This window comes from Streptomyces sp. NPDC059002, from assembly GCF_042740435.1.
GTDB lineage: Bacteria > Actinomycetota > Actinomycetes > Streptomycetales > Streptomycetaceae > Streptomyces.
In genome coordinates, this window is record NZ_JBHYJI010000003.1 from 334,794 (window position 1) to 383,604 (window position 48,811).

Genomic DNA, 48,811 nt, shown 5'->3' on the forward strand with positions numbered 1-48,811 from the left:
GAACTGGCCGGAGTGGCCGTCCGGGAGGTGGCCGATGCGGCGGTCGGTGACGTGGCGGACGCGGATGTGCCCGGGGCAGTGGTCGAGGAAGTAGCCGTGGTGGTTGCCCGGGAACTGGCCGATGCGGCGGTCCGCGACGTGGCGGACGTGGACGTGCCCGGGGCAGTGGTCGAGGAACTCGCCGGGGCGGCAGCCGGAGAACTGGCCGGGGTAGCCGCCCGGGAGGTGGCCGATGCGGCGGTCGGCGGCGCGGCCGACGCGGATGTGCCCGGAGCCGTAGCCGAGGAAGTAGCCGTGGTGGCTGCCCGGGAACTGGCCGGAGTGGCCGTCCGGGAGGTGGCCGATGCGGCGGTCGGTGACGTGGCAGATGTGGACGTGCCCGGGGCAGTGGCGGAGGAACTCGCCGGGGCGGCAGCCGGAGAACCGGCCGGGGTAGCAGCCCGGGAAGTGGCCGATGCGGCGGTCGGTGACGTGGCGGACGCGGACGTGCCCGGGGCAGTGGTCGAGGAACTCGCCGGGACAGCGGCCGGGGAACTGGCCGGAGTACCCGCCCGAGAGGCGGCCGACGCGGCGGACGCGGACGCGCCCGGGGCAGTGGCCGAGGAACTCGCCGGGGCGGCAGCCGGAGAACTGGCCGGGATAGCAGCCCGAGAAGTGGCCGACGCGGCGGTCGGCGGCGCGGCCGACGCGGACGTGCCCGGGGCAGCAGCCGAAGAACTGGCCGGGGCAGCCGCCCGAGAAGCGGCCGAAGCAGCGCCCGGTGACGCGGTTGGCGTGCCGGACGGCGACGCGGCCGACGCGGTGGACGGAGACGCGGCCGACGGCGACGCGGACGTGGCCGACGCAGCGGACGGCGACGCAGCGGGCGGCGACGCGGCCGACGCAGTCGACGGCGATGCGGACGGCGCAAGAGAAGGTGACGTGGGCGTGCCCGTTCCCGGCCCCGGCCCCGCCGCAGCCGCCCCCTTCGCCCGCGCCTGCGCGTTCGCCTGAGCCGCCGCCCTCTGCACGGGAGTGACAGGCGCACCGATCGGACTCCGGCGAGGAGTACCCCCGTCACCGCCAGGCGCGGGCGTCGGCGCGGCGGAGGGCACCTCGCTGATGGGCGAACCAAGTCCCGTACGGGGACGCCCGGCCGCGGCGGCACCGGTGCCGCCGTCGGGCTTGCGCTGCACGCGGCGTACGTGAGGCCGCCGCTGCGCGGGCGAGACGGGGTGGCTCGCCCGCGCAGCGACGGGTGCCCCCGGACCGGTCGGGGGAACCGGCCCGGGGAGTTCGGTGGGCCCGGCGGGCGCCGGGTCCGGAGTGGTCGTGGGGGCCGGGCCCGAGACCGGCACGGTCGGCACGGAGCCGACCGGGTACAGCTGCCGCTTCGGCTCGGCAGGCGGCGCCGCCGTCACCAGCGGCGACCGCTTCACGGGTACCCGCTGTACGACGGGAACGGCGGAGCCCGCCGATCCCGGCGTCTGAACCTCCGCCTCCGACAGGGGAGTCAGCCGCGGCCCGACGCCCGCGGTGGCACCGGCCCGCCGTGCGGGAGACGCGGGCCCCTCGGTCGTACGGCTGCTGCCGCTCGCGGCCTGGCCGTTGTCCGAGCCGGGTGGGGCGATGCCCCGCTCACTGCTGAGGGGCGCGGTGGGCGCGGGCCCGCCGGACTCGCCCGCACCGCGGCTCTTCGCGGCACGCTGCACGGCAGAGCCGGAAGCGGGCGCCGCCGGAGCAACAGCCCCACGCGCGCCCCGAGTCGACGACCGAGCCGAAGCCGAAGACGAAGCCGAAGCCGAAGCCCCAGCCCCGGACGGGCCAGACGCACCAGCCGACGCCACCCCCATCGGAGCCGACGCCACCCCCACCGGAGCCGACGCCTCCTCCGCCACCCCGTCCCCCCGCACCGGCAGCCGCAGCGACGGCAGGTCGAGGGAGCCGGGGCGGCCCGCGACCGGGGTGAGGGCGTCGAGGAGCAGGCCGCCGGGGGCCGATGAGCGGACGGCGTGGCCCAACTGGCCGCCGAAGGACGGGTTCTGGTGGGTGGCGAGGAGTGAGGCGAACCCGGGCTCGGCGACCGGGCGCGGCGCGGCGAGGACCCGCTGGACCGGCGGCATGGCGGACCAGCCGCCGTCACCACCCCCCAGCACGCCGGAGGCACCGCCGGACGCACTGCCGGAATCAGGCACCTCAGCCGCACCCGCCCCGGCCTCAGCCCCGGTCTCCGCCCCGGACACCACCGTCCCCGCGTCGTCCCGACGCCCCCGGGACCCGCGCCCCCACCTGAACAAGCCCATCGCTACCTCAACTCACCGACCACGAACCACCGATCACCGCTCACCGCTCACCGACACCGGCCGAAGCCCCCGCCCCGCCCGCACACCCGCTCACTGCCGTGCCGCCGCCGCGGCCTGTTCCACCAGTGAGGCCGTGCGCGACACGTACGCGCGCCGGTCGGCGTGCTCGAGGTCGAGGATGTCGTCCAGGCCCCAGTGGAAGTGATAGGCGAGGTACGCGACTTCCTCCTCGATGCGGTCGGCCGCGTACGTCACGATTCCCCCAGGCGGCTCCCGGCCAGCTCCACCTCGAAGGACTCCGAGCAGTGCGGGCAGGCCACGGCCGCCCGGGTGTGGCCCTCCGCGTTGATCTGCCGGTAGAAGTCCTGGAGGAAGGCCAGGTCGGAGGCGAACATGTTCTCCACCGTGCCGTCGTGGACGGAGCCGAGCGTGCCGAGCCGGGTGATGACCCGGCCGAGCAGCACGACGGACAGATAGGCGGGGTTCTCACGCACGCGCACGTCCCGCAGCGGGACCAGTTCGTCGCGCGCCGTCGCAAGACGCATCGCGCCGTTGCGGTGGACGGTGCCGGACTCGTCGACGTACCCACGGGGGAGCTCGAACTCGAACTCCGTACGCAGGGGTTCACGAGCACCGGCCACCGCCGCCGCCCCGGGCGCGGGCAGCCCCGCCGGGCCTTCGCGCCGCATTACTCGATGACCAGCTCTTCGAAGACGATGGTGACCTGCTCGGTCAGCGCGGCGGCGTCGCCCGCCTTGACCCCGCTGGTCTCCACCTTGCTGCACCAGGCGGCGCGCAGGTTGTACCGCTTCACCGGGTTGTTCTGGTAGTCCATCATCATGATCGTGGCGTTCTTGCGCGCCGAACCCATGTCGCCCGCGATGGACTTGTTGATCCACTCGCTGAAGACGGGGCTCTGCGTCATGCCGCGGGTGACGGTGCACTCGCCGGCCTTCTTCACGCCGGGCATCTTCTTGACGACGGGCTTGCCGTCCGCCGAGACCTGCTGGTACTCGATGACGTCCTGCTCCATGGACAGGCCGCTGACCTCCTGCAGGTACTCGACCATGACACCGTCGATCTGCAGGCCGAAGTTGTGTGTGGTGAGGGCGTCACCGGGCTGAAGGGACAAGGGAGTTCACTCCTGTTGCGTTCTTGCGGATACGTGAAGGCCGTACGGGCGCGGCGCGGCGCGCGGTCCTGCTACTCCTCCAGCTCGCCGCCCCCGCCGGAGAACTGGGCGAGGCGGAAGACCACGAACTCGGCGGGCTTGACCGGCGCGATGCCGATCTCGCAGACGACGCGGCCGAGGTCGACCGACTCGGGCGGGTTCGTCTCCTCGTCGCACTTCACGTAGAAGGCGTCCTCGGGGCGCTGGCCGAACAGGGCGCCCGAGCGCCACTCGTTGACCAGGAACGCCGAGACGTTGCGCCGGATGCGGGCCCACAGGGCGTGGTCGTTCGGCTCGAAGACCACCCACTGGGTGCCGATGAGGATCGACTCTTCGAGGTAGTTGAAGTAGCGGCGCACGTTCAGGTAGCGCCAGGCCGGGTCGGAGGCCATCGTGCGGGCGCCCCACACGCGGATGCCGCGGCCGGGGAAGGCACGGATGCAGTTCACGCCGATCGGGTTGAGCAGGTCCTGCTCGCCGCGGGTGATCTGCAGCTCCAGGTCCACGGCGCCGCGCACGATCTCGTTCGCGGGCGCCTTGTGCACACCGCGCTCGGCGTCGTTGCGCGCCCACACACCGGCCATGTGACCGGACGGCGGCACGGTCACGGACTGGCCGGTCGCCGGGTCGAAGGACTTGATCCACGGGTAGTAGAGCGCGGCGTAGCGCGAGTCGTAGCCCGCGAGTTCCTGGCGCCACTGGCGGACCTGGCGGGCGTTGAGGCCCGGCGGCGGGTCGATGATCGCCATGCGGTCGCCCATCAGCTCGCAGTGCGAGATCAGCCCGAGCTGGACGGCCTTGACCTGCTCCTCGCTGATGAGGCCCTGCTGGTAGGCGGCCATCAGGTCCGGCACCGCCACCATGTTGATCTCGTCGAGGGCCTCCAGGCCGCCGAAGCCGGTGCGGTCGGCGGAGTCGCCGATGAACTGGCGGGTCTCGACGGGGGCCGCGGCGCCGTTCGTCGCGGGGACGGCGGGCGCGGGCGCCGGGGCGGGCGGCGTGAGCGTGACGGACTGCGCGTCCGGCTTGGCCACCTGGCCGCCGCTCGCGGCCTCTTCGAGGACGATCGTCTTGGAGCGCTGCTTGACCTGGGTGACGACGTAGTTGCGCGCGGTCTTCTTCGCGCTGACGTCGAAGCTCTCGACGACCTTCTCGCCGTCCTTGACGACCAGCTTGAAGCGGTCGGCGGCGCCTTCGCCCTCGCTGTCCTGCACCTCGACGGTCAGCGCGCCGCCGTTGGCGGAGCCCGCGGCGATCGCGGCGACCGTGAAGCCGCCGAGCGCGGCGGGGGTGCCCGCGGTCAGTTCCTTGGGCGCCTGCGCGGCGGGGGCCGCGGCCTGCTGCGGCTCGTCGGCGGCGGTGCCGCCGACCCGCACGATGTAGGCCGCGGTGCCGCCGTTGTTGAAGAACCCGTAGACGGAGTGCGCCAGGTAGTACCCGTCCGTGAACTCGCCGAACGCGGCCACGTACTGGGACCAGTTGGTCACCAGCGTCGGCTCGTCGAGCGGTCCCTGCGGCGCGAGACCGACGAAGGCCGCCACCGAGGTGCCGACTCCCTCGATGGGCCGGGAACCGCTGGCGACTTCCTCGATGTAGACGCCGGGGGACAGGTAGTTGGGCATGTTCCGTTTTCTCCTCGCGATGACGGGATCGTGCGCCGGCACGTCGGCCCCGGTGTGCCGGTTCCCCGCGGCCGCGGCTGCTCCCGCTGGTCGTACGGTCGCTTACGACGATGTCCCAGGAGCCCGCGGCGGAGTAGAGACGGACGGACGTCACCGAGGGCAGAGGCCACTGCCCGTTCGGCCACCGTCGAACGGTGGGCGGCGCGTTGCGTCGCGGTCCCGTCGCGGCCCGGACGTCCGCTCCGATCGTGCGGCGCACGTGCTCGGCGTCACAGAGGCGGAGGGGCGCCGTCGGGGGCAGGCCGGACTGCCCGAACGGCCATGCCCCCGGCAAGGGCCACGGGCCCGGCCGGATGTGGCTCACCGATGGCGCATATGCCACGCCTGACGGCCGATTCCGCGTCAATTGCTGGTCAACATGGTGAACAAGCTTCCCGCGGGGGGAGGGCGACCGTGGGTACTGCCGTAACGTTTGGTGCGTATGGCCAGCCGTGGCCAGTACGAACGGGCACAATCGCGGTGCGTCACGGGGCAAGGGGTGCGGGCTGAGTATGCGGGGCGACGCGGAGGGCGATCCGGTCCTGAACCGGGAGACCGAAGCCGACCGGAGCTGCCCGAGCGGGTCGTTGACCTTCCAGGTCCTCGGACCGGTCCGCGCCTGGCGCGACGGACGGCAGCTGGCGCTCGGCTCACCGCAGCAGCGCGCCATCCTGGCGGTGCTGCTGCTGCACCACGGGCGGCCGGTGTCCGTCGCGGAGTTGGTGGACGCGCTGTGGGGCGAGGAACCGCCGCCGCGCGCGGTCGGCACGCTCCGTACGTACGTCTCCCGGCTGCGCGCCCTCCTCGAACCGGACCGGCGGGCCAGGGGACGCGCCAGCCTCCTGGTCTCCGCGGGCGGCGGCTACGCCCTGCGCGTGCCGCGCGACGCGCTCGACGCGAGCGCCCTCGAAGACCGGCTCACCGCCGCGCGCCGACTGCGCGGCGCCGACCAATACGCGGGCGCGTACGGGGAGTTGACCGCGGCCCTCGCCCTCACCAACGGCACACCGCTCGCCGGACTCCCCGGGCCGTACGCCGAGCGCCAGCGCGACAGGCTCACCGAACTGTCCGTCACCGCCCAGGAGGAACTCTTCGCCTGCGCCCTCGAGCTGGGCCGCCACGCGGAGGCCACCCCGCCGCTGCGCGCCTTCGCCGCCGAACACCCGCTGCGCGAACGCGCCCAGGCCCTGCTGATGCTGGCCCTGCGCCGCGGCGGCCGCCAGGCGGACGCGCTCGCGGTCTACGAGACCACGCGCCGCACCCTGGCCACCGAACTCGGCGTCGACCCGGGCAATGAACTCGCGGCCCTGCACGAGGGCCTCCTGAACGGCGACGCGGAGACCGGCACGGCACGCCAGGTCCCCGCGCAGCGCGCCACCCCCCTGCGGCGGGTTCCCGAGGCGGGCGGCCGGGACCAGGGCCAGGCCGCCGCCCGTGACCGCGGCCGGGACGACGGCCGGGACATCCGCGGCAGGACGCTCGCCCCGGGCGGGGAGTACGGCCAGGCCCGGCACGGCGGCCAGGCGGCCATCCACGACCTGGACCAGAACGGCATCGGAACGGACGCGCGTGCGGTCCGGCAGGCCCAGGCCCCCGCGACCGGCATAGCCGTCAGGCGCCCCATGTGCGCCGAGGCCCCCGAAGACCCCGAGGCCACGCTGACCTTGAGGAGCGCCGCCCCGCCCCCCGATGGCACCGCCCCGCACCCCCGCCCCGGACGGACCACCGCGGCCCGGCCCCATACGTTGCTCACGGCCCCGCCCGCCGGTACCGCAGTCCCCACTCGCCACAGCCCCGTCCCCGCCCAACTCCCCCCGGACGTACCGGACTTCGCGGGCCGTCAGGTCGAGGCCGCCGTCCTCACCGAGACCCTGCACACGGCCGTCGACGGCAGCACGATGGCCCTGGCCGCGCTCACCGGACTCGGCGGCGTCGGCAAGACCGCCCTCGCGGTGCACGTCGCGCACGCCTTGCGGGGCGAGTTCCCCGACGGACAGCTCTATGTCGACCTGGGCGCCCCCGACCCCACGCGCGACGGCAGCAGCGCCAGCGCGCTCGTCGGATTCCTGCGGGCCCTCGGCGTACCCGAGAGCGCCGTACCGGACGGTCTCGACCAGCAGACCGCCCTGTACCGCTCCCTGCTCGCGGGCCGCCGCGTCCTCGTACTCCTCGACAACGCCCGCGACACCGCGCAGGTGCGCCCGCTGCTGCCCGGCGCCCCGGGCTGCGCCGTCCTCGTCACCAGCCGCTCGCGCACCATCGCCCTGCCGGGCGTCCGCCTCGTCGACGTCGACGTCATGGACGAGGCGCAGGCGCTCGGGCTGCTCGCCGCGATCGTCGGCAGGGACCGCGTGACCGCGGAACCCGCCGCGGCCGGTGAACTGGTCGCCGCCTGCGGGGGACTGCCGCTCGCCGTCCGGATCGCCGCCGCCCGCCTGGCCGCCCGGCCGGGACGTTCCGTCGCCGACCTCGCGGCCCGGCTGCGCGACGAGCGCCGCAGGCTCGACGAACTGCGGGTCGCCGACCTCGGCGTCGAGGCCACCTTCCGGCTCGGCTACGAAGCGCTCGCCCCCGAACTGGCCCGCGCCTTCCGCGTCCTCTCCCTCTGTTACATGCCGTCGTTCTGCCGCGGCGCCGCGGGCGCGCTCCTCGACGTACGCGACGAGGAGGCCGAGTCGATCGTGGAACGCCTGGTCGACGCGGGGCTCATGGAGCTGCACGACGACGACCGCTACCGCTTCCACGACCTGGTCAGGCTGTTCGCGGCCCGCCAGTGCGAGCGCCACGAGAGCCCGGCGGAACGCGCCGCCGCCCGGCTCCGCTTCCTCGACTACGTCCTGGCCACCGTCATCACCGCGATCCGCCGTACGAAACCGCACAGCGTGCTGCCCGAACTGCTGCACAGGCCCGCCTCCGACGGCAAGCCGCTGCCGGACGCGGCCGCCGCGCACGACTGGCTCGTCGTCGCGCACAGCAGGCTGTACGCCGCCGCGGAGAACGCCCTGCGCCACCTGCCCGCCGCGGGCGACGGCACGGCCACCGACGGCGCCCCGCCCGGCCTGCGCCCCACCGTCGACCTGCTCACCGCCTGGTCCCACCTCCTGGTCGGCACCGCCCGCCACCGCGACCTGGAACCCCTCGCCGAACTCGCCCTGGAGACCGCCCGCAGACACGGCGACGACCTCTCGGCGGGCCGCGCCCTGCGCCTGATCGGCACACCGCACTACGGCACCGAGACCTACGCCCGCGCCGAACGGGTGCTGCGCGAGAGCCTGCGCCTCGCCGCATCCGCGGGCGACCCGCTGGTCGGCGCCGAGAGCAGCCACGAACTGGGCATCGTGCTCATGGGCATGGGCAGGGCCGAGGAAGCACTCGAACAACTCCAGCAGGCGTACGTCAGGTTCGGCGCGCTCGACGGGCGCAGCGACCGGATCCGCGTCCTGTCCCACCTGGTCCGCGCCTACTCCGCCCTCGGCAGGTCGGCGGAGGCGGACGCCGCGCGGTCCGAGGCGCTCAGCCGCGCCCGCGAGTCGGGCAGCACCGCGACCCTCGCGCACGCCCTCTACCAAGTGGGCTGCGCGCTGCTCGGGGACGGCCGCACCGCCGAGGCCGCGGACCGGCTGCGCGAGGCCCAGCGCCTGCACCGCTGGTCCAGGTCCCCGAGGTGGGAGGCACTGTGCTGGGCCCGCCTCGCCTACTGCGAACTCGCGGAGGAGCGGCCCACCGAGGCGCTGGCCTGCGCGGACGAGGCACTGACCATCGAGGGCGAACTGGGCGACGTGTTCTGCAGGGCCCTGGCGACCGCCGCCCGCGGCAGGGCGCTCCTCGCCCGCGGCGACCTGGACGGCGCCCGCAGCGCCCTGCGCTCCGCGCAGCGCGTCATGGAACGGCGCGGCGCCGTCGAGGCCACCGAAATCGCCGCGCTGCTCGCCGAGTTGGAGTCCACCGGGGGGCAGGTCCTCAAGGGCAGCGCGCACTGCCCTTGAGGCGGCCCTTTCGTACAGGAGATCACCGCGCGTCGCCCTCTACCGTGCACCCATGACGTGGTGGAACTCCCTGGACCCGGCCGCGGTGACCGTTGATCCTGGTGGTCGCGCCGCCGTGCGGCTACGCGTGCGCAACACGGGGGACACGGTCGAGGAGTACCGGTTGTCGGTGGTCGGCGCACCCGCCGGCTGGTCCCGCGTCGAGCCGGAGGTGCTGCGGCTCTACCCGGGCAGCGAGGGCACCGCCGAGATCTCCTTCGCACCGCCCCGCTCGCCCGACGCACCGGCGGGACCCACGCCGTACGGCATCCGCGTCGAACCCAGGGAACACCCGGACGCCCGCGACGTCGTCGAGGGCCAGGTCACCGTCGCGCCCTTCTCCGAAGTGCGCGCCGAACTGCTGCCGCCCACCATCGTCGGACGCTTCCGCGGCCGGGCCTCCATCGCCGTGGACAACCTCGGCAACACGCCGCTCACCGCGGCACTCACCGTCCGCGACGACACCGACCGGCTCGCCTTCGACCTGGACCCGGTCAGCATCCAGGCCGCCCCCGGCCGCGCCGCGTTCGCCCGCTTCACCGTCCGCCCGCAGCAGGTCCGCTGGACGGGATCCGCCCAGGCGCACCCGCTGACCGTCTCCGTACGCCGCTCCGGCGACGAGAACGCCTACGAGGTGCCCGGCAGCTTCGACCAGCGCCCGGTCCTGCCGCGCTGGCTGTTCGCCCTCGGCAGCGTCCTCGCGGCGCTCGCCGTCGCGTTCGTCGTGCTCTGGTTCTCCTTCTCGCCCAAGGTGACCGGCGGCGCCAGGGAGAACCAGGCCGCCGCCACCCCCAACCCCGCACCGCAGGGCGGCGAGAAGGACAAGCTCGCCGACGCGCCGCCGCCCCCGAAGGACGAGGACAGCGGCGACGACGACGACGGCGGCGGAGCCGAGGCGCCCGGCGGTGGCGGCGGATCAGGATCCTCCTCCGGTGGCGGAGGAGGAGGCGGTGGCGGAGGTGGCGGTGGCGGCGACGCCGAGCAGCCCGACCGGAGCGGCGGCGGTGGCGCCGCCAAGGCCGGACCGCCGTGGCGGCGCGGATACGAGAAGGACATCGTGGTCGAGTACGCCCAGCGCCGCCTCGCCGCCATGGACTCCTCGAACAAGTGCAGGCTCACCGGCAGCTACACGCCCGGCGTCATCGACGCCAACACCGAGGCCAAGCTGATCTGTTACCAGCGTGCCGTGATCCGGCACGGCGAGACCACCGGCCGCAACACCGCGCAGATCTTCGCCACCGACGACGAGGGCGAGCTCGGCCGCGCCACCCTCACCTCGCTGTGGGCGCAGGGCGTCCGCCCCGACGACGTCAGCTCCGGCACCAACAGCTGGGAGGTCATGCAGGTGCAGGCGGCCTTCTGGTGGGCCTCGCAGGCGGGCATCAGCGACGACGACCTGGCCCGCGACCGGGCCTACGCCGACTACGGCGTCACCTACTTCAAGAACGGGCGCCAGGCACCGAAGACGGACACGTACAACAGCAGGACGGCCGCACACATCAAGGACTACCAGAAGGCCGTCGGCCTTCCCGCGACCGGCGTCGTGGACAGCAAGACCCTGCAGGCGATGGTCGGTGGCAGTGTGAAGAACCCCGGAGTGAAGGGCCGTTGAGCAGCATGTGGAGCGCACTGGAACCATCGGCGACCACCGTGGAGCCCGGCTCCGTGGCGAAGGTACGCCTGCGGGTCCGCAACACAGGGGACACCGTCGAGGAGTACCGGCTGCAGGTCGTCGGCGACGCGGCGGGCTGGTCCCGCGTACAGCCCGACGTGCTGCGCCTGTACCCCGGCGCGGAGAGCACGGCCGACGTCGAGTTCGCGCCGCCGAGGACCGCGGACGCGCAGGCGGGCCCGACCCCGTTCGGCGTCCGGGTGCAGCCGCGCGAGGACCCGGGCTCGGGTGACGTCGTCGAGGGCCAGGTCACGGTGGGCCCGTTCACCGAACTCCGTACGGAACTGGTGCCCCTGGTCGTCCGCGGCCGGCTGCGCGCCAAGGCCGCGGTCGCCGTCGACAACCTCGGCAACCAGCCGCTCACCGCCTCCTTCTCCGGCCGTGAGAACGGCGAGGAACTGGAGGTCGTGGCCGAGCCGGGCTCCGTCCAGGTCGCCCCGGGCCGCGCGGGCTTCGCGGACCTCGCGCTCAAGCCCGGCGCGGTCAGCTGGGTCGGCGGCACCACCAAGCGCCCCTTCACCGTCTCCGTCCTGCGGGCCGGTGTGCCCGAGCCGGTCGAGCTGCGCGGCACCTACGTCCAGCCGTCGGTGATCCCGCGCTGGGCGATGGCCGTGCTCTCGGTCCTCGTGGCGCTGGGCATCGCGGCCGCGGTGATGTGGTTCCAGCACAAGCCGAGCCTCGCCACCCAGGCCAGGGAGAAGATCGAGCGGCAGCAGCCGCTGCCGCAGAACGACGACATGAAACCGGCCCCCAAGCCCAAGCCCTCCGAGAAGGAGAAGGAAGCGCCCCCGCCCCAGGACGACGGCAAGAAGGACGAGGCGCCGGACTCCAAGCCGGGCGGTGGCGGCGGAGGCGGCGGCGGGGGCGACGACAAGCCCAAGGGCCCCAAGACGCACGTCATCCAGAGCAACGAGGGCGGCGGCTGGTACCTGGAGGTCAAGAAGGGCGAGCAGACCGACGGCACCTACGTCGGCCAGAACCCCAACCTCACGGACGAGTTCGGCAAGAACCAGGACTGGATCCTGCACCACTACCCCGAGTCCGACACCTACGCCCTGGAGTCCGCGGCCGCCCCCGGCACGGTCATGGACCAGAAGGCGAACACCAACATCGTCCAGATCATGCACGCCCCGGCGGACAACATAAAGACGGGCCGGCTGCCGGACAACCAGAAGTGGAAGCTGGAGAAGCGCGACGACGGCCTCACGCGGATCGTCGCCGTCGGCTCCGGCGAGTGCCTCGTCGACATGCAGAACGACAAGAGCGCGGTCACGTGGCAGTGCGACGGCCGCAACAGCATGGGCTGGCGGATCACCGACTGGCCCGAGTAGGCGAGAACGGCCCGAAGGGCGGGTGGCACGCAGTCGGCGTGCCACCCGCCCTTCTTCCTGCTCCTGCTGTCCGCTTCCGGGCCACTGCCAGGGCAGGGAGCCCTCACGGCTCACTGCCAGGGCAGGGAGACCCCCGGCTCCAGGCGCCCCATCTTGCGGTACTCCCGCCGCGCCCCGGCCCGCACGTCCGCACCCGACACCGGACCGCCGTGCCCGGCCGCCAGATACCCGGCGGTCACGGCGGCCGACCGGATCGCGCCGCCCGCCAGCTCGAACTCCTTCGCACACCGAGTGAGTTCCTCCTCGATGTCCGCCGCCCGCGGCGTCCCCGCCAGACATGTGTGCCACAGGGCGATCCGCTGCTCGACGTCCGGGAACGGGAAGTCGACCACCAGGTCGAGACGCCGTGTGAACGCGTCGTCGATGTTGGCCCGCAGATTGGTGGTGAGCACCGCGATCCCGTCGAACGCCTCGAGCCGCTGCAGCAGATACGCGCTCTCCAGGTTGGCGTACCGGTCGTGCGAACTCTTCACCTCCGAACGCTTGCCGAAGACCGCGTCCGCCTCGTCGAAGAGCAGCACCGCGTCCGTGCGGTCCGCCTCGGCGAAGATCCGCTCCAGGTTCTTCTCCGTCTCGCCGATGTACTTGTCGACCACGGCCGACAGGTCCACCACATAGAGATCCAGGCCGAGTTCACCGGCCACCACCTCGGCGGAGAGCGTCTTGCCGGTCCCGGAGTCACCGGCGAACAACGCGATCACGCCGCGCCCCCGCCCGCCCCCGGTCCGCAGCCGCCACTCGCCGAGCACCTGGTCGCGATGCCGGGACCGCAGCACCAACTCCCGCAGCAGACCGAGCGGTTCCTCCGGCAGCACCAGATCGCCGAAGCCGACCGCGGGCCGGATCCGCCGGGCATGCCGGTCGAGCAGCGGCGCCGACTGCTGCCGCGCACTGAGCTGGATGTGCGCCGCGGTGAGCCCCGTGCCCTCGAAGTCGGCGAGCCCGACGGCGGCCCGGGCGGCCCGCCGGATCTGGGCACCGGCGAGACGGTAGGGCGCGATGGCTTCCCCCAGATCGAACCCGAGCCCGTCGCCGGGGGACTGGTCGCCGGGGGACTGGTCGTCGGGGGAGGGGAGCCCGAGCCCGGCGCGCCAGGCCCCGGGCCCGTCGGTCCGTTCCCGGGGTGCCTCCAGCGCGAGGATCCCCGCGTCGGGGGCCCACCCAGGGTCGTACGCCCCACTCCCGAAGAACACCGCGGGCACGTCCCCGGTGGCGAGCCGCCGCACCAGGGCGCCGGGTTCATCGGGCAACGGTCCTACGAGGAGTGCGGCGCCCCGGAGCCGGGCCTCGCGCAGCAGCGCGACGGAGGTGCGGGCGGCGGCCTGCTCGGCCTCCGCGTCCCGCACGGGCGCGCCGCCGGGCACGGGAGCCGGCGCGGGCCGATACCGCAGTACGGCCGTCCCGGCCGCCCGCAACGCCTCGGCCACCGGCTCCGCGGCCGTGCCCTCCCTGCGCTCGCGCAGATGGACGAGCACGGGCCGCGCGGCCGCAACAGCGGCAAGCCGCGCCGCGATCCCGTCGTCGGCAACCTCCGACGCCGCCTCGGCGGGCAGCAACTCCACCCCACTGCCCACGAGTTCGGGATCGACGGCATCATCCCCGAGCAGCCACGCGACCACCCGCTCGGGCACCCGCAGCGCCCGCCCCGGCAACGGCCTTTCTTCGTCGTCGAGTTGGATGAGCCCTCCGGCACGCAGGGGCGCCAGTGGATGGAATCGCCCACGGGCCGCGGGATCGTACGCCCCGGTGCCGACGAGATCGAGGACGAGCCCGACACTGGCCTGCCGCCGTCCCACGTCGTCGTTGAGATACCCGTACAACGCCTCGAAACGCCGGTCGACGTCGGGCGCGAGGGCGGCGAGAAGGATGTGCTGATCGAGCGGAGTGAGAGCGAAGCGCTCGGCCAACTCCCCAAAACCACCGAGGAGTTCCCCTTCCACGAGGGAACCTGCCCCGGAGGGAGCCCCTCCCATGGGCCCGGCCGTCGCGATCCGCCGGGCGCTCTCGGCGGTGACGTACAACCCCCGCAGGGGATCCCCCGCCGTGGGATCGTCGGCGCTGCGCAGCTCGACGAGCTCGGCCACGCGCCCGCGCAACGCGTCGAGCCGGGCGAGCAGGGCCTCGGGCCCGCTCACGGATTCTCCGTACGGTCGGCGGACGAGGTGCGCAGCATCCGGGGCCGTACGTCGCCGTTCTTGCCGTCGAGCCCGCGCACGATGGCGACGGCGCCCTCGGTGACCGGCGGCGCCACGTCGTAGGTGGGCGACACGGGGAACGGCACGGTGATCACCACGTCCAGGGACGGCTTGAGCTCACCGCCGAGCGCGGACCAGATGTCGGCGATGGACCGGGACTCGGGAGGCGGCACGGCGACCGTGAGCGGCAGCGAGGCACGCAGCGCGGCGAGCGCGTCGGGCAGGGAGTCGGGCGGCAGCAACTCGTGGGCGAGCAGGGTGCCGAGGCAGGCGGAGAGGAGCCGGTGCTCGTCCTCGGGCCGGTTGGTCCAGGCGGTGAGCAGATACGAGAGCCGGAACCAGCGGGGCGGCTGCCGCCTGCGAAGGACCACTCCGTCGGGCCCGCGCTCGGCGTACGCGCCGCGCTCGCGACGGGCGACGTCCTCGCGGATGTCGTAGAGATAGGCGTTGAGCGTGGGCGCGTTGCGCCGGGCCGCCCAGTCCCGGGTGGGCGCCTCGAAGACGACGTCACCGGCCCCATCGGGAAGGGCCCCGCGCAGCAACCCGCGCAGGGCCTCGTCGACTTCATGAATCACTAGATGTACCCCTCCCGCAGCGCGTACGCGACGGCATGCGCGCGGTTCTGCAACTGCAGGCGCGTCATCAGCGCGTGCAGCACGTTCTTGACGGTCCGTTCGGAGTAGGCGAGCTTCTCCGATATCTGCTTGGTGTCGAGCCCCTCGGCGATCAGGCGTACCACGTCGACCTCGCGGGGTGCCATGCCCAGCGTCGGCACGAGCGCCCCCGCGCCGCCGGGCGAGGTGTCGAGGGCGGACCGCCGCAACTGCCCGAGCTGGGTCATGAGCCGGTTGATGAGATCCGGCGGCAACTCCCCTTCACCCCGCGCGGCACTGTGCACCGCGTGCAGCAGCTTCTGCGGGGTGGCCTGATGCCGCCAGAGAATGGCCTGCACGCCGTACTCGACGACAGCCATCAACTCGGGCTCGCGCAACTCGCTGGCGATCAGCACGACGCGCTGCTCCCCACACCTGACGAGCCGCCGCAGCTCGGCCCCCGCGACATCGTCGAGCCGATCGACGAGCATCACGGCAACCTGCTCGTCGCTGACCTCTTCCCCTCCCCGATCCACCAGCTCAACACTGGGCTGCTGCCGAAGGTGACTGATGACCCCGGCCCGCCCCAACGGATCAGTGGCATGCACAGCCACAGAGATACGTGTATCCGGCACTGGCCTTCCCTGTCTTCCCCCGCAGTATCAATGGCCACAGAGTGCGCAAGCCGGATCAACATTCGATTGCCGATGGATCAACGGGGCTTGCGCGGGGGCGTAAGCGGGGCTGCCGGGCCTCGGCCCGCCTCGGCTACGGTGCGCATCATGCCACCTGCACTGGACACGCCTCAGGGCGCGGCCGAACTGGCCGAGCCCCTGTTGCCGCCGCGTGGCTGCACGACATCGGTCACGCCCCAGTCCCTGGGCGCTCCCTCTCGCCTGGTCCAGCTGGTCGCCCACCACTCCGGCGCTGCCTACGAAGCCGAACAACGGGGCCTGTCGCCACAGTTGGCCGCCTACGACCGGGAGGACTCCCCGCTCCTCGACGCACTGAGCTACGCCGACATGAAGGAGGGAAACGAGGCCCACACCACAATCACCAAGGCACGCCCCTACCTGGACGCTGCGGTCGCCCGGACCGAGCGCGGCATGAAGGTGTTCCACTCGGTCCCGCCGAGCCGGCGGACCGTCATCGACCGGAGCGGCTGGTGGCCGCCCGAGAGCTTCGCCGTCGAGCACCAGGACGTGGAACTGCTCGCGTGCTTCCTGGACGCCGGAGCCGACCCGAACAGCGTCAGCCTGACAAACGGCCTCCCGCTCCTGATGCACGCCATCGACATGGAGGGCGACGGCGCCCTGCAAACGTCCGGTCCCCTCACGGTCGCCACGACTGCGGTGCTCCTCGCATACGGAGCAGATCCCGAGCACGGCACGCCGGACGGAGACGCCCCCCTCTCGCTCGCCGAGTACTACAACCACGGGCCGGCAATCCGTCTCCTAAGGCGCCACATTCAGCGCGGCTCCCCGTCGACTTAGGGATCCGCACAGCTTCGGCATGGAGGTGGGCGTGAGCGATCTCAAGGTCGTCACGTGGAAGAGGTACGGACAAGACCGGCTCTACGTAAACCTGCCGGACAGCACGTCCGTCGCACGGGCCGACCGGCGCACAGGCAAAATCACCATCCTCGTGGAGCAATACCGACACGACGCGCGCGACTTGCCCCCTCTGACACCACAAGACGACCTCGCGGAAAACCGTCCCTGGCGCCGCCCTGAGAGAACTCCTCGCCACGGAGAGACTCACACGCCACGGCTGGCGCGTGCTGCATTCCATAGAGCTGCCCCGAAAGGTGGACATCGACCACTTACTGATCGGCCCCGGTGGCGTCTTCTGCCGTGGCAAGCCGCAGCCGTACGGACGCAAGAGCAAGGCGGAGGCCCGGCGGGTACAGCACGTGCTGGAACGCCACGTCGGCGTTCCGGTCCAGGTGGAGCCGGTGCCTCGATCCCGAGCAGATCGACGCCGTCTACGCCGTGGCCCGGCATCGATGCGCGTGGCTGACGGCCTGAAAAGCGTGCCGTCCCCGCGACGGGAAAGGGAGCGAGGAATCCATGAGCGGGAACGCCGAAGAGCCGGACTCAATGAGACTGAGTCCGGCTCTCCATATTCGGCACTTCAGCTGGTCAGCGACGCAATCACACTGTCCCGGCTGCTGTGCCCCCGGCAGGATTCGAACCTGCGCACACGGCTCCGGAGGCCGTTGCTCTATCCCCTGAGCTACGGGGGCGTATCGGCGCGGCTTGCGCGGCGACGGATAGAACCCTACCAGCTCTCCGGGGCTCCCCATGAACAGGTATTTCCGTGCTTCCGCGGCCACCGGGGCGGGTGCATGCGTCTCCTGTGTCCCGGGCACCCCTGCCGACTCCCCCGCACGGGGCGGAAGTAGGGAAAACCGGGACGCGGCGGCGGGCGCGGACCTACTCTCGAGTTGTGTCAGGCGTGCCCGGCCGCGTGCTTGTTGTGGACGACAACAAGGTCATTCGGCAACTGATCAGGGTCAACCTCGAGCTGGAGGGCTTCGAGGTCGTGACCGCGGCCGATGGTGTCGAGTGCCTGGACGTCGTGCAGCAGGTCCAGCCCGATGTGGTCACCCTCGACGTCGTGATGCCCCGGCTCGACGGTCTGCGGACCGCGGCGCGGCTGCGCTCCGACGCACGGACCCAGAACCTGCCCATCGTCATCGTCAGCGCATGCACGCAGTACGAGGTCGAGAGCGGCCTGGACGTCGGCGTGGACGCCTTCCTCGCCAAGCCCTTCGAGCCGAACGAACTGGTCGGGATCGTCCGCCAGTTGATGGAGCGCGAGGGTCGTGGCCCCGGGGCCGGACATGGTCATGGCCGCGATCGCGGCCCGGCGGGCACCGATCGCCGGGCCGGTGGTTTCGGAGGGGCCGGTGGCGTCGGCGGCAGCGGCGAAGCGGAGCGGGCGGGGCATCCTGGCGGCTGACCGACACCGTCGTGCTGCGGGTCTGGGCCTGGGGTTGCCCTCTGGGCCTGGGCCCGGCTCCCAGCCCGAGCCCGGCCGCGCGGGCCTCAGCTCCGGCCGCGCGCGAGCGGGCCCTGGCCTCGGGTACACACTCCGCCCCCGGTTCCGGCCGCCCAGGCCTCGGCCCCGCCCCACGCACTCCGGCTCCGGCACATGGCCCTCGGCCTCGGCCTCGGGCGCGCACTCCAGCTCCAGCTGCGGGCGTCCGGGCCCCGGCCCGCACACCCCGGCTCCGGCCCCCGAGCGCGCAAGCTCCGCCCCCCCCCCGGCGGCGCAGGACTCGGCCCTGGGCACCCACACTCCAGCTCCAGCTCCGGCTGCGGGCGCACAGGCCCCGGCCCGCACACCCCGGCTCCGGCCCCGAGCCCGCAGGCTCCGGCCCCGCCCCCACCCCAGCTCCAGCCCCAAGCACGCAAGCTCCGACCTCACGCACACGCTCCAGCCCCGGCCCCGAGGCACGCAGCCCCCGGCCCCGCCCCACACCCTCCAGCTCCGCGTCCAGCTCCGCCCCCCGGCGCCCCGTCCACATCCCGGACCATCCGCGAAACCAAGTCGCCTACCCACCCCCCTCCTCCCATACGCTTGTCCCGTGACCCCCGTCGAGCTCTCCCGCACCGTGCTGCGCGCCATGCGTCATGCCGTCGATGCCGGGGAGCTCAGCGTGGATGTGCCGGAGGTCGTTCGGGTGGAGCGGCCGCGGCCAGGGGGGTGTGGGGACTACGCGACGAATGTCGCGCTGCAGGTCGCCCGCGCCGCGGGGAGGTCGCCGCGGCAGGTTGCCGAGATTCTGTCGCCGAGGCTGGTCCGTGAGCCCGGCATCGTGGGGATCGACATCACGGGGCCCGGGTTCCTGAACATCACCTTGGCGGGGACGCGCGGCGCCGCCCTCGTGCGTGACGTGCTCGCGCGCGGCCGCTGTTACGGGCATGTGCACCCCGACACCGGGCAGCTCGCCCAGATCCACGTTCCCCACGAGGTCCGCGCCGTCGTCGTCGCCGATGCCCTGCGCCGGATCCTCCGTTCCCAGGGCGCCCTGGTCCGCACCACCTGCGACGAGGCCCCGGACGCCGACTGGGTGACGACCCTCGGTGTGCGGATCGACGCGTACGGGCGCCCGCCGCGGGAGCTCCGTACCCTGCGCCCCGTGCCCGCCCCGGAAGACCCCGTCCGCCTCGGCCGCGACGCCGCCCGCTGGGCCCTGCTCCATCCCGCGGGGCACGATCACCCGCGCATCGGCGACGAGCACCTCGCGCAGCGCGAGAGCAACCCGCTGTTCCGCGTGCGGTACGCCCACGCCCGCTCCCGCGCCCTCACCCGCAACGCCACTGCCCTCGGCTTCACGAGCCACGCCGCCGACCTGCCGGACGACCGGCACCGAGAAGACCTGCCGGACCAGCGAGACGACCTGCCGAGCCGGCAAGGAGACCTGCCCGTCCGGCAAGGAGACCTGCAGGCCCGGCAAGGAAACCTCCCCGACCCGCCAAGAACCCTGCCCACCCCCGAAGCGCAGCCCCTCCTCGACGCCCTCGAGGAATACCCCGCCACCCTCGCCTCCGCCGCCCGCCACCACGCGCCGGACCGCCTCGCCCGGCACCTCGTCACCGTCGCCGACGCCCTGCTCGTCTTCCAGCACACCGTGCTGCCGCTCGGTGACGAGAAACCCTCGGCCACCCACCGCGCCCGGCTCGCGCTCGCCGAAGCCGCCGGGACGGTGCTCGCCGGTGGCCTGTCCCTGCTCGGCATCAGCGCACCCGACCATCTGTGAAAGACGAGACGACAGAGCCATGAGCCGTTCCGCACACCCCGCAGGGCCCCGCCACGCAGACGTCCTGCCCGAGGGGCACTACGCCGCCCCGCCGACCGACCTCAACGCCCTCGACGCCAAGGTCTGGTCCCGCACCGTCACCCGTACCCCTGAAGGCGTCGTCAGCATGGGCGGCATCGAAGTGACGCGGCTCGCCGAGGAGTTCGGCACTCCGGCGTACTTCGTCGACGAGGCCGACTTCCGCGCGCGCTGCCGGGCGTGGCGCGACGCGTTCGGCGGTGACGCCGATGTCTTCTACGCGGGCAAGGCCTTCCTCTCGCGCGCCGTCGTGCGGTGGCTGCACGAGGAGGGGCTCAACCTCGACGTGTGCAGCGGTGGCGAACTCGCCACCGCCCTCGCCGCGGGGATGCCCGCCGAGCGCATCGCCTTCCACGGCAACAACAAGACCGAGGACGAGATCCACCGGGCCGTCGAGGCCGGTGTCGGGCGCATCGTCCTCGACTCCTTCCAGGAGATCGTGCGCGTCGCGCACATCGCCGAGCGGCTCGGCAAGCGCCAGCGCGTGCAGATCCGGGTGACGGTCGGCGTCGAGGCGCACACCCACGAGTTCATCGCCACCGCGCACGAGGACCAGAAGTTCGGCATCGCGCTGGCCGGGGGACAGGCCGCCGAGGCCGTACGGCGCGCGCTGAAGCTGGACGGGCTCGAGCTCATCGGGATCCACAGCCACATCGGCTCGCAGATCTTCGACATGGCCGGGTTCGAGGTCTCCGCCCGCCGCGTCGTGCAGCTGCTCGCCGAGGTGCGCGACGAGCACGGCGTCGAGCTGCCCGAGATCGACCTCGGCGGCGGCCTCGGCATCGCGTACACGAGCGACGACGACCCCCGTGAGCCGCACGAGATCGCCCGGGCGCTCGGCGAGATCGTGACGCGCGAGTGCGCGGCGGCGGGCCTGCGCACGCCCCGCATCTCCGTCGAGCCGGGCCGCGCCATCGTCGGCCCGACCGCCTTCACGCTCTACGAGGTCGGCACCATCAAGCCCCTCGAAGGACTTCGTACGTACGTGTCCGTGGACGGCGGCATGTCCGACAACATCCGCACCGCGCTGTACGACGCCGAGTACACGGTCGCCCTCGTCTCCAGGTCCTCCGACGCGGAGCCCATGCTGGTGCGTGTGGTCGGCAAGCACTGCGAGAGTGGGGACATCGTCGTACGCGACGCGTTCCTGCCCGCGGACATCGCGCCCGGCGATCTGATCGCCGTGCCCGCGACCGGCGCGTACTGCCGCTCGATGGCGAGCAATTACAACCACGCTCTTCGCCCGCCCGTCGTGGCCGTCGCCGACGGTGCGGCGCGGGTGATCGTGCGGCGCGAGACGGAGGAAGATCTCCTGCGTCTCGACGTCGGATGATGAAAAAGATGAAATAGATGTCTCAGGATCCGGACAATGGACAGAAAGTCTGTTCCGGTGGGTGAGACTGGTTCCACCGTAGATGTAGGAGAAGTGAGGTCGGATGATGCGTACGCGTCCGCTGAAGGTGGCGCTGCTGGGCTGTGGAGTTGTCGGCTCAGAGGTGGCGCGCATCATGACGACGCACGCCGACGACCTCACAGCCAGGATCGGCGCCCCGGTGGAGCTCGCCGGGGTCGCCGTCCGCCGCCCCTCCAAGGTGCGCGAGGGAATCGATCCGTCACTGATCACCACCGACGCCACCGCGCTGGTCAAACGGGGCGACATTGACGTCATCGTCGAGGTGATCGGCGGCATCGAGCCCGCCCGCACCCTCATCACGACCGCCTTCGAGCACGGCGCCTCGGTCGTCTCCGCGAACAAGGCGCTCATCGCGCAGGACGGCGAGGCCCTGCACGCCGCCGCCGTCGAGCACGGCCGCGACCTGTACTACGAGGCCGCCGTCGCCGGGGCGATCCCGCTGATCCGGCCGCTGCGCGAGTCCCTCGCGGGCGACAAGGTCAACCGCGTCCTCGGCATCGTGAACGGGACCACGAACTTCATCCTCGACGCCATGGACACGACGGGGGCGGGGTACCAGGAAGCCCTCGACGAGGCCACCGCGCTCGGGTACGCGGAGGCCGACCCGACCGCCGACGTCGAAGGCTTCGACGCCGCCGCCAAGGCCGCGATCCTCGCCGGAATCGCCTTCCACACGCGCGTGCGTCTCGACGACGTGTACCGCGAGGGCATGACCGAGGTGACCGCCGCCGACTTCGCGTCCGCGAAGCGCATGGGCTGCACCATCAAACTCCTCGCCATCTGCGAGCGCGCCGCCGACGGCGGGTCCGTCACCGCGCGCGTGCACCCCGCGATGATTCCGCTCAGCCACCCGCTCGCCTCGGTCCGCGGCGCGTACAACGCCGTCTTCGTCGAGGCGGAGGCCGCGGGCCAGCTGATGTTCTACGGCCCCGGCGCGGGCGGCTCGCCCACCGCGTCCGCCGTCCTCGGCGACCTCGTCGCCGTCTGCCGCAACAAGCTCGCCGAGTCCACGGGGCCCGGCGACTCCGCGTACACCCAGCTGCCCGTGAGCTCCATGGGCGAGGTCGTCACGCGCTATCACATCAGCCTCGACGTGGCCGACAAGCCGGGCGTGCTCGCCCAGGTCGCGACGGTCTTCGCCGAGCACGGCGTGTCGATCGACACGGTCCGCCAGACGGGCAAGGACGGCGAGGCCTCCCTCGTCGTCGTCACCCACCGCGCGCCCGACGCCGCCCTCACCGGCACCGTCGACGCGCTGCGCAATCTCGACACCGTGCGTGGTGTCGCCAGCATCATGCGGGTTGAAGGGGAGTAAGCAGCAATGACCCACCAGTGGCGCGGAATCATCGAGGAGTACCGGGACCGTCTTCCGGTCTCCGGCACGACGCCGGTCGTGACGCTTCGCGAGGGCGGCACGCCGCTCGTGCCCGCGCAGGTGCTCTCCGAGCGCACGGGCTGCGAGGTCCACCTCAAGGTCGAGGGCGCCAACCCGACGGGGTCCTTCAAGGACCGCGGCATGACCATGGCGATCACCAAGGCCAAGGAGGAGGGCGCGAAGGCCGTCATCTGCGCCTCCACCGGCAACACGTCCGCCTCCGCGGCCGCCTACGCCGTACGCGCGGGGATGGTCTGCGCCGTCCTGGTCCCGCAGGGCAAGATCGCGCTCGGCAAGATGGGCCAGGCGCTCGTCTACGGCTCGAAGATCCTCCAGGTCGACGGAAACTTCGACGACTGCCTGAACCTCGCCCGCGGCCTGTCCGAGAACTACCCGGTGGCGCTGGTCAATTCGGTCAACCCGTTCCGCATCGAGGGCCAGAAGACCGCGTCGTTCGAGATCGTCGACGCGCTCGGCGACGCCCCCGACATCCACGTCCTTCCCGTCGGCAACGCAGGCAACATCACCGCCTATTGGAAGGGCTACAAGGAGTACGCGGCCGACTCGGTGTCGACGCACACTCCCCGGATGTGGGGCTTCCAGGCCTCCGGTTCCGCGCCCATCGTGCGCGGCGAGGTCGTCAAGGACCCCTCGACGATCGCCACCGCGATTCGCATCGGCAACCCCGCGTCCTGGGACTACGCCCTCGCCGCGCGCGACGAGTCGGGCGGCCTCATCGACGAGGTGACGGACCGTGAGATCCTGCGCGCCTACAAGCTGTTGGCGTCCCAGGAAGGCGTCTTCGTGGAGCCCGCGTCGGCCGCTTCGGTCGCCGGTCTGCTGAAGGCCGCCGAGCAGGGCAAGGTCGACAAGGGCCAGCGGATCGTCTGTACTGTGACAGGGAACGGCCTCAAGGACCCCGACTGGGCCGTTGCCGGCGCCCCGCAGCCGGTCACCGTGCCGGTCGACGCGGCGGCCGCCGCAGAACGCCTCGGCCTGGCATAACTGCCAGAACCACAGGGGAAACCCGCAACTCCGTACAGGGGGTGCACAGGGGGCTTACGACACGCATCGTGCGCCTCCTGTGCGCCCTATGTCGCCACAGAACCTTCCTTCGATAGGCTGTACCGAACCCGCCCCGCCGCATATGCCGCGGTGCCGCCGTTGTTCGCGGCCTTCGGGTGTTCCGTACATGTGGCACGTAGTAAAAATACGCAGCCTCAAAAACACGCAGCTCAAGGAGAGTCATCGAGCGATGGCCGGTCCCGCGTTCCGCGCCGCCGCCGTCCGGGTGCGCGTCCCCGCCACCAGCGCCAACCTCGGCCCGGGCTTCGACGCCCTGGGCCTGTCGCTGGGTCTGTACGACGACGTGGTCGTCCGGGTGGCCGACTCCGGCCTGAACATCGACATCGCCGGGGAGGGCAGCGAGACCCTCCCGCGCGACGAGTCGCATCTGCTCGTACGTTCCCTGCGTACCGCCTTCGACCTGCTGGGCGGACAGCCGCGCGGGCTTGAGATCGTCTGTGCCAACCGCATCCCGCACGGCCGCGGCCTCGGCTCGTCCTCCGCCGCCATCTGCGCGGGCATCGTCGCCGCGCGCGCCGTGACGATAGGCGGCGAGACCAAGCTGGACGACGCGGCGCTGCTGGAACTGGCCACCGAGATCGAGGGCCACCCCGACAACGTCGCCGCGTGTCTGCTCGGCGGATTCACGCTCTCCTGGATGGACGGGGGAGCGGCGCGCGCGATCAGGATGGATCCCGCCGATTCCATCGTTCCGGTGGTTTTCGTACCGGGAAAGCCCGTCCTCACCGAAACGGCCCGCGGCCTGCTCCCGCGCACCGTGCCGCACGTCGACGCGGCCACCAACGCGGGCCGGGCGGCCCTGCTCGTCGAGGCCCTGACCAGGCGCCCCGAGCTGCTGCTTCCCGCCACCGAGGACCGGCTGCACCAGGACTACCGCGCCCCGGCCATGCCGGAGAGCGCCGCCCTGGTGGAGCGGCTGCGCGCCGACGGCGTGCCCGCGGTGATCTCCGGCGCGGGCCCCACGGTCCTCGCGCTGGCCGAAGACAGTGCGGCCGACAAGGTCGCACGCCTGGCAGGAGAGGGCTGGGCGGCCAACCGTCTGGCGCTCGACGCCACGGGTGCGAGCGTGCTGCCGCTCGCGCCCTGACGCAGAAACACACGGAATCCGGGGTGTCCGGGTTCGAGAGGGGGAATGTTTGTTGGATCCGGTAGTGTTAATCTCAAGTCTGCACCCGACCCCACCATGGCGAGGTGCTTTGTGTCCCCGTCCGGGACAACCATTCTTCCGGGAGCCTCCCAAACTGTTCTGTGCCTTGCACTGAGCGGTCCTGAGCACGCTCCGGAACGGCGTGACCGAGCCGAGTGACACCGCACATCAGTGGCATCGCATCGGGAATCGCCATCACCAGTGAATTCTTCCGCCGCGTTGGCGGACCACCGCCCCGGCACGGTCCACATCACAGGGACCGCCGGACAGCACAACCGGTCGCCGAGCCAGACAGGCCGACGTCCGCTCCAGGGAAGGACCCTTCGTGAGCGACACCACCGATCTGATGGGCGTGACTGCCGACACGCCCGCCACGGACGCCTCTGCGGCGCCTGCCACCGGTGCTTCGGCCGGGTCCCGGCGGCGCCGCGGCACCGGCCTCGAGGGCATGGTGCTGGCGGAACTGCAGCAGGTCGCATCGGGCCTTGGGATCAAGGGCACCGGGCGCATGCGCAAGAGCCAGTTGATCGAGGTCATCAAGGAGGCGCAGGCAGGGGGCGGAGCCCCGGCGAAGAGCGCCGCCGCGGACACCGCAGAGACCAAGCCGAAGCGCCGCGCCACCTCGAAGGCCCGTACGGGCGAGGACGCCGCGGAGACGCCCGCCAAGGCGAGCAGGGCGGAGAAGGGCGAGGCCGGCAAGGCCGAGAAGGCCACCGCCAAGGCCGCCGCCCAGCAGCAGATCGACATCCCGGGCCAGCCGGCCAGCGACGACCAGCCGGCCGGTGAGCGCCGTCGGCGCCGGGCCACCGCCGACGCGGGCAGCCCGGAGACGGTCACCGCCGAGGCGAAGGGCGAGTCGAAGACCGAGGCCAAGGGCGACGCGTCCGAGGCCAAGGGCGGCGAGGGCGCCGGCGACAACAACGCCGAGGGCCGCCGCGACCGCCGTGACCGGCAGGGCCGCGGCCGCGACCGTGACCGCCGCGGCAACAAGGGCGACGACCAGCAGGGCGGCGGTCGTCAGGACCGTCAGCAGCAGGGCGGCGGTCGTCAGGACCGCCAGGATCGGCAGCGTGACAACGGGCCGCAGGATGACGACGACTTCGAGGGTGGCCGTCGCGGCCGCCGCGGCCGTTACCGGGACCGTCGGGGCCGTCGCGGCCGTGACGAGGGCTTCGGCAACGAGCCGCAGGTCTCCGAGGACGACGTCCTGATCCCCGTCGCGGGCATCCTGGACATCCTCGACAACTACGCCTTCATCCGTACGTCGGGCTACCTCCCGGGTCCGAACGACGTGTACGTCTCGCTGGCGCAGGTCCGCAAGAACGGTCTGCGCAAGGGTGACCACGTCACCGGCGCGGTCCGGCAGCCCAAGGACGGCGAGCGCCGCGAGAAGTTCAACGCGCTCGTGCGCCTCGACTCGGTGAACGGCATGGCGCCCGAATCCGGGCGCGGGCGGCCGGAGTTCAACAAGCTGACGCCCCTTTACCCGCAGGATCGGCTCCGTCTGGAGACCGACCCGGGCGTGCTCACCACCCGCATCATCGACCTGGTGGCGCCGATCGGTAAGGGGCAGCGCGGTCTGATCGTGGCCCCGCCGAAGACCGGCAAGACCATGATCATGCAGGCGATCGCCAACGCGATCACGCACAACAACCCCGAGTGCCACCTGATGGTCGTCCTGGTCGACGAGCGTCCGGAAGAGGTCACCGACATGCAGCGGTCGGTGAAGGGCGAGGTCATCTCCTCGACCTTCGACCGTCCCGCCGAGGACCACACCACGGTCGCCGAGCTCGCCATCGAGCGCGCCAAGCGTCTGGTGGAGCTGGGTCACGACGTCGTCGTACTGCTCGACTCGATCACGCGTCTGGGCCGTGCGTACAACCTCGCCGCCCCGGCCTCCGGCCGCATCCTGTCCGGTGGTGTCGACTCGACGGCCCTCTACCCGCCCAAGCGCTTCTTCGGTGCCGCGCGCAACATCGAGGACGGCGGCTCGCTGACCATCCTCGCGACCGCGCTCGTCGACACCGGCTCGCGCATGGACGAGGTGATCTTCGAGGAGTTCAAGGGCACGGGCAACGCCGAGCTCAAGCTCGACCGCAAGCTCGCCGACAAGCGCATCTTCCCGGCGGTGGACGTCGACGCGTCCGGCACCCGCAAGGAAGAGATCCTGCTCGGCAGCGACGAGCTCGCCATCACCTGGAAGCTGCGCCGCGTGCTGCACGCGCTCGACCAGCAGCAGGCGATCGAGCTGCTCCTGGACAAGATGAAGCAGACGAAGTCGAACGCCGAGTTCCTGCTGCAGATCCAGAAGACGACCCCGACGCCGGGCAACGGCAACGACTAGTCGTCCTCAGGAGTACGTACAGGCGTACTCAGCAGTCCGAAGGGCCGCCCCGTCACTGATGTGACGGGGCGGCCCTTTTGGTGCGGAACGAGACCGAAGCGAGACCTTGGCCACACACCTAAGAGATTCTTACGGTCACGGGCAGTAGTCCGGGGGTGCGCGAAAGCGCAGGTGAGGGGCCAGAAGGCAGTTCTGGTGCGCACGGTGCGTAGCTGTCGAACCCCGGGGCGCACACAGGCTGCTGTGCAACCCTTCAAGCGGTTTCCACGTCTGACAAGTGACGACAAACCACGCCTGACCCTGAAAGCAGGGGGTAACCGACCGACGAGGACTGAGGAGCACATGACCGACGAGAGCACGCCTGCGGATACGAAGCCGAAGCGCCCGCGCGGCGGAGGCGGCAGGCGCCGCAAGCCCCGCCCCAAGCGCAACAAGGTGCTCGTCGCCACGGCATGGACCGCGGCCTCGGTGGTCGTCCTCGGCGGAGCGGGTCTCGGCTTCGTGTACTTCAAGCTCAACGGCAACATCAGGGGCGTCGACATCAACGCCGCCCTCGGCACGGACCGCCCCCTGGACGTCGACAACGGCTCCCAGGACATCCTCGTCCTCGGCTCGGACTCGCGCTCCGGCGACAACGCCAAGTACGGCAAGGACGAGGGCGCGGCCCGCTCGGACACCGCGATGATCGTCCACGTCTACAAGGGCCACAAGAAGGCCAGCATCGTCTCCATACCCCGCGACACCCTGATAACCAGGCCCGAGTGCAAGTCCGTGGACGGCAAGACGACCGACCCCGGCGGCCAGCGGCAGATGTTCAACACGGCGTACGAGGTCGGCGGCCCGGCCTGCGCCGTCAAGACCGTCGAGCAGATGTCCGGCATCAGGATGGACCACTACCTCGAGGTCGACTTCACGGGCTTCAAGAAGCTCATCGACACCCTCGGCGGCGTCGAGCTCACCACGAAGAAGCCCATCAAGGACGACAAGAGCCACCTCGACCTCGACGCCGGGAAGCACACGCTCAACGGCGAGCAGGCGCTCGGCCTGGTCCGCACCCGGCACGGCGTCGGTGACGGCAGCGACCTGGGCCGCATCCAGCTCCAGCAGGCCTTCATCAAGGCGCTGCTCAACCAGGTCAAGGACGTCGGCGTCTTCAGCAACCCGAAGAAGCTGTTCGACCTCGCGGACGACGCGACCAGCGCCATCACCACCGACTCGGACCTGAACGACGTCAAGTCCCTCGCGAGCTTCGCCAACGGCCTCAAGGGCATCGGCGCCGGTGACATGAAGATGGTCACGCTGCCCGTCGAGTACGACCCCGCGGACCGCAACCGCGTGCTGCCCCTGGAGCAGGCGGGCAGGGAGGTCTGGGACGCGCTCAAGGCCGACAAGCCCATCCCCAAGTCCGCCACGGACAAGTCGGCGGGCGACAAGGGCTCCGTGGGCTCCGTCGTGAGCAGCGGCTGAGCGCCCGGAACAGAGCCCGGAACAGAGTCCAGGAATAGATCGGCCCCCACCCCGGTTTTGGGAGATACGGCCGGTCCTGGCAGACTGGTACGTCGGCCCCGGTTCACGTACGAGCAATCCGCGCGTACGACCCGGCGCCCTCCCGAAACTAGGAGACACCTTGAAGCGCGACATCCACCCCGAGTACGTCGAGACGCAGGTCAGCTGCACCTGTGGCGCGTCGTTCACCACCCGTAGCACGATCTCCAGCGGCACCGTCCGTGCCGAGGTCTGCTCCGAGTGCCACCCGTTCTACACGGGCAAGCAGAAGATCCTCGACACCGGTGGCCGCGTGGCCCGCTTCGAGGCCCGCTTCGGCAAGGCTGCAGGCGCCAACAAGTAGCGAGCCACTGCGCCGGTCATCGGCCGCCCTCGGGAGGGGGTGGCCGGGACCGGCGCTTTTGCCGTCCCGCAGCCAATTCGCGTAGAACCCTCGCGTAGAAAACCAGGAGCCCCCGATGTTCGAGGCGGTCGAGGAACTGATCGGCGAACACGCCGATCTCGAGAAGAAGCTCGCCGACCCGTCGGTCCACGCCGACCAGGCCAACGCGCGCAAGCTCAACAAGCGCTACGCCGAGCTGACCCCGATCGTCTCGACGTACCGCGCCTGGAAGCAGACCGGGGACGACATCGAGACCGCGCGCGAGTTCGCCGCCGACGACCCGGACTTCGCCGCCGAGGTCAAGGACCTGGAGCGGCAGCGCGAGGAGATCACCGAGAAGCTGCGGCTGCTGCTCGTGCCCCGGGACCCGTCCGACGACAAGGACGTCATCCTGGAGGTCAAGGCGGGCGCGGGCGGCGACGAGTCGGCGCTCTTCGCGGGCGACCTGCTGCGCATGTACCTGCGGTACGCGGAGCGCGTCGGCTGGAAGACCGAGATCATCGACGCCACCGAGTCCGAGCTGGGCGGCTACAAGGACGTCCAGGTCGCCGTGAAGACCAAGGGCGGCCAGGGCGCCACCGAGCCGGGACAGGGTGTCTGGGCGCGGCTGAAGTACGAGGGCGGGGTGCACCGCGTGCAGCGCGTGCCCTCCACCGAGTCCCAGGGGCGCATCCACACCTCCGCCGCCGGTGTCCTGGTGACGCCCGAGGCCGAGGAGATCGACGTCGAGATCCACGCGAACGACCTGCGGATCGACGTCTACCGCTCCTCCGGGCCCGGCGGCCAGTCCGTCAACACCACCGACTCCGCCGTGCGCATCACGCACATCCCCACCGGCGTCGTCGCCTCCTGCCAGAACGAGAAGAGCCAGCTCCAGAACAAGGAGCAGGCCATGCGTATTCTGCGGTCCAGGCTCCTCGCGGCGGCCCAGGAGGAAGCGGAGAAGGAGGCCGCGGACGCCCGTCGCAGCCAGGTCCGCACCGTCGACCGCTCCGAGAAGATCCGGACGTACAACTTCCCGGAAAACCGGATCTCGGACCACCGCGTCGGCTTCAAGGCGTACAACTTGGACCAGGTGCTCGACGGCGACCTCGACGCGGTCATCCAGGCCTGTGTCGACGCGGACTCCGCGGCCAAGCTCGCGGCTGCCTGACGCCCCCACATCTCTCGCACGACGCCCCCGGAGGACCAGCGTGAACCTGCTGCTCGCGGAAGTGGCCCAGGCCACCCAGCGGCTGGCCGACGCCGGCGTGCCCTCGCCGCGCAACGACGCGGAGGAGCTCGCCGCCTTCGTGCACGGCGTGAAGCGGGGCGAGCTGCACTCCGTCAAGGACGCGGACTTCGACGCCCGCTACTGGGAGGCGATCGCGCGGCGCGAGGCCCGCGAGCCGCTCCAGCACATCACCGGGCGCGCCTACTTCCGGTACCTGGAGCTGCAGGTCGGCCCCGGCGTCTTCGTGCCGCGCCCGGAGACCGAGTCGGTCGTCGGGTGGGCCATAGACGCGGTGCGCGCCATGGACGTGGTCGAGCCGCTCATCGTCGACCTGTGCACCGGCTCGGGCGCCATCGCGCTCGCGCTCGCGCAGGAGGTCCCGCGCTCGCGGGTGCATGCCGTGGAGCTGTCCGAGGACGCCCTGAAGTGGACGCGGAAGAACGTCGACGGGTCCAGGGTCAAGCTCTCCCAGGGCGACGCCCGTGACGCGCTCCCCGAGCTCGACGGGCAGGTCGACCTGGTGGTCTCCAACCCGCCGTACATCCCGCTCACCGAATGGGAGTACGTCGCGCCGGAAGCCCGCGACTACGACCCCGAACTCGCGCTGTTCTCCGGCGAGGACGGCCTCGACCTGATCCGGGGCATCGAGCGCACCGCGCACCGGCTGCTGCGCCCCGGCGGTGTCGTCGTCATCGAGCACGCCGACACGCAGGGCGGCCAGGTGCCGTGGATCTTCACCGAGGAGCGGGGCTGGGCGGACGCCGCAGACCACCCCGACCTCAACAACCGGCCGCGCTTCGCCACCGCCCGCAAGGCGATGCCGTGACCACCAAGACTTCAAGTCAGCAGTACGTGTACGAGGAGGCCCGCTAAATGGCACGGCGATACGACACCAACGACGCGACCGACCGTACGACCGGTCTGCGCGAGGCCGCGTCCGCCGTCCGCCGTGGCGAGCTGGTCGTGCTGCCCACCGACACCGTCTACGGCATCGGTGCCGACGCCTTCACCCCGGAGGCCTGCGGCGATCTCCTGGACGCCAAGGGGCGCGGCCGCAACATGCCGACCCCTGTCCTCATCGGCTCGCCGAACACGCTGCACGGCCTGGTCACCGACTTCTCCGAGTCGGCCTGGGAGCTCGTCGACGCCTTCTGGCCGGGCGCCCTGACGCTGGTCGCCAAGCAGCAGCCGTCCCTCCAGTGGGACCTGGGCGACACCCGGGGCACGGTCGCCATCCGCATGCCGCTGCACCCCGTCGCCATCGAACTGCTCACCGAGGTCGGCCCGATGGCCGTCTCGTCCGCCAACCTCACGGGCCACCCGGCCCCCGAGGACTGCGACGCCGCCCAGGAGATGCTCGGCGACTCCGTCTCCGTGTACCTGGACGGCGGACCGACCCCCGGCATCGTGCCGTCGTCGATCGTCGACGTCACGGGCAAGGTGCCGGTGCTGCTGCGTGCGGGAGCGCTCTCCGCCGAGGAGCTGCGCAAGGTCGTACCCGACCTCGAGGTGGCGAATTGACAGCCCCTGAGACGGGGCGTGGCATAGCGGGTTTCAGCGATACGTTCCGCATCCTCCACGTCAGCACCGGCAACGTCTGCCGCTCGCCGATCACCGAGCGGCTGACCCGGCATGCCCTGGCCGACCGGCTCGGCGACCCCTTCACGGGTGGCCTGATCGTGGAGAGCGCGGGCACCTGGGGCCACGAGGGCGCCCCCATGGAGACCAACGCCGAGACGGTCCTCGCCGACTTCGGCGCGGACGCCACCGGCTTCATGGGACGCGAGCTCCTCGACGACCACGTCATCCGCGCGGACCTCGTCCTGACGGCGACCCGCGACCACCGGGCCCAGGTCATCTCGATGGGCCACTCGGCGGGCCTGCGCACGTTCACGCTCAAGGAGTTCACGCGCCTGGTACGGGCCATAGACCCGACGACCCTGCCGGACCCCGACGGGGACGGCGTGGTGGAGCGTGCGAGGGCCCTGGTGCGGGCCGCGGCGGCGCTGCGCGGCTGGCTCCTCGCGCCCAGCGTGGAGGCCGACGAGGTGTACGACCCGTACGGGGCGCCCCTGCCGTTCTTCCGTTCCGTCGGCGACGAGATCAACCAGGCCCTCGACCCCGTGGTGACGGCCCTGACCGGGGTGACCGCACACACCTAGTGGCCGGGCCCGCGCGGCCCCGCCGTCGCGGGCCTACATTGGATCTGAGGTCACCCCCGCACGGCCCCGGAGCCCGCCATGTCGCTCAGCACGGTCAGCACGGAGGGCACCGCGCGCGCGGGCGCCCCCACCGCGTACACGGATCTCGACGCGCTGCGCCGACAGGACCCGGAACTCGCCGACGTCCTCATGGGGGAGGTCGTCCGGCAGTCCGACTCGCTGCAGCTGATCGCCGCCGAGAACTTCACCTCGCCCGCCGTCCTGACGGCGCTCGGCTCGCCGCTCGCCAACAAGTACGCGGAGGGCTACCCCGGCGCCCGGCACCACGGCGGCTGCGAGCTGGTGGACGTCGCCGAGCGGATCGCCGTCGACCGCGCGAAGGCCCTGTTCGGTGCCGAGCACGCCAATGTGCAGGCGCACTCCGGGTCCTCCGCCGTGCTCGCCGCGTACGCCGCGCTGCTGCGTCCCGGTGACACGGTCCTCGCGATGGGACTGCCGTACGGCGGACATCTCACGCACGGCTCGCCCGCCAACTTCTCCGGCACGTGGTTCGACTTCGTCGGCTACGGAGTGGACCCCGAGAGCGGCCTCATCGACTACGACCAGGTGCACGCCCTGGCCCGTACGCACCGCCCCAAGGCCATCGTCTGCGGCTCGATCTCCTATCCGCGGCACCTCGACTACGCCGCCTTCCGCGAGATCGCCGACGACGCGGGGGCGTATCTCATCGCCGACGCGGCGCACCCGATGGGCCTGGTCGCCGGGGGATCGGCGCCCAGCCCCGTGCCGCACGCGGACGTCGTCTGCGCGACCACGCACAAGGTGCTGCGCGGCCCCCGGGGCGGCCTCCTGCTGTGCGGGGCCGAGCTTGCGGAACGGATCGACCGGGCGGTCTTCCCGTTCACGCAGGGCGGCGCCCAGATGCACACGATCGCCGCCAAGGCCGTCGCCTTCGGCGAGGCGGCAACACCGGCCTTCACCACGTACGCCCATCAGGTGGTGGCCAACGCGAGGATGCTGGCGCAGTGCCTGGCCGCGGCCGGGTTCGCGATCACCACGGGCGGCACGGACACCCATGTGATTCTGGCCGATCCCGCACCCCTGGGAATGGACGCACGCACGGCCCGCGGCAGGCTCGCGGCGGCCGGGATCGTCCTCGACACCTGCGCCCTGCCGCACGGCGACGCCCGGGGCCTGCGGCTGGGAACCGCCGCTGTCACGACCCAGGGGATGGCCCCCACGGACATGGTGCGCATCGCCGGCCTGCTGGTCGACGCGGTGCGGGAGGACCCGAACGTACGAGAAGAGGTGCGTGAATTGGTGGGTGGATTTCCGCCCTATCCGGGCTAGGACGGGGTAGGCGCGTCCGTGGCGCCCGCGTACTCGTGCAACCATCGTCGCTACCCGGAAGTCCCCAACCGTATGCGCGCGAAGCTAGGGTGTGGGGCTGAGATGGCCAGCGATATCTGTGGGGATGCCCGTGCGTGAATACCTGCTGACGCTCTGCATCACGGCCGCGGTGACCTACCTGCTGACCGGCCCGGTGCGGAAGTTCGCGATCGTGGCCGGCGCCATGCCGGAGATCCGCGCTCGCGACGTGCACCGGGAGCCCACGCCCCGGCTCGGCGGTATCGCGATGTTCTTCGGCCTGTGCGCGGGACTCCTCGTCGCCGACCATCTGCCGAACCTGAACGCGGTCTTCGAGAACTCCAACGAGCCGCGCGCGCTGCTCTCCGGGGCGGCGCTGATCTGGCTGATCGGCGTCCTGGACGACAAGTTCGAGATCGACGCACTGATCAAGCTCGGCGGCCAGATGATCGCCGCGGGCGTCATGGTCATGCAGGGTCTGACGATCCTGTGGATCCCGATCCCCGGCGTCGGCACGGTCTCGCTGACCTCGGGACAGGGCACGCTCCTGACCGTCGCACTCGTCGTCATCACCATCAACGCGGTGAACTTCGTCGACGGCCTGGACGGCCTCGCGGCGGGCATGGTGTGCATCGCGTCCGCCGCGTCCTTCATGTACGCCTACCGGATCTGGTACGGGTACGGCATCGAGGCCGCGGCCCCCGCGACGCTCTTCGCCGCCATCCTCATGGGCATGTGCCTCGGCTTCCTGCCGCACAACATGCACCCCGCCCGGATCTTCATGGGCGACTCGGGATCGATGCTCATCGGCCTGATCCTCGCGGCGGGCGCCATCTCCGTCACCGGCCAGGTCGACCCGGCCGCGATGAAGCTGAACTTCGGCGGCACCCGCGATGCCACGCACGCGATGCTTCCCGTCTTCATCCCGCTCCTGATGCCGCTGACGATCATCGCCATCCCGTTCGCCGACCTGGTCCTCGCGATCGTGCGGCGCACCTGGAACGGCAAGTCGCCGTTCGCCGCGGACCGCGGCCACCTCCACCACCGGCTCCTGGAGATCGGGCACTCGCACAGCCGCGCGGTGCTGATCATGTACTTCTGGTCGGCGCTGATCGCCTTCGGCACCGTCGCGTACTCGGTGCACTCGACGAGCGTGTGGATCCTGCTCCTCATCGTGGCGCTCAGCGCGGTGGGCCTCGTGCTCCTGCTGCTGCCGCGCTTCACGCCGCGCACCCCGCGCTGGGCCGAGGCGTTCGTGCCGCCGCGCTACCGTCGTCGCCGCGCGGGCGAACAGGGCGTCCACGGCGGGGCGGAGGGGTCGCACGGGGCAGAGGGGGCCCCGATGGAATCGGAGGAGAAGACTCCGGTCGCCGCGGGCGTCAACGGAGCGACCGCGGTAGGCGCCCGTTCGCGCTTCCAGGATCGTCGTGAGGCGGGTTCGTCGCGCTGACGCGCGATGCGAAATCCCCGCAATAGCAGACAAGTTGACGCCGTGCATGCACAGACGCGCGGATTAGCTCTCATGTGTGACAGTGAGCACACTCAGCAGGTAAAGACCTCATCAAATAGTTTGTGATACGGTTCACGAAACCCCGGGATAGAGCCGAAGGACCGTAGTGCGACGGTCCATTGGCCCGAGGGACCCTCTCGACCCGGGTCTACGCTCGTCCATGACGACACCCTGCCCCCATCAGTAAGCGGAGCTGCCGCCATGCCGTCTCAAGACACCCGAAATCTCCTTCAGTCCGCTGTGCCCACAGCTGCCGCCGGCGCGATCGTCGCCGCGGTCAGTGGTGTGGTCGCGGGCGGCAAGGGAGCCATCGGGGCTGTCGTCGGCACCCTGGTCGTGATCGCCTTCATGGGGCTCGGTCTGTTCGTTCTGCAGCGGACGGCAAAATCGCTTCCGCAGCTTTTCCAGGCGATGGGCATGATGCTCTACGTCGCCCAACTCCTGCTGCTCCTCGTCTTCATGGCCCTGTTCAAGGACACGGAGCTCTTCAATCCGAAGGCTTTCGCGGCCGCGCTCGTGGTGGCGACCATCGTGTGGATGGCCGCACAGGCCCGTGCGCACATGAAGGCCAAGATCCTTTACGTCGAACCCGACTCCGGAAGCGACTCCTCCAAGAAGGACAAGCCGGAGAAGTCGGGGTCGTCCACGTGAAGGGTAGGGGCGGGATAAATGGCCGTTCGAGATGCTGCTATCGTCCGGTGCCAACTGCGGCACTGCTGGCGCGGGCATCTGAGCTGACGCCTGCACGATCGCGAGGCTCGATGCCTGAACGCCGCCCACACTTCCGAAACACCAGTCCGGTGCCGACCCGCGGCTGCGCGCCGCGCCGACACGACAACGAGGTTGCCGTACCTATGCGTCACGCCGAAGGAGCCCGCGGTGAGTGCTGACCAAACTGAGCTCGCCTTTGACTGGAGCTGTCGGATCATGTCCGACAACGGCTGTGGCTTCCCGGCTCCGGGCCTGCACTCGTTCCTCTTCAAGCCGATGTTCACCGTCGGCGGGTTCGAGTTCAACAAGGTCATGATGCTCGCCCTGCTGACCACGCTCGTGGTCGTCACTTTCTTCTACATCGCGTTCGGCAAGGCCAAGCTGGTCCCGGGCAAGCTGCAGATGATGGGCGAGGCCGGCTACGACTTCGTACGCCGCGGAATCGTCTACGAGACGATGGGCAAGAAGGACGGCGAGAAGTACGTCCCGCTCATGGTCTCGCTGTTCTTCTTCATCTGGATCATGAATATCTGGTCCGTGATCCCGCTGACCCAGTTCCCGGTCTCCTCGGTCTTCGCGTACCCGGTGGTCCTCGCGGCCATCGTCTACCTGGTCTGGGTGCCGCTCACCTTCAAGAAGCACGGCTTCGTCGGTGGCTGGAAGAACATCACCGGCTACGACAACTCGCTCGGCCCGATCAAGTGGCTCGTGTCGTTCATCGAGTTCTTCTCGAACCTGCTCGTGCGTCCCTTCACGCACGCGGTGCGACTCTTCGCCAACATGTTCGCCGGTCACCTGATGCTGGTGATGTTCACCGTCGCCTCCTGGTACCTGCTGAACAGCTGGATGATCCCGGCCGCCGGTGTCTCGTTCGTGATGACCATGGCCATGATCCTCTTCGAACTCTTCGTGCAGGCCGTCCAGGCGTACGTCTTCGTGCTCCTCGCCTGCTCGTACATCCAGGGCGCTCTCGCCGAGCACCACTGAGCCCCTCCCCGCAACCCCCTAAGCGCCCGGTGGCCAACCCCCACCGGTCCATGAAAGAGAAGGAAGTAACGGCATGTCCGCGACTCTCGAGCTCGCCGCCCTCCAGGGTGACATCAAGGCCCTCGGCTCCATCGGCTACGGCCTCGCGGCCATCGGCCCGGGCATCGGCGTCGGCATCGTGTTCGGTAAGGGCACCGAGGCCCTGGCCCGTCAGCCCGAAGCCGCCGGTCTGATCCGTGCCAACCAGATCCTCGGTTTCGCCTTCTGTGAGGCGCTCGCCCTCATCGGCATCGTCATGCCGTTCGTCTACGGCTCCTGATCGCCAAAGACGATTAGCCCCGTTCGACGAAAGGCATTGATGTGATCGCCAACCTGGTTCAGCTGGCGGCCGAGGAGGAGCAGAACCCGCTCATCCCGCCGGGGCCTGAGCTGCTCGTCGGCGCCATCGCCTTCGCCATCGTCTTCTTCTTCTTCTGGAAGAAGCTCATCCCGAACATCAACAAGGTTCTGGACGAGCGCCGGGAGTCGATCGAAGGCGGTATCGAGAAGGCCGAGGCCGCTCAGACCGAGGCCCAGAGCGTGCTCGAGCAGTACAAGGCTCAGCTCGCCGAGGCCCGGCACGAGGCCGCGCGTCTGCGCCAGGAGGCGCAGGAGCAGGGCGCCCAGCTCATCGCCGAGATGCGGGCCGAGGGCCAGCGCCAGCGCGAGGAGATCGTCGCCGCCGGTCACGCCCAGATCGAGGCCGACCGCAAGGCCGCCGCGCAGGCGCTGCGTCAGGACGTCGGCCAGCTGGCCACCGACCTGGCCGGCAAGCTCGTCGGTGAGTCCCTCGAGGACCACGCCCGGCAGAGCCGCACCATCGACCGCTTCCTCGACGAGCTCGAGGAGAAGGCAGAGGCGGCTCGATGACAGCGCACGGAGCGAGCCGCGAGGCCCTGGCCGCCGCGCGTGAGCGCCTCGACGCGCTGACCGACAACACCTCGGTCGACGCGAAGCAGCTCGCGGACGAGCTGGCCGCGGTCACCGCGCTGCTCGACCGCGAGGTCTCGCTGCGTCGGGTCCTGACCGACCCGGCGCAGGCCGGCGAGGCCAAGGCCGAGCTGGCCGGACGGCTGCTGACCGGCCAGGTGGGCGGCGAGACCGCCGACCTGGTGGCCGGCCTGGTGCGCTCCCGCTGGTCGCAGTCGCGCGACCTGGTGGACGCCCTGGAGGAGCTGGCCGACCTCGCCGATCTGACCGGTGCGCAGAAGTCGGGCGCGCTGGACGACGTCGAGGACGAGCTCTTCCGGTTCGGCCGGATCGTCTCTTCGAACACCGAGCTGCGGGCGGCGCTGACCGACCGCGCCGCCACCGGTACGGCCAAGGGCGAGCTGCTGCGCAGCCTGCTCGGCGGCCGCGCCGCCGAGGTGACGGAACGGCTCGTCGGGCGCCTTGTGACCGCGCCCCGTGGTCGTAGCCTGGAGGCGGGCCTCGAGTCCCTGTCCAAGCTGGCCGCGGACCGCCGCAACCGCATGGTGGCCGTCGTCACTTCCGCTGTTCCGCTCACGGACCAGCAGAAGCAGCGCCTCGGCGCGGTCCTGGCCAAGGTGTACGGACGCACGATGCACCTCAACCTCGACGTGGACCCCGAGGTCCTCGGCGGGATCACGGTCCAGGTGGGCGACGAGGTCATCAACGGCAGCATCGCGGACCGCATCGAGGAAGCCGGCCGCCGCGTGGCCGGCCAGTAAAGCAACAAAGCACGACCTACGGCCCTAGTTGGGCCGTGCAGAGGATTCCTGGGGGCTGACCCCAGACCCCCCAAGAAAACTTCGGGCCCAACAAGGAGAGCAGGGAACCCAGATGGCGGAGCTCACGATCCGGCCGGAGGAGATCCGGGACGCGCTGGAGAACTTTGTCCAGGCGTACAAGCCGGACGCGGCCTCGCGCGAGGAGGTCGGTACGGTCACCCTTGCCGGCGACGGCATCGCGAAGGTCGAGGGCCTGCCCTCGGCCATGGCCAACGAGCTGCTGAAGTTCGAGGACGGCACCCTTGGTCTCGCGCTGAACCTGGAAGAGCGCGAGATCGGTTCGATCGTCCTCGGCGAGTTCAGCGGTGTCGAGGAAGGCCAGTCGGTCACTCGTACCGGCGAGGTGCTGTCGGTCGCCGTGGGCGAGGGTTACCTCGGCCGCGTCGTCGACCCGCTCGGCAACCCGATCGACGGCCTCGGCGAGATCGAGACCAGCGGACGTCGCGCCCTCGAGCTGCAGGCCCCCACGGTCATGCAGCGCAAGTCGGTGCACGAGCCGATGGAGACCGGCTACAAGGCCGTCGACGCGATGACCCCGATCGGCCGTGGCCAGCGTCAGCTGATCATTGGTGACCGCCAGACGGGCAAGACCGCCCTGGCCGTCGACACGATCATCAACCAGCGCGACAACTGGCGCTCGGGCGACGTGAACAAGCAGGTGCGCTGCATCTACGTCGCCATCGGTCAGAAGGGCTCCACCATCGCCTCCGTGCGCGGTGCCCTCGAAGAGGCCGGCGCGCTGGAGTACACGACCATCGTCGCCGCCCCGGCGTCCGACCCGGCGGGCTTCAAGTACCTGGCGCCCTACACCGGTTCGGCCATCGGCCAGCAGTGGATGTACGAGGGCAAGCACGTCCTCATCATCTTCGACGACCTCTCGAAGCAGGCCGACGCCTACCGCGCCGTGTCCCTGCTGCTCCGTCGCCCGCCGGGGCGCGAGGCCTACCCGGGTGACGTCTTCTACCTGCACTCCCGTCTGCTCGAGCGCTGCGCGAAGCTCTCGGACGAGATGGGCAAGGGCTCGATGACCGGTCTGCCGATCGTCGAGACGAAGGCGAACGACGTGTCGGCGTTCATCCCGACCAACGTCATCTCCATCACCGACGGCCAGTGCTTCCTGGAGTCGGACCTCTTCAACGCCGGTCAGCGCCCCGCGCTGAACGTCGGTATCTCCGTCTCCCGAGTCGGTGGTTCCGCGCAGCACAAGGCGATGAAGCAGGTTTCCGGTCGTCTCCGCGTGGACCTCGCCCAGTTCCGTGAGCTCGAGGCGTTCGCCGCCTTCGGTTCCGACCTGGACGCCGCGTCGAAGGCGCAGCTGGAGCGCGGTCAGCGCATGGTCGAGCTGCTCAAGCAGGCTCAGTACCAGCCGATGCCGACCGAGAACCAGGTCGTCTCCGTGTGGGCCGGTACCACCGGCAAGATGGACGACGTCCCGGTCGCCGACATCCGCCGCTTCGAGCGCGAGCTCCTCGAGCACCTGCACCGCAAGGAGCAGGGCCTCATGACCTCCATCAAGGAGGGCGGCAAGATGTCGGACGACACCCTGACGGCCATCGCCGACGCCATCGCGGAGTTCAAGAAGCAGTTCGAGACCTCGGACGGGAAGCTTCTCGGCGAGGACGCTCCGGCCGCCGCCAAGTGACGTAAGGAAGGGACCTGACTCATGGGAGCCCAGCTCCGGGTCTACAAGCGTCGCATCCGATCCGTCACCGCGACCAAGAAGATCACCAAGGCGATGGAGATGATCGCCGCCTCGCGCGTCGTCAAGGCGCAGCGCAAGGTGGCGGCCTCCACGCCGTACGCGACCGAGCTCACGCGCGCGGTCACGGCGGTCGGCACCGGTTCGAACACCAAGCACCCGCTGACCACCGAGAGCGAGTCGGCGACCCGTGCCGCGGTGCTGCTCCTGACGAGCGACCGCGGCCTGGCCGGCGCGTTCAACTCCAACGCCATCAAGGCCGCGGAGCAGCTGACCGCGCGTCTCGAGGCCGCGGGCAAGGAGGTCGACACGTACATCGTCGGCCGCCGTGGTGTGGCGCACTACAACTTCCGCGAGCGCAAGATCGCGAAGCGGTGGAGCGGCTTCACCGACCAGCCCGAGTACGCGGACGCCAAGGCGGTCGCGGGCCCGCTGATCGAGGCCATCGAGAAGGACACGGCCGAGGGCGGCGTGGATGAACTCCACATCGTCTACACCGAGTTCGTCTCGATGATGACGCAGACGGCGGTGGACGGCCGTCTGCTGCCGCTCAGCCTCGAAGAGGTGGCCGAGGAGTCGACGACGAAGAACGAGATTCTTCCGCTGTACGACTTCGAGCCGTCGGCGGAGGACGTCCTCGACGCCCTGCTGCCGCGCTACGTCGAGAGCCGCATCTACAACGCGCTGCTGCAGTCGGCTGCTTCCAAGCACGCCGCCACGCGCCGCGCGATGAAGTCGGCCACCGACAACGCCGGGGATCTGATCAACAATCTTTCCCGGCTTGCCAACGCGGCCCGACAGGCCGAAATCACCCAGGAAATCAGCGAGATCGTTGGTGGCGCGTCCGCGCTGGCCGACGCGACCGCGGGGAGTGACAAGTAATGACGACCACTGTTGAGACGGCCGTTGCCACGGGCCGCGTCGCCCGGGTCATCGGCCCGGTCGTCGACGTGGAGTTCCCCGTCGACGCGATGCCGGACATCTACAACGCCCTTCACGTCGAGGTCGCCGACCCGGCTCTGGACGGCGCCAAGAAGACGCTGACCCTCGAGGTCGCCCAGCACCTGGGCGACGGCCTGGTCCGCGCGATCTCCATGCAGCCCACCGACGGTCTGGTCCGCCAGGCCCCGGTGACCGACACCGGCGACGGCATCACCGTCCCGGTCGGTGACTTCACCAAGGGCAAGGTGTTCAACACCCTCGGCGAGGTCCTGAACGTCCCCGAGGAGAACGCCAACGTCGGCGAGCGGTGGTCCATCCACCGCAAGGCTCCGAACTTCGACGAGCTCGAGTCGAAGACCGAGATGTTCGAGACCGGCGTCAAGGTCATCGACCTTCTCACCCCGTACGTCAAGGGTGGAAAGATCGGTCTGTTCGGTGGTGCCGGTGTCGGCAAGACCGTGCTGATCCAGGAAATGATCTACCGCGTGGCCAACAACCACGACGGTGTGTCGGTGTTCGCCGGTGTCGGCGAGCGCACCCGTGAGGGCAACGACCTCATCGACGAGATGAGCGAGTCGGGCGTCATCGACAAGACCGCGCTCGTGTTCGGTCAGATGGATGAGCCGCCGGGCACGCGTCTGCGTGTGGCCCTTGCCGGTCTGACCATGGCGGAGTACTTCCGCGATGTGCAGAAGCAGGACGTGCTGTTCTTCATCGACAACATCTTCCGCTTCACGCAGGCCGGTTCCGAGGTCTCGACCCTGCTCGGCCGCATGCCCTCCGCGGTGGGCTACCAGCCGAACCTGGCCGACGAGATGGGTCTCCTCCAGGAGCGCATCACCTCGACCCGTGGTCACTCGATCACCTCGATGCAGGCGATCTACGTCCCCGCGGACGACCTGACCGACCCGGCCCCGGCCACCACGTTCGCCCACCTCGACGCGACGACGGTGCTTTCCCGTCCGATCTCCGAGAAGGGCATCTACCCGGCCGTGGACCCGCTGGACTCCACGTCCCGCATCCTGGACCCGCGGTACATCGCGCAGGACCACTACGACACCGCCATGCGGGTCAAGAACATCCTGCAGAAGTACAAGGACCTCCAGGACATCATCGCCATTCTCGGCATCGACGAGCTCGGCGAGGAGGACAAGCTGGTCGTCTCCCGTGCCCGTCGCGTGGAGCGCTTCCTGTCCCAGAACACCCACGTCGCCAAGCAGTTCACCGGCGTCGACGGTTCGGACGTGTCCCTCGACGAGTCGATCGCGGCCTTCAACGCGATCTGCGACGGCGAGTACGACCACTTCCCCGAGCAGGCGTTCTTCATGTGCGGTGGCATTGAGGACCTCAAGGCCAACGCCAAGGAGCTCGGCGTCTCCTGAGCCCCGTAGCTCATGTCGGAGAGGGGCGGGTGCACCCCGCGCAGGGGCCGTGTCCCGCCCCTCTTCGTACGCCCACTAGAATTTGACCCAACACCCGGCTGAACCGCCGGGTGGTGACCCGAGGAGCCACCCTTGGCTGCTGAGCTGCATGTCGAGCTGGTCGCAGCGGACCGCAGTGTCTGGTCCGGTGAGGCCACCCTGGTCGTCGCGCGCACCACGTCCGGCGACATCGGCGTCATGCCCGGTCACCAGCCGCTGCTCGGTGTGCTGGAGTCGGGCCCGGTGACCATTCGTACGAGCGACGGCGGAACTGTCGTCGCCGCTGTCCACGGCGGATTCATCTCCTTCGCGGACGACAAGCTGTCGCTGCTGGCCGAGATCGCGGAGCTGTCCGACGAGATCGACGTCCAGCGTGCGGAGCGGGCGCTGGAGCGCGCGAAGTCGGAGGCCGACGCCTCCGCCGAGCGGCGTGCCGATGTCCGACTGCGTGCGGTGGCGACGCGCTGACCCCAGCGCGCGGCGTAACGTGACTCAGCCGCGGCCAGGTCCGGGAACATTCCGGACCGGGTCGCGGCTGAGGCAATGCGGGTGCAATGCATTGGTCCGTTTTCGAAGAGGCGAGGAGGTCGGTGCCGATGATCCTCACTCTGCTCGTGTGCGGACTTGCTGTGATCGCGCTGGTATTGGTGGGGCTCTTCGTCTTCGGCCTGCGCCGTCGGCTGATCCAGCGCTCCGGCGGCACGTTCGACTGCAGCCTGCGCTGGAACGCCCCCGAGAAGGGTGACACCTCCGGCAAAGGCTGGGGTTACGGAGTCGCCCGCTACAACGGTGACCGGATCGAGTGGTTCCGAGTCTTCTCGTACGCTCCCCGCCCCCGCCGCGTCCTCGAACGCTCGGCCATCGAGGTCGTCGACCGCCGCGCACCGGACGGCGAGGAGGAGCTGGCCCTGCTCTCCGATGCCATCGTCCTCGGCTGCCTGCACCGCGGCGTCCGCCTGGAACTGGCCATGAGCGAGGACGCACTCACGGGTTTCCTGGCGTGGCTTGAGGCGGCGCCTCCCGGCCAGCGGGTGAACGTGGCCTGAGCCCCGAAGGGGCGCGGGGCTCTGACATGTGCGGCTCCGCCGCGTGGGCGCGACCAGCCACAGCGGCCCCGCAGACAAAGACATACGAAAGCCGGGGAGACAGGGGGCGTTCCTGTCTCCCCGGCTTCGTTACCAGGGGATACGGACTACTTGAGCCCGTCGTTGATCGCGCTCACCAACTCCCCGTTGGCGGTGTCCCCACTGAACTCCCAGAAGAACGCCCCACCAAGCCCCTGCTCCTTGGCCCACGCCATCTTCGCGCGAACCGTCGCAGGCGTGTCGTACGACCACCAGTTGCTGCCGCAGTAGGCATACGCGGTACCCGCGACCGTGCCATTGGACGGGCAGGAGTTCTTGAGGACCTTGTAGTCCTCGATGCCCTGCTCGTACGTCCCCGGCGCGGGCCCTGTCGCGGTGCCACCCGGCTCCTTCTGGGTGACGCCGGTCCACCCGCGGCCGTAGAAGCCGATGCCGAGCAGCAGCTTGGCGGACGGCACGCCCTTGGCCTTCAACTTGGCGATCGCCGCAGCGGAGTTGAAGCCGTCCTGCGGGATGCCGGGGTAGGACGTGAGCGGGGAGTGCGGGGCCGTCGGGCCCTTGGCCGCCCACGCGCCGAAGAAGTCGTACGTCATCACGTTGTACCAGTCGGCGTACTGCGCGGCGCCGCCGTAGTCCGCGGCGTCGATCTTGCCGCCGTTGGAGGCGTCGGCGGTGATCGCGGCGGTGACCAGGTTCTTGGCGCCGAACTCGGTGCGGAACGCCTGCATCATGTTCTTGAAGACGGCCGGGCCCGAGGTGTCGCAGGACAGGCCGCAGGCGTTGGGGTACTCCCAGTCCAGGTCGATGCCGTCGAAGACGTCGGCCCAGCGCGGGTCCTCGACCAGGTCGTGGCAGGACTTGGCGAAGGCGGCCGGGTTCTTCATGGCGTCGGTGAAGCCGCCGGACCAGGTCCAGCCGCCGAAGGACCAGAGGATCTTGATGTTCGGGTACTTGGCCTTGAGCTTGCGCAGCTGGTTGAAGTTGCCGCGCAGCGGCTGGTCCCAGGTGTCGGCGACGCCGTCGACGCTCTGGTCGGCGGTGTACGCCTTGTCGATCGCCGCGTACGAGTCGCCCATGGTGCACTTGCCGCCCTGGACGTTGCCGAAGCTGTAGTTGATGTGCGTGATCTTGTCGGCCGAGCCGGAGGTCGCGATGTTCTTCGCGTGGTAGTTGCGCTGGTAGACGCCCCACTCGGTGAAGTAGCCCATCTTGACCTTGTCGCCGGGGCCCGGTCCGGGGTCGGTGCTGCCGGTGGTGCGGACCTTGACGGCGCCGCTGGCGGGGCCCGTCTGGTCGGCGGTGTCGCGGGCCTGGACGGTGTAGGAGTAGTCGGTGCCCTTGGTCAGGCCCGTGTCGGAGTACGAAGTCCCGGTCACCGTCGCGACCTTGGCGCCGTCGCGCAGGACGTCGTAGTTCTTGATGCCCTTGTCGTCGGTGGCGGCCTTCCAGTCGAGCTTCACCGAGGTGTCGGTGATGCCGGAGGCCACGGGGGTGCCGGGGGCGCTCGGCGGGTTGTCGCCGGGGACGCTGCCGCCGTCACAACTGCCGCCGTTGAGCGTGCACTTGGCGGGGGCGCCGGGTCCGGTGCCGTTGAATCCGAAGGAGACCGAGGCGCCGGGGGCGAGCGTCCCGTTCCAGGTGAGGTTCTTGGCGGTCCAGCGGGTGCCGGAGTTGGTGACGGTGGCGTCCCAGGCCGAGGTCACCTTGGTGTCGGCGGGGAAGTCCCACTCGACGGTCCAGGAGCTGAGCGTGGTGGTGCCGGTGTTCTTGATCGTCCACTTGCCCTCGAAGCCGCTGCCCCAGTCCTGGGTCTTGGCGTAGGTGGCGGTGGCCTCGGGGGCGGCTTCGGGGGCCGCCTCGGCGGGGGCGCCGAGGGCGACCAGGGTGGCGAGCGGAAGCAGCAGGGTGGTGAGTCCGGCCATGGCTCTGTGTCTGAGTCTGAGTCCTGAGCGTGCGTGCTGGCTCTGTGTGAAGCGCACGAGGTGCTCCTCGGGTGAGTTCCGGGGGGTCTGAGGGGTTGGGACCCTGCGCCGCCCGTGAGCACGTGGAACACGTGGGGGAGTGCTCACCGCAGTGCGGTGAGAATAGAAAGGTCTGGACCAGCGGTCAAGAGGTCTGAACCAATGGCCGAATAGTGCCGGTCGAACCCGGGATCAGAGGCCCAACTCCTGGGCCAGGACCGCCGCTTGGACCCGGCTGCGCAGCTCCAGCTTGCCGAGCAGCCGGCTCACATGCGTCTTCACGGTGGCCTCCGCCATCGTGAGACGGCCCGCGATCTCCGCGTTCGACAGGCCCTCGCCGATGCACGAGAGGACCTCGCGCTCACGGCGCGTGAGGCTGTCGACGACCGCCGGGTCGGGGGCGTTCTCCCTGGGTACGGCCTTGGTGGGGGCGGCGAACTCCGCGATCAGACGGCGGGTGACGGCCGGTGCGATCAGGCCCTCGCCGCGCGCGACCGTGCGGACGCCTTCGAGGAGGTCCTTCGCCTCGGTGTTCTTCAGGAGGAAGCCGGACGCGCCCGCGCGCAGCGCCCCGAAGACATACTCGTCGAGGTCGAAGGTGGTCAGGACGAGGACGTCCGCAAGCCCTTCGGCGACGACCTGGCGCGTTGCCGACACCCCGTCGAGGCGCGGCATCTGAATGTCCATCAGGATCAGGTCGGGGCGCAGCGCACGGGCGAGCTCGACGGCCTCCTCGCCGTCCGCCGCCTCGCCGACGACCTCGATGTCGGACGCGCTGCGCAGGATCAGGACGAGCCCCGCGCGCACCGCTGACTGGTCTTCGGCGACAAGCACCCTGATCATTCCTTGGCTCCTTCGTCTGCTGGGTCGACGGGCAGGGCCGCGGACACGGTCCACACCTTGCCGTCGGGCGTGCTCTCGGGGCCCGAATCGAAGGTGCCGCCGAGCAGTTCGGTGCGTTCGCGCATGCCGACGAGACCGGCTCCGGAGCCGGGGGCGCGCGGGCCCGCCGGATCGCCGTACGGGCTCGTCACGCGGATCCTCAGGGCGCGCGGCTCCTGGGCGAGCGCCACCGTGACGAGGCCGGGAGAGGCGTGCTTGAGGGCGTTCGTCAGGGACTCCTGGACGATGCGGTACGCCGCGAGCTCGACCGGCGCGGGCAGCTTCGGCCCGTCCGGGGCGCGGGCGTCGTCGAGCGTGACGTCGATGCCGTCCCTGCGGGCGCCCGCGAGCAGGGCGCCGAGGCCGTCGAGGGTGGGCGCGGCGGCCGGCTCCAGGTCGCCGCTGTCGGACCGCAGGATGCCGATGAGGCGGCGCATCTCGGCCAGGCCCTCGACGCTGTTCTCGCGGATGACGCCGAGTGCTTCCTTGCTGGTCTCCGCATCGTCCAGGGAGAGCGCGGCCGTGGAGTGGATGGCGATCGCCGAGAGGTGGTTGGCGACCATGTCGTGCAGCTCGCGGGCCATCCTGGCGCGCTCGGCCATGACGGCCTGGACGCGGTCCATCTCGGCGAGCAGCGCGGTCTGCTCGGCCCGCAGCTTGGCGGCGTCGGCGGCCTCGCGGTGGTTGCGCACCAGGACACCCGTGGTGGCGGGTGCGAAGGAGATCACTCCGGCGAGTACGCCGATGAGGATCGCCTGCGGGTCCTGGAACCAGGCGAGGAACCCGATGGTGATCGCGACCGTGACCAGGCCCGTGGTGACCGGGATGCGGCGGGCGGCGGCCGGGGTGCCGTAGAGGACCGCCGCGTACACGATGTCCGTGAACATCATGATCGAGGCGAGATTGCCGTAGGTGAACTGGTCGGCGACCAGCGCGAGGGTGGCGGCGACCAGGGCGAACTGCGGGGCCGTGCGGCGCAGCAGCGACAGGCAGGCCAGGGCGGACATCGGGATCAGGGCCCAGTTGCCGTCCAGCGGCCGGTCCGTCTGCGCGTGCAGCCCGAGCGCCCACAGCGCGAGCCCGCTGAGCAGGCTGACCGACGCGATGGTGACATCGACGCGGTGCGGGCGGGCGAGGGGCAGGGCCATGCCTCCATCCAACACGGTCCGGCGGGGGCGGGGCCTGGTCCTGGGGGAGGAACCCCGCCGGTGGCGACTACATCGAACTGCCTACCGCGCCCGTGGCAGCGGCGCGGGCTACATCGAAGGATGCAGTCCCACTTCCTCACTGACGACGACGATCCACGGCCTCCGCGAAGGGAGCCTTGAAGGGTGACCGAGGAAGCGACCCGGAGGAGCCAGCCGTGATCGTCACACTGATCATCATCTGCGAGGTGGGCTTCTGGGTGCTGCTCGCCGCGGGCCTCGCCCTGCGTTACTGGGCGAAGATGCCGCGCGCCAGTATCGCCGTACTGCTGTGTGAGCCCCTGCTCGAGGTCGTGCTGTTCGTCGTCACCGCGATCGACCTGAAGAACGGCGCCGAGCCGGACTGGAAGCACGGCCTGGCCGCCGTCTACATCGGCTACTCCATCGCGCTGGGCCACTACACGATCAAGTGGGTGGACGTCCGCGTCGCCCACCGTTTCGCCGGCGGCCCGCCGCCGAGCACCCCGAAGTACGGCGTCCGGCGCACGGTCCACGAGTGGGAGGTCGCCGCGCGCTGGATCGCCGCGGCCCTGATCGCCATGGCGCTGCTCCAGGGCGCGATCTGGTACGTGGGCGACGGGAACACCGAGTCGCTGCGGGGCTGGCAGCTGCGGATGCTCTGGGTGATCGGCATCAACGTGATCATCGCCGGTTCGTACACGGTGTTCCCGAAGAAGGCTCCGGCGGCCGAGTCCGGGAAGTCGGACCGCCCGAGCTTCCTGAGCAAGCTCTAAGCGCTCCGCGGGAAGTACGGTCCACATCTGCGGGTGCGTCGTGGCTGGTCG

At 70.8% G+C, this 48,811-nt stretch carries 41 protein-coding genes, 1 tRNA gene and 1 pseudogene; 32 read left to right on the plus strand and 11 right to left on the minus strand.

Annotation, left to right across the window (positions count from 1 at the left end; translation table 11 throughout):
• Together ACFWZ2_RS05240 and ACFWZ2_RS05245 are read left to right on the plus strand one after the other, a co-directional pair.
• Positions 1–993: pseudogene (locus ACFWZ2_RS05240) on the plus strand (hypothetical protein); the annotation flags it as partial.
• Positions 994–1,311: 318 nt separating this feature from the next.
• A complete protein-coding gene (locus tag ACFWZ2_RS05245) occupies positions 1,312–1,470 on the plus strand; it encodes a hypothetical protein (RefSeq protein WP_384542036.1) in 159 nt (52 codons plus the stop codon).
• A 902-nt stretch (positions 1,471–2,372) separates the two neighbouring features.
• Here ACFWZ2_RS05245 and ACFWZ2_RS05250 read toward each other — a convergent pair.
• The 4 genes from ACFWZ2_RS05250 to ACFWZ2_RS05265 form a co-directional block, all read right to left on the minus strand.
• The gene (locus tag ACFWZ2_RS05250) at positions 2,373–2,537 is read right to left on the minus strand and encodes a DUF6760 family protein (protein ID WP_384542039.1); all 165 of its coding nucleotides are present in this window, start codon (positions 2,535–2,537) and stop codon (positions 2,373–2,375) included.
• Positions 2,534–2,971, minus strand: coding sequence for a hypothetical protein (locus tag ACFWZ2_RS05255; protein WP_384542041.1), 438 nt, complete (start codon positions 2,969–2,971; stop codon positions 2,534–2,536). Before ACFWZ2_RS05255 ends, ACFWZ2_RS05250 begins: the two co-directional genes overlap by 4 nt.
• On the minus strand, positions 2,971–3,414 hold the full coding sequence (locus ACFWZ2_RS05260; protein ID WP_361733971.1) for a phage tail protein: 444 nt from the start codon (positions 3,412–3,414) through the stop codon (positions 2,971–2,973). The genes ACFWZ2_RS05255 and ACFWZ2_RS05260 overlap by 1 nt, the downstream gene beginning before the upstream one ends.
• 71 nt (positions 3,415–3,485) lie before the next feature.
• Complete coding sequence (locus tag ACFWZ2_RS05265; protein ID WP_384542044.1) at positions 3,486–5,075, minus strand: phage tail sheath family protein; 1,590 nt, start codon at positions 5,073–5,075, stop codon at positions 3,486–3,488.
• 551 nt (positions 5,076–5,626) lie between these two features.
• Between ACFWZ2_RS05265 and ACFWZ2_RS05270 the strand changes: the two genes are divergently transcribed.
• Genes ACFWZ2_RS05270 through ACFWZ2_RS05280 form a run of 3 tightly spaced genes read left to right on the plus strand, consistent with a single transcriptional unit; the run spans position 5,627 to position 12,142 of the window.
• Complete coding sequence (locus ACFWZ2_RS05270) at positions 5,627–9,100, plus strand: BTAD domain-containing putative transcriptional regulator (protein WP_384542047.1); 3,474 nt, start codon at positions 5,627–5,629, stop codon at positions 9,098–9,100.
• A 52-nt stretch (positions 9,101–9,152) separates the two neighbouring features.
• A complete protein-coding gene (locus ACFWZ2_RS05275; protein ID WP_384542049.1) occupies positions 9,153–10,751 on the plus strand; it encodes a peptidoglycan-binding protein in 1,599 nt (532 codons plus the stop codon).
• Between the two features lie 5 nt (positions 10,752–10,756).
• Positions 10,757–12,142, plus strand: a complete 1,386-nt coding sequence (locus ACFWZ2_RS05280; RefSeq protein WP_384542052.1) for an RICIN domain-containing protein — start codon at positions 10,757–10,759, stop codon at positions 12,140–12,142.
• Between the two features lie 110 nt (positions 12,143–12,252).
• On the opposite strand, the gene ACFWZ2_RS05285 is transcribed toward ACFWZ2_RS05280, so the two are convergent.
• From ACFWZ2_RS05285 to ACFWZ2_RS05295, 3 genes are read right to left on the minus strand one after another with little or no spacing between them, the layout of a single operon-like run.
• Positions 12,253–14,337 carry an ATP-binding protein gene (locus ACFWZ2_RS05285; RefSeq protein ID WP_384542055.1) on the minus strand — a complete coding sequence of 695 codons (2,085 nt, stop codon included), beginning with the start codon at positions 14,335–14,337 and terminating at the stop codon, positions 12,253–12,255.
• On the minus strand, positions 14,334–14,972 hold the full coding sequence (locus ACFWZ2_RS05290; protein ID WP_384542058.1) for a DUF4255 domain-containing protein: 639 nt from the start codon (positions 14,970–14,972) through the stop codon (positions 14,334–14,336). The genes ACFWZ2_RS05285 and ACFWZ2_RS05290 overlap by 4 nt, the downstream gene beginning before the upstream one ends.
• Positions 14,972–15,625 (minus strand): response regulator transcription factor, encoded by a 654-nt coding sequence (locus tag ACFWZ2_RS05295; RefSeq protein ID WP_384542061.1) that lies wholly within the window; start codon positions 15,623–15,625, stop codon positions 14,972–14,974. Before ACFWZ2_RS05295 ends, ACFWZ2_RS05290 begins: the two co-directional genes overlap by 1 nt.
• 147 nt (positions 15,626–15,772) lie before the next feature.
• On the opposite strand from ACFWZ2_RS05295, the gene ACFWZ2_RS05300 reads away from it, so the two are divergent.
• Complete coding sequence (locus ACFWZ2_RS05300) at positions 15,773–16,483, plus strand: hypothetical protein (RefSeq protein WP_384542063.1); 711 nt, start codon at positions 15,773–15,775, stop codon at positions 16,481–16,483.
• A 680-nt stretch (positions 16,484–17,163) separates the two neighbouring features.
• Here the strand turns inward: ACFWZ2_RS05300 and ACFWZ2_RS05305 are convergent.
• Positions 17,164–17,235 (minus strand) — tRNA-Arg (locus ACFWZ2_RS05305).
• Positions 17,236–17,438: 203 nt separating this feature from the next.
• Here ACFWZ2_RS05305 and ACFWZ2_RS05310 point away from each other — a divergent pair.
• The 25 genes from ACFWZ2_RS05310 (at position 17,439) to ACFWZ2_RS05430 (ending at position 43,939) form a co-directional block, all read left to right on the plus strand.
• On the plus strand, positions 17,439–17,954 hold the full coding sequence (locus ACFWZ2_RS05310; RefSeq protein ID WP_384542066.1) for a response regulator: 516 nt from the start codon (positions 17,439–17,441) through the stop codon (positions 17,952–17,954).
• A gap of 628 nt (positions 17,955–18,582) precedes the next feature.
• On the plus strand, positions 18,583–19,758 hold the full coding sequence (gene nrtL, locus ACFWZ2_RS05315) for an ArgS-related anticodon-binding protein NrtL (RefSeq protein ID WP_384542069.1): 1,176 nt from the start codon (positions 18,583–18,585) through the stop codon (positions 19,756–19,758).
• Between the two features lie 19 nt (positions 19,759–19,777).
• Entirely contained in the window at positions 19,778–21,169 is a 1,392-nt protein-coding gene (lysA, locus tag ACFWZ2_RS05320; protein ID WP_384542071.1) for a diaminopimelate decarboxylase, read from the plus strand.
• A gap of 103 nt (positions 21,170–21,272) precedes the next feature.
• A complete protein-coding gene (locus ACFWZ2_RS05325) occupies positions 21,273–22,565 on the plus strand; it encodes a homoserine dehydrogenase (RefSeq protein WP_384542073.1) in 1,293 nt (430 codons plus the stop codon).
• Between the two features lie 6 nt (positions 22,566–22,571).
• Entirely contained in the window at positions 22,572–23,630 is a 1,059-nt protein-coding gene (thrC, locus tag ACFWZ2_RS05330; protein WP_384542076.1) for a threonine synthase, read from the plus strand.
• Positions 23,631–23,880: 250 nt separating this feature from the next.
• Positions 23,881–24,798: a homoserine kinase gene (gene thrB, locus ACFWZ2_RS05335; protein ID WP_384542078.1), complete on the plus strand. Its 918-nt coding sequence runs from the start codon at positions 23,881–23,883 to the stop codon at positions 24,796–24,798.
• A 385-nt stretch (positions 24,799–25,183) separates the two neighbouring features.
• Positions 25,184–27,202 (plus strand): transcription termination factor Rho, encoded by a 2,019-nt coding sequence (rho, locus tag ACFWZ2_RS05340; RefSeq protein ID WP_384542080.1) that lies wholly within the window; start codon positions 25,184–25,186, stop codon positions 27,200–27,202.
• A gap of 342 nt (positions 27,203–27,544) precedes the next feature.
• Positions 27,545–28,669 carry an LCP family protein gene (locus ACFWZ2_RS05345; protein WP_384542083.1) on the plus strand — a complete coding sequence of 375 codons (1,125 nt, stop codon included), beginning with the start codon at positions 27,545–27,547 and terminating at the stop codon, positions 28,667–28,669.
• Positions 28,670–28,829: 160 nt separating this feature from the next.
• Positions 28,830–29,051: a 50S ribosomal protein L31 gene (gene rpmE, locus ACFWZ2_RS05350; RefSeq protein WP_098244794.1), complete on the plus strand. Its 222-nt coding sequence runs from the start codon at positions 28,830–28,832 to the stop codon at positions 29,049–29,051.
• Positions 29,052–29,166: 115 nt separating this feature from the next.
• Positions 29,167–30,243 carry a peptide chain release factor 1 gene (gene prfA / locus ACFWZ2_RS05355; RefSeq protein ID WP_384542087.1) on the plus strand — a complete coding sequence of 359 codons (1,077 nt, stop codon included), beginning with the start codon at positions 29,167–29,169 and terminating at the stop codon, positions 30,241–30,243.
• 40 nt (positions 30,244–30,283) lie between these two features.
• Positions 30,284–31,129 carry a peptide chain release factor N(5)-glutamine methyltransferase gene (prmC, locus tag ACFWZ2_RS05360; RefSeq protein ID WP_384542089.1) on the plus strand — a complete coding sequence of 282 codons (846 nt, stop codon included), beginning with the start codon at positions 30,284–30,286 and terminating at the stop codon, positions 31,127–31,129.
• 47 nt (positions 31,130–31,176) lie between these two features.
• Complete coding sequence (locus tag ACFWZ2_RS05365; RefSeq protein WP_384542092.1) at positions 31,177–31,824, plus strand: L-threonylcarbamoyladenylate synthase; 648 nt, start codon at positions 31,177–31,179, stop codon at positions 31,822–31,824.
• The gene (locus ACFWZ2_RS05370; protein ID WP_384542094.1) at positions 31,821–32,465 is read left to right on the plus strand and encodes a protein-tyrosine-phosphatase; all 645 of its coding nucleotides are present in this window, start codon (positions 31,821–31,823) and stop codon (positions 32,463–32,465) included. Before ACFWZ2_RS05365 ends, ACFWZ2_RS05370 begins: the two co-directional genes overlap by 4 nt.
• Positions 32,466–32,543: 78 nt before the next feature.
• Positions 32,544–33,815, plus strand: a complete 1,272-nt coding sequence (gene glyA, locus ACFWZ2_RS05375) for a serine hydroxymethyltransferase (RefSeq protein WP_384542097.1) — start codon at positions 32,544–32,546, stop codon at positions 33,813–33,815.
• 130 nt (positions 33,816–33,945) lie between these two features.
• Positions 33,946–35,283, plus strand: a complete 1,338-nt coding sequence (locus tag ACFWZ2_RS05380; protein ID WP_384542099.1) for an MraY family glycosyltransferase — start codon at positions 33,946–33,948, stop codon at positions 35,281–35,283.
• A 261-nt stretch (positions 35,284–35,544) separates the two neighbouring features.
• A complete protein-coding gene (locus ACFWZ2_RS05385) occupies positions 35,545–35,994 on the plus strand; it encodes a hypothetical protein (protein ID WP_384542102.1) in 450 nt (149 codons plus the stop codon).
• A 276-nt stretch (positions 35,995–36,270) separates the two neighbouring features.
• The gene (gene atpB / locus ACFWZ2_RS05390) at positions 36,271–37,041 is read left to right on the plus strand and encodes a F0F1 ATP synthase subunit A (protein ID WP_384542104.1); all 771 of its coding nucleotides are present in this window, start codon (positions 36,271–36,273) and stop codon (positions 37,039–37,041) included.
• A gap of 73 nt (positions 37,042–37,114) precedes the next feature.
• Positions 37,115–37,360: an ATP synthase F0 subunit C gene (gene atpE / locus ACFWZ2_RS05395; RefSeq protein ID WP_016643250.1), complete on the plus strand. Its 246-nt coding sequence runs from the start codon at positions 37,115–37,117 to the stop codon at positions 37,358–37,360.
• Between the two features lie 41 nt (positions 37,361–37,401).
• Positions 37,402–37,950: a F0F1 ATP synthase subunit B gene (locus ACFWZ2_RS05400; RefSeq protein ID WP_384542108.1), complete on the plus strand. Its 549-nt coding sequence runs from the start codon at positions 37,402–37,404 to the stop codon at positions 37,948–37,950.
• On the plus strand, positions 37,947–38,771 hold the full coding sequence (locus ACFWZ2_RS05405; RefSeq protein WP_384542111.1) for a F0F1 ATP synthase subunit delta: 825 nt from the start codon (positions 37,947–37,949) through the stop codon (positions 38,769–38,771). The genes ACFWZ2_RS05400 and ACFWZ2_RS05405 overlap by 4 nt, the downstream gene beginning before the upstream one ends.
• A gap of 112 nt (positions 38,772–38,883) precedes the next feature.
• Positions 38,884–40,473: a F0F1 ATP synthase subunit alpha gene (gene atpA / locus ACFWZ2_RS05410; protein WP_384542113.1), complete on the plus strand. Its 1,590-nt coding sequence runs from the start codon at positions 38,884–38,886 to the stop codon at positions 40,471–40,473.
• 21 nt (positions 40,474–40,494) lie between these two features.
• Positions 40,495–41,412, plus strand: coding sequence for a F0F1 ATP synthase subunit gamma (locus ACFWZ2_RS05415; protein WP_384542116.1), 918 nt, complete (start codon positions 40,495–40,497; stop codon positions 41,410–41,412).
• Entirely contained in the window at positions 41,412–42,854 is a 1,443-nt protein-coding gene (atpD, locus tag ACFWZ2_RS05420; RefSeq protein ID WP_384542118.1) for a F0F1 ATP synthase subunit beta, read from the plus strand. Before ACFWZ2_RS05415 ends, atpD begins: the two co-directional genes overlap by 1 nt.
• A 132-nt stretch (positions 42,855–42,986) precedes the next feature.
• On the plus strand, positions 42,987–43,361 hold the full coding sequence (locus tag ACFWZ2_RS05425) for a F0F1 ATP synthase subunit epsilon (protein WP_055564402.1): 375 nt from the start codon (positions 42,987–42,989) through the stop codon (positions 43,359–43,361).
• A gap of 128 nt (positions 43,362–43,489) precedes the next feature.
• A complete protein-coding gene (locus tag ACFWZ2_RS05430) occupies positions 43,490–43,939 on the plus strand; it encodes a DUF2550 domain-containing protein (RefSeq protein ID WP_055696800.1) in 450 nt (149 codons plus the stop codon).
• 146 nt (positions 43,940–44,085) lie between these two features.
• Here ACFWZ2_RS05430 and ACFWZ2_RS05435 read toward each other — a convergent pair whose 3' ends face one another.
• The 3 genes from ACFWZ2_RS05435 to ACFWZ2_RS05445 all read right to left on the minus strand — a co-directional run bounded on the left by ACFWZ2_RS05435 (position 44,086) and on the right by ACFWZ2_RS05445 (position 47,969).
• Positions 44,086–45,900 (minus strand): glycosyl hydrolase family 18 protein, encoded by a 1,815-nt coding sequence (locus ACFWZ2_RS05435; RefSeq protein ID WP_384542121.1) that lies wholly within the window; start codon positions 45,898–45,900, stop codon positions 44,086–44,088.
• 231 nt (positions 45,901–46,131) lie between these two features.
• Positions 46,132–46,782, minus strand: coding sequence for a response regulator (locus ACFWZ2_RS05440; RefSeq protein WP_384542123.1), 651 nt, complete (start codon positions 46,780–46,782; stop codon positions 46,132–46,134).
• Positions 46,779–47,969, minus strand: coding sequence for a sensor histidine kinase (locus ACFWZ2_RS05445; RefSeq protein ID WP_384542125.1), 1,191 nt, complete (start codon positions 47,967–47,969; stop codon positions 46,779–46,781). Before ACFWZ2_RS05445 ends, ACFWZ2_RS05440 begins: the two co-directional genes overlap by 4 nt.
• 215 nt (positions 47,970–48,184) lie before the next feature.
• Here ACFWZ2_RS05445 and ACFWZ2_RS05450 point away from each other — a divergent pair, with 215 nt between their 5' ends.
• Positions 48,185–48,760 carry a hypothetical protein gene (locus tag ACFWZ2_RS05450; RefSeq protein WP_384542128.1) on the plus strand — a complete coding sequence of 192 codons (576 nt, stop codon included), beginning with the start codon at positions 48,185–48,187 and terminating at the stop codon, positions 48,758–48,760.
• The last annotated feature ends 51 nt before the right edge of the window (positions 48,761–48,811 follow it).

Bases quoted from the DNA above. Each gene is read 5' to 3' on its own strand.
- ACFWZ2_RS05435 (WP_384542121.1), bottom strand. From the start codon at position 45,900: ATGGCCGGACTCACCACCCTGCTGCTTCCGCTCGCCACCCTGGTCGCC.
- ACFWZ2_RS05300 (WP_384542063.1), top strand. From the start codon at position 15,773: ATGCCACCTGCACTGGACACGCCTCAGGGCGCGGCCGAACTGGCCGAG.
- ACFWZ2_RS05325 (WP_384542073.1), top strand. From the start codon at position 21,273: ATGATGCGTACGCGTCCGCTGAAGGTGGCGCTGCTGGGCTGTGGAGTT.
- ACFWZ2_RS05440 (WP_384542123.1), bottom strand. From the start codon at position 46,782: ATGATCAGGGTGCTTGTCGCCGAAGACCAGTCAGCGGTGCGCGCGGGG.
- thrC (WP_384542076.1), top strand. From the start codon at position 22,572: ATGACCCACCAGTGGCGCGGAATCATCGAGGAGTACCGGGACCGTCTT.
- ACFWZ2_RS05255 (WP_384542041.1), bottom strand. From the start codon at position 2,971: ATGCGGCGCGAAGGCCCGGCGGGGCTGCCCGCGCCCGGGGCGGCGGCG.
- ACFWZ2_RS05365 (WP_384542092.1), top strand. From the start codon at position 31,177: ATGGCACGGCGATACGACACCAACGACGCGACCGACCGTACGACCGGT.
- ACFWZ2_RS05265 (WP_384542044.1), bottom strand. From the start codon at position 5,075: ATGCCCAACTACCTGTCCCCCGGCGTCTACATCGAGGAAGTCGCCAGC.
- atpD (WP_384542118.1), top strand. From the start codon at position 41,412: ATGACGACCACTGTTGAGACGGCCGTTGCCACGGGCCGCGTCGCCCGG.
- ACFWZ2_RS05270 (WP_384542047.1), top strand. From the start codon at position 5,627: ATGCGGGGCGACGCGGAGGGCGATCCGGTCCTGAACCGGGAGACCGAA.
- lysA (WP_384542071.1), top strand. From the start codon at position 19,778: ATGAGCCGTTCCGCACACCCCGCAGGGCCCCGCCACGCAGACGTCCTG.
- ACFWZ2_RS05385 (WP_384542102.1), top strand. From the start codon at position 35,545: ATGCCGTCTCAAGACACCCGAAATCTCCTTCAGTCCGCTGTGCCCACA.
- ACFWZ2_RS05345 (WP_384542083.1), top strand. From the start codon at position 27,545: ATGACCGACGAGAGCACGCCTGCGGATACGAAGCCGAAGCGCCCGCGC.
- ACFWZ2_RS05445 (WP_384542125.1), bottom strand. From the start codon at position 47,969: ATGGCCCTGCCCCTCGCCCGCCCGCACCGCGTCGATGTCACCATCGCG.
- thrB (WP_384542078.1), top strand. From the start codon at position 23,881: ATGGCCGGTCCCGCGTTCCGCGCCGCCGCCGTCCGGGTGCGCGTCCCC.
- ACFWZ2_RS05275 (WP_384542049.1), top strand. From the start codon at position 9,153: ATGACGTGGTGGAACTCCCTGGACCCGGCCGCGGTGACCGTTGATCCT.
- ACFWZ2_RS05280 (WP_384542052.1), top strand. From the start codon at position 10,757: ATGTGGAGCGCACTGGAACCATCGGCGACCACCGTGGAGCCCGGCTCC.
- atpE (WP_016643250.1), top strand. From the start codon at position 37,115: ATGTCCGCGACTCTCGAGCTCGCCGCCCTCCAGGGTGACATCAAGGCC.
- atpA (WP_384542113.1), top strand. From the start codon at position 38,884: ATGGCGGAGCTCACGATCCGGCCGGAGGAGATCCGGGACGCGCTGGAG.
- glyA (WP_384542097.1), top strand. From the start codon at position 32,544: ATGTCGCTCAGCACGGTCAGCACGGAGGGCACCGCGCGCGCGGGCGCC.
- ACFWZ2_RS05405 (WP_384542111.1), top strand. From the start codon at position 37,947: ATGACAGCGCACGGAGCGAGCCGCGAGGCCCTGGCCGCCGCGCGTGAG.
- atpB (WP_384542104.1), top strand. From the start codon at position 36,271: ATGTCCGACAACGGCTGTGGCTTCCCGGCTCCGGGCCTGCACTCGTTC.
- prfA (WP_384542087.1), top strand. From the start codon at position 29,167: ATGTTCGAGGCGGTCGAGGAACTGATCGGCGAACACGCCGATCTCGAG.
- ACFWZ2_RS05415 (WP_384542116.1), top strand. From the start codon at position 40,495: ATGGGAGCCCAGCTCCGGGTCTACAAGCGTCGCATCCGATCCGTCACC.
- ACFWZ2_RS05430 (WP_055696800.1), top strand. From the start codon at position 43,490: ATGATCCTCACTCTGCTCGTGTGCGGACTTGCTGTGATCGCGCTGGTA.